The organism is Salinivibrio sp. ML323 (assembly GCF_001995745.1).
In the GTDB taxonomy this organism is placed as follows: domain Bacteria; phylum Pseudomonadota; class Gammaproteobacteria; order Enterobacterales; family Vibrionaceae; genus Salinivibrio; species Salinivibrio kushneri.
Genome location: NZ_MUES01000011.1, coordinates 1 through 57,281 on the forward strand (window position 1 = coordinate 1; position 57,281 = coordinate 57,281).

General features: G+C 50.2%; 55 protein-coding genes and 1 pseudogene (1 of these 56 running past the window's edge). 30 read left to right on the forward strand and 26 right to left on the reverse strand.

From position 1 onward, the window contains the following. Positions 1-109 precede the first annotated feature (109 nt). The 4 genes from BZG13_RS08710 (at position 110) to BZG13_RS08725 (ending at position 5,708) form a co-directional block, all read left to right on the forward strand. On the forward strand, positions 110-403 hold the full coding sequence (locus tag BZG13_RS08710) for an ArsR/SmtB family transcription factor (RefSeq protein WP_069363167.1): 294 nt from the start codon (positions 110-112) through the stop codon (positions 401-403). A gap of 112 nt (positions 404-515) precedes the next feature. Continuing rightward, on the forward strand, positions 516-3,824 hold the full coding sequence (locus tag BZG13_RS08715; RefSeq protein WP_077486346.1) for an efflux RND transporter permease subunit: 3,309 nt from the start codon (positions 516-518) through the stop codon (positions 3,822-3,824). Then, on the forward strand, positions 3,821-4,876 hold the full coding sequence (locus BZG13_RS08720) for an efflux RND transporter periplasmic adaptor subunit (protein ID WP_077486347.1): 1,056 nt from the start codon (positions 3,821-3,823) through the stop codon (positions 4,874-4,876). Before BZG13_RS08715 ends, BZG13_RS08720 begins: the two co-directional genes overlap by 4 nt. A 64-nt stretch (positions 4,877-4,940) precedes the next feature. Next, positions 4,941-5,708: a substrate-binding periplasmic protein gene (locus tag BZG13_RS08725; protein ID WP_077486348.1), complete on the forward strand. Its 768-nt coding sequence runs from the start codon at positions 4,941-4,943 to the stop codon at positions 5,706-5,708. 105 nt (positions 5,709-5,813) lie between these two features. On the opposite strand, the gene BZG13_RS08730 is transcribed toward BZG13_RS08725, so the two are convergent. From BZG13_RS08730 to BZG13_RS08755, 6 genes are all read right to left on the reverse strand, one after another. Next, entirely contained in the window at positions 5,814-7,364 is a 1,551-nt protein-coding gene (locus tag BZG13_RS08730; protein WP_077486349.1) for a methyl-accepting chemotaxis protein, read from the reverse strand. A gap of 66 nt (positions 7,365-7,430) precedes the next feature. Continuing rightward, positions 7,431-8,165, reverse strand: coding sequence for a substrate-binding periplasmic protein (locus BZG13_RS08735; RefSeq protein ID WP_077486350.1), 735 nt, complete (start codon positions 8,163-8,165; stop codon positions 7,431-7,433). A gap of 488 nt (positions 8,166-8,653) precedes the next feature. Further along, positions 8,654-10,657, reverse strand: a complete 2,004-nt coding sequence (locus tag BZG13_RS08740; protein WP_077486351.1) for a hypothetical protein — start codon at positions 10,655-10,657, stop codon at positions 8,654-8,656. Between the two features lie 531 nt (positions 10,658-11,188). Beyond that, positions 11,189-11,389 carry a hypothetical protein gene (locus tag BZG13_RS15465; protein ID WP_241824789.1) on the reverse strand — a complete coding sequence of 67 codons (201 nt, stop codon included), beginning with the start codon at positions 11,387-11,389 and terminating at the stop codon, positions 11,189-11,191. After that, positions 11,390-11,590, reverse strand: coding sequence for a hypothetical protein (locus tag BZG13_RS15470; protein ID WP_241824790.1), 201 nt, complete (start codon positions 11,588-11,590; stop codon positions 11,390-11,392). Then, positions 11,587-11,781: a type II toxin-antitoxin system VapB family antitoxin gene (locus BZG13_RS08755; RefSeq protein WP_077486352.1), complete on the reverse strand. Its 195-nt coding sequence runs from the start codon at positions 11,779-11,781 to the stop codon at positions 11,587-11,589. Before BZG13_RS08755 ends, BZG13_RS15470 begins: the two co-directional genes overlap by 4 nt. A gap of 164 nt (positions 11,782-11,945) precedes the next feature. On the opposite strand from BZG13_RS08755, the gene BZG13_RS08760 reads away from it, so the two are divergent. Then, positions 11,946-12,308: a hypothetical protein gene (locus BZG13_RS08760; protein WP_077486353.1), complete on the forward strand. Its 363-nt coding sequence runs from the start codon at positions 11,946-11,948 to the stop codon at positions 12,306-12,308. Between the two features lie 120 nt (positions 12,309-12,428). On the opposite strand, the gene BZG13_RS08765 is transcribed toward BZG13_RS08760, so the two are convergent. The 3 genes and pseudogenes from BZG13_RS08765 to BZG13_RS08775 form a co-directional block, all read right to left on the reverse strand. After that, complete coding sequence (locus tag BZG13_RS08765) at positions 12,429-12,707, reverse strand: type II toxin-antitoxin system RelE/ParE family toxin (protein WP_077486354.1); 279 nt, start codon at positions 12,705-12,707, stop codon at positions 12,429-12,431. After that, positions 12,704-12,988, reverse strand: a complete 285-nt coding sequence (locus BZG13_RS08770; protein ID WP_062907370.1) for a type II toxin-antitoxin system RelB/DinJ family antitoxin — start codon at positions 12,986-12,988, stop codon at positions 12,704-12,706. The genes BZG13_RS08765 and BZG13_RS08770 overlap by 4 nt, the downstream gene beginning before the upstream one ends. Positions 12,989-13,083: 95 nt before the next feature. Next, positions 13,084-13,819, reverse strand: a pseudogene (locus BZG13_RS08775) (ISAs1 family transposase); the annotation flags it as partial. Between the two features lie 392 nt (positions 13,820-14,211). Between BZG13_RS08775 and BZG13_RS08780 the strand changes: the two are divergent. Next, positions 14,212-14,733: a GNAT family N-acetyltransferase gene (locus BZG13_RS08780; RefSeq protein ID WP_077486356.1), complete on the forward strand. Its 522-nt coding sequence runs from the start codon at positions 14,212-14,214 to the stop codon at positions 14,731-14,733. A gap of 109 nt (positions 14,734-14,842) precedes the next feature. Here the strand turns inward: BZG13_RS08780 and BZG13_RS08785 are convergent, their stop codons facing one another. Then, positions 14,843-16,474 (reverse strand): glycoside hydrolase family 13 protein, encoded by a 1,632-nt coding sequence (locus BZG13_RS08785; RefSeq protein ID WP_077486357.1) that lies wholly within the window; start codon positions 16,472-16,474, stop codon positions 14,843-14,845. Positions 16,475-16,697: 223 nt separating this feature from the next. On the opposite strand from BZG13_RS08785, the gene BZG13_RS08790 reads away from it, so the two are divergent. The 5 genes from BZG13_RS08790 to BZG13_RS08810 all read left to right on the forward strand — a co-directional run bounded on the left by BZG13_RS08790 (position 16,698) and on the right by BZG13_RS08810 (position 21,935). Next, on the forward strand, positions 16,698-17,621 hold the full coding sequence (locus BZG13_RS08790) for a LysR family transcriptional regulator (protein WP_077486358.1): 924 nt from the start codon (positions 16,698-16,700) through the stop codon (positions 17,619-17,621). 220 nt (positions 17,622-17,841) lie between these two features. Then, positions 17,842-19,344, forward strand: coding sequence for a glucose-6-phosphate dehydrogenase (gene zwf, locus BZG13_RS08795; protein WP_077486359.1), 1,503 nt, complete (start codon positions 17,842-17,844; stop codon positions 19,342-19,344). Beyond that, positions 19,341-20,066, forward strand: a complete 726-nt coding sequence (pgl, locus tag BZG13_RS08800) for a 6-phosphogluconolactonase (protein WP_077486360.1) — start codon at positions 19,341-19,343, stop codon at positions 20,064-20,066. The genes zwf and pgl overlap by 4 nt, the downstream gene beginning before the upstream one ends. An 11-nt stretch (positions 20,067-20,077) precedes the next feature. Next, on the forward strand, positions 20,078-21,526 hold the full coding sequence (gnd, locus tag BZG13_RS08805; RefSeq protein WP_077486361.1) for a decarboxylating NADP(+)-dependent phosphogluconate dehydrogenase: 1,449 nt from the start codon (positions 20,078-20,080) through the stop codon (positions 21,524-21,526). 127 nt (positions 21,527-21,653) lie between these two features. Beyond that, a complete protein-coding gene (locus BZG13_RS08810; RefSeq protein ID WP_021023566.1) occupies positions 21,654-21,935 on the forward strand; it encodes a DUF134 domain-containing protein in 282 nt (93 codons plus the stop codon). A 28-nt stretch (positions 21,936-21,963) separates the two neighbouring features. On the opposite strand, the gene BZG13_RS08815 is transcribed toward BZG13_RS08810, so the two are convergent. Beyond that, positions 21,964-22,386, reverse strand: coding sequence for a type II toxin-antitoxin system VapC family toxin (locus tag BZG13_RS08815; RefSeq protein ID WP_241824660.1), 423 nt, complete (start codon positions 22,384-22,386; stop codon positions 21,964-21,966). Beyond that, positions 22,379-22,612: a type II toxin-antitoxin system VapB family antitoxin gene (gene vapB / locus BZG13_RS08820; RefSeq protein ID WP_069363032.1), complete on the reverse strand. Its 234-nt coding sequence runs from the start codon at positions 22,610-22,612 to the stop codon at positions 22,379-22,381. Before vapB ends, BZG13_RS08815 begins: the two co-directional genes overlap by 8 nt. A 255-nt stretch (positions 22,613-22,867) precedes the next feature. On the opposite strand from vapB, the gene BZG13_RS08825 reads away from it, so the two are divergent. Then, positions 22,868-23,380, forward strand: coding sequence for a NifB/NifX family molybdenum-iron cluster-binding protein (locus tag BZG13_RS08825; protein ID WP_077486362.1), 513 nt, complete (start codon positions 22,868-22,870; stop codon positions 23,378-23,380). Continuing rightward, positions 23,373-23,783: a PaaI family thioesterase gene (locus tag BZG13_RS08830; protein WP_077486363.1), complete on the forward strand. Its 411-nt coding sequence runs from the start codon at positions 23,373-23,375 to the stop codon at positions 23,781-23,783. The genes BZG13_RS08825 and BZG13_RS08830 overlap by 8 nt, the downstream gene beginning before the upstream one ends. Before the next feature lie 10 nt (positions 23,784-23,793). Here BZG13_RS08830 and BZG13_RS08835 read toward each other — a convergent pair whose 3' ends face one another. From BZG13_RS08835 to BZG13_RS08845, 3 genes are read right to left on the reverse strand one after another with little or no spacing between them, the layout of a single operon-like run. Continuing rightward, positions 23,794-24,765: an L-threonylcarbamoyladenylate synthase gene (locus BZG13_RS08835; RefSeq protein WP_108743876.1), complete on the reverse strand. Its 972-nt coding sequence runs from the start codon at positions 24,763-24,765 to the stop codon at positions 23,794-23,796. 8 nt (positions 24,766-24,773) lie between these two features. After that, positions 24,774-27,221: a DUF2309 domain-containing protein gene (locus BZG13_RS08840; RefSeq protein WP_077486364.1), complete on the reverse strand. Its 2,448-nt coding sequence runs from the start codon at positions 27,219-27,221 to the stop codon at positions 24,774-24,776. Then, a complete protein-coding gene (locus BZG13_RS08845) occupies positions 27,221-28,588 on the reverse strand; it encodes an NADH-quinone oxidoreductase subunit L (RefSeq protein ID WP_077486365.1) in 1,368 nt (455 codons plus the stop codon). Before BZG13_RS08845 ends, BZG13_RS08840 begins: the two co-directional genes overlap by 1 nt. A gap of 99 nt (positions 28,589-28,687) precedes the next feature. Between BZG13_RS08845 and BZG13_RS08850 the strand changes: the two genes are divergently transcribed. Further along, on the forward strand, positions 28,688-29,620 hold the full coding sequence (locus BZG13_RS08850) for a LysR family transcriptional regulator (protein WP_069589407.1): 933 nt from the start codon (positions 28,688-28,690) through the stop codon (positions 29,618-29,620). Here the strand turns inward: BZG13_RS08850 and BZG13_RS08855 are convergent. Beyond that, complete coding sequence (locus BZG13_RS08855) at positions 29,556-29,717, reverse strand: DUF2256 domain-containing protein (RefSeq protein ID WP_077458369.1); 162 nt, start codon at positions 29,715-29,717, stop codon at positions 29,556-29,558. The genes BZG13_RS08850 and BZG13_RS08855 overlap by 65 nt on opposite strands. Beyond that, positions 29,707-31,299 (reverse strand): FAD-binding domain-containing protein, encoded by a 1,593-nt coding sequence (locus BZG13_RS08860; protein WP_077486366.1) that lies wholly within the window; start codon positions 31,297-31,299, stop codon positions 29,707-29,709. Before BZG13_RS08860 ends, BZG13_RS08855 begins: the two co-directional genes overlap by 11 nt. A gap of 239 nt (positions 31,300-31,538) precedes the next feature. On the opposite strand from BZG13_RS08860, the gene BZG13_RS08865 reads away from it, so the two are divergent. The 4 genes from BZG13_RS08865 to BZG13_RS08880 all read left to right on the forward strand — a co-directional run bounded on the left by BZG13_RS08865 (position 31,539) and on the right by BZG13_RS08880 (position 35,963). After that, positions 31,539-32,318, forward strand: coding sequence for an ABC transporter ATP-binding protein (locus BZG13_RS08865; RefSeq protein ID WP_077486367.1), 780 nt, complete (start codon positions 31,539-31,541; stop codon positions 32,316-32,318). Then, complete coding sequence (locus BZG13_RS08870) at positions 32,315-33,178, forward strand: iron-siderophore ABC transporter substrate-binding protein (protein ID WP_077486368.1); 864 nt, start codon at positions 32,315-32,317, stop codon at positions 33,176-33,178. Before BZG13_RS08865 ends, BZG13_RS08870 begins: the two co-directional genes overlap by 4 nt. Continuing rightward, entirely contained in the window at positions 33,175-35,142 is a 1,968-nt protein-coding gene (gene fhuB / locus BZG13_RS08875) for a Fe(3+)-hydroxamate ABC transporter permease FhuB (protein WP_077486369.1), read from the forward strand. The genes BZG13_RS08870 and fhuB overlap by 4 nt, the downstream gene beginning before the upstream one ends. Positions 35,143-35,228: 86 nt before the next feature. Next, positions 35,229-35,963, forward strand: a complete 735-nt coding sequence (locus BZG13_RS08880; RefSeq protein ID WP_077486370.1) for an SDR family NAD(P)-dependent oxidoreductase — start codon at positions 35,229-35,231, stop codon at positions 35,961-35,963. Positions 35,964-35,980: 17 nt separating this feature from the next. On the opposite strand, the gene BZG13_RS08885 is transcribed toward BZG13_RS08880, so the two are convergent. Further along, positions 35,981-36,286 (reverse strand): DUF6482 family protein, encoded by a 306-nt coding sequence (locus BZG13_RS08885; RefSeq protein WP_069363022.1) that lies wholly within the window; start codon positions 36,284-36,286, stop codon positions 35,981-35,983. Positions 36,287-36,487: 201 nt separating this feature from the next. On the opposite strand from BZG13_RS08885, the gene phhA reads away from it, so the two are divergent. Continuing rightward, entirely contained in the window at positions 36,488-37,381 is an 894-nt protein-coding gene (gene phhA, locus BZG13_RS08890) for a phenylalanine 4-monooxygenase (RefSeq protein WP_077486371.1), read from the forward strand. Then, positions 37,374-37,715 (forward strand): 4a-hydroxytetrahydrobiopterin dehydratase, encoded by a 342-nt coding sequence (locus tag BZG13_RS08895; protein WP_077486372.1) that lies wholly within the window; start codon positions 37,374-37,376, stop codon positions 37,713-37,715. The genes phhA and BZG13_RS08895 overlap by 8 nt, the downstream gene beginning before the upstream one ends. A 190-nt stretch (positions 37,716-37,905) precedes the next feature. Here BZG13_RS08895 and BZG13_RS08900 read toward each other — a convergent pair whose 3' ends face one another. Then, positions 37,906-38,094: a hypothetical protein gene (locus BZG13_RS08900; protein WP_069363020.1), complete on the reverse strand. Its 189-nt coding sequence runs from the start codon at positions 38,092-38,094 to the stop codon at positions 37,906-37,908. Between the two features lie 181 nt (positions 38,095-38,275). Here BZG13_RS08900 and BZG13_RS08910 point away from each other — a divergent pair, with 181 nt between their 5' ends. From BZG13_RS08910 to BZG13_RS08930, 6 genes are all read left to right on the forward strand, one after another. After that, positions 38,276-39,484 (forward strand): EAL and HDOD domain-containing protein, encoded by a 1,209-nt coding sequence (locus tag BZG13_RS08910; RefSeq protein ID WP_077486374.1) that lies wholly within the window; start codon positions 38,276-38,278, stop codon positions 39,482-39,484. A 2-nt stretch (positions 39,485-39,486) separates the two neighbouring features. After that, positions 39,487-42,624: an ATP-binding protein gene (locus tag BZG13_RS08915; protein WP_241824791.1), complete on the forward strand. Its 3,138-nt coding sequence runs from the start codon at positions 39,487-39,489 to the stop codon at positions 42,622-42,624. 56 nt (positions 42,625-42,680) lie between these two features. Further along, entirely contained in the window at positions 42,681-42,971 is a 291-nt protein-coding gene (locus tag BZG13_RS15475; protein WP_241824792.1) for an Hpt domain-containing protein, read from the forward strand. 123 nt (positions 42,972-43,094) lie between these two features. Further along, on the forward strand, positions 43,095-44,132 hold the full coding sequence (locus tag BZG13_RS08920) for an efflux RND transporter periplasmic adaptor subunit (RefSeq protein ID WP_241824655.1): 1,038 nt from the start codon (positions 43,095-43,097) through the stop codon (positions 44,130-44,132). Further along, positions 44,129-45,223 carry an efflux RND transporter periplasmic adaptor subunit gene (locus BZG13_RS08925; protein WP_106407312.1) on the forward strand — a complete coding sequence of 365 codons (1,095 nt, stop codon included), beginning with the start codon at positions 44,129-44,131 and terminating at the stop codon, positions 45,221-45,223. Before BZG13_RS08920 ends, BZG13_RS08925 begins: the two co-directional genes overlap by 4 nt. Further along, positions 45,220-48,285, forward strand: coding sequence for an efflux RND transporter permease subunit (locus BZG13_RS08930; RefSeq protein ID WP_077486376.1), 3,066 nt, complete (start codon positions 45,220-45,222; stop codon positions 48,283-48,285). Before BZG13_RS08925 ends, BZG13_RS08930 begins: the two co-directional genes overlap by 4 nt. Before the next feature lie 311 nt (positions 48,286-48,596). On the opposite strand, the gene BZG13_RS08935 is transcribed toward BZG13_RS08930, so the two are convergent. Further along, the gene (locus BZG13_RS08935; protein ID WP_077458345.1) at positions 48,597-49,079 is read right to left on the reverse strand and encodes a PaaI family thioesterase; all 483 of its coding nucleotides are present in this window, start codon (positions 49,077-49,079) and stop codon (positions 48,597-48,599) included. A gap of 92 nt (positions 49,080-49,171) precedes the next feature. Next, entirely contained in the window at positions 49,172-49,717 is a 546-nt protein-coding gene (locus BZG13_RS08940) for an NUDIX hydrolase (RefSeq protein ID WP_158012878.1), read from the reverse strand. A gap of 133 nt (positions 49,718-49,850) precedes the next feature. On the opposite strand from BZG13_RS08940, the gene BZG13_RS08945 reads away from it, so the two are divergent. Next, positions 49,851-51,170, forward strand: a complete 1,320-nt coding sequence (locus tag BZG13_RS08945) for a DEAD/DEAH box helicase (protein WP_077486378.1) — start codon at positions 49,851-49,853, stop codon at positions 51,168-51,170. A gap of 554 nt (positions 51,171-51,724) precedes the next feature. Here the strand turns inward: BZG13_RS08945 and BZG13_RS08950 are convergent. Continuing rightward, on the reverse strand, positions 51,725-51,922 hold the full coding sequence (locus BZG13_RS08950; protein ID WP_131825180.1) for a hypothetical protein: 198 nt from the start codon (positions 51,920-51,922) through the stop codon (positions 51,725-51,727). Positions 51,923-52,121: 199 nt separating this feature from the next. Continuing rightward, a complete protein-coding gene (locus BZG13_RS08955; protein ID WP_235607568.1) occupies positions 52,122-52,661 on the reverse strand; it encodes a hypothetical protein in 540 nt (179 codons plus the stop codon). Positions 52,662-52,940: 279 nt separating this feature from the next. Between BZG13_RS08955 and aroG the strand changes: the two genes are divergently transcribed. After that, positions 52,941-54,023: a 3-deoxy-7-phosphoheptulonate synthase AroG gene (aroG, locus tag BZG13_RS08960; RefSeq protein ID WP_077486379.1), complete on the forward strand. Its 1,083-nt coding sequence runs from the start codon at positions 52,941-52,943 to the stop codon at positions 54,021-54,023. Between the two features lie 64 nt (positions 54,024-54,087). Here the strand turns inward: aroG and BZG13_RS08965 are convergent, their stop codons facing one another. Together BZG13_RS08965 and BZG13_RS08970 are read right to left on the reverse strand one after the other, a co-directional pair. Next, a complete protein-coding gene (locus BZG13_RS08965) occupies positions 54,088-54,513 on the reverse strand; it encodes a DUF3069 domain-containing protein (RefSeq protein WP_069363009.1) in 426 nt (141 codons plus the stop codon). A gap of 12 nt (positions 54,514-54,525) precedes the next feature. Further along, on the reverse strand, positions 54,526-54,966 hold the full coding sequence (locus BZG13_RS08970; protein ID WP_069363008.1) for a bactofilin family protein: 441 nt from the start codon (positions 54,964-54,966) through the stop codon (positions 54,526-54,528). 219 nt (positions 54,967-55,185) lie between these two features. Between BZG13_RS08970 and BZG13_RS08975 the strand changes: the two genes are divergently transcribed. Next, positions 55,186-55,824 carry a YceH family protein gene (locus BZG13_RS08975; protein ID WP_077486380.1) on the forward strand — a complete coding sequence of 213 codons (639 nt, stop codon included), beginning with the start codon at positions 55,186-55,188 and terminating at the stop codon, positions 55,822-55,824. Positions 55,825-55,829: 5 nt separating this feature from the next. Continuing rightward, positions 55,830-56,102, forward strand: a complete 273-nt coding sequence (locus tag BZG13_RS08980; RefSeq protein ID WP_077486381.1) for a GIY-YIG nuclease family protein — start codon at positions 55,830-55,832, stop codon at positions 56,100-56,102. Positions 56,103-56,107: 5 nt separating this feature from the next. On the opposite strand, the gene BZG13_RS08985 is transcribed toward BZG13_RS08980, so the two are convergent. Then, positions 56,108-57,281, reverse strand: partial view of a putative bifunctional diguanylate cyclase/phosphodiesterase gene (locus BZG13_RS08985; RefSeq protein WP_158074878.1) — the 3' portion only. The gene runs 989 nt beyond the window's last position; 1,174 of the gene's 2,163 nt are visible here — the last part of the coding sequence; the start codon falls outside the window, past its right edge — the gene reads right to left on this strand; it ends in the stop codon at positions 56,108-56,110.

Consider the following 57,281-nt stretch of genomic DNA (forward strand, 5'->3'; position numbering starts at 1 on the left):
AATTAGAATTGACTAAATAAAATGGCGCGCTAAGCTATGGGTATTGGCAAAAAAGGAGTGAGCGATGGCAGATTCAAGCGTGCCGATTGAGGCAGAAAGCGTACCGGATATGGACATCGTTGCCATGCGTGAGCAAGCATCTCTGGTGGCGACCATGTTGAAAGTAATGGCGCACCCTGAGCGATTAATTGTGCTGTGTCAGCTTTTGGCCGGAGAGCGCTCCGTAGGGCAATTGTTGCAAGGGTCGTGCTTGAGTCAATCGGCGTTTTCTCAGCACCTTAGCGTTCTTAAGCGGCATCAATTGGTCAAGGTACGTAAGTCATCGCAGCAGGTGTTTTATCAGCTCAATGACCCCCACGTCGCGGCGATTATCGCCACTTTACAGCGGCTCTATTGTGTCTGAATCTGAGAGGTCAGCACACATTCATTGCCAGTTGATGCGCTAAGGTAATTAACAGTCACCCTTTTTATCTGTCGTTCTCTTGTCGTTACTGTCATCAGCTAAAGGATCGAATATGCGAGATGCTCAGCCACAAGGTCAGCTGATCACCCGAGTGATGAACAGCTTCTTCCCGCCCATCCTCATTGTGCTCGCGCTGCTGGTGGGGGCGGCAGCACTGTGGCTCACTCCCAAAGAAGAAGATCCGCAAATTGTCGTACCCATGGCGGATATAGTGGTGCAAGCGCCCGGTTTGAGTGCCCCGCAAGTGGCGAAGCAGGTGACGCAGCCTCTGGAGAAAAAAGTCAGCCAAATTGATGGGGTGGAGTATGTGTATTCCACCACCCAAGCCGGTTCCGCGCTGGTCACGGTGCGCTTTTACGTTGGCGAAGATCGCGAGTCTGCCTTGGTGAAGCTGTATAACAAGCTCTATGCCAATCAAGACGCGATCCCAGCTGCCGTGAGCGAGTGGGCGATTAAGCCTGTGGAAATTGATGATGTGCCGATTGTGATTGCGGCGCTGCGTAGCGATAACCCTGATCAGCTCGACCATTATGCGCTTCGACGCATTGCCGAGCAGGCGACTTTGGATCTTAAAGCCCTTCCCGAAACCAATGCGGTGAAGGTAGTGGGTGGGGTGCCGCGTCAGGTGTTGGTCACGCTCGATCCTGCCGCCATGGCTAGCTATCAGATCAGTGTGTCTGATCTCACCAATGCCTTTTCGTTGAGCCATCAAAAGCGTGATATTGGCGATATTCAACATCAGGGTGAGCGCTATTTACTAAAAACCGGCCAGTGGTATCAAAGCCTGGAGGAGATACGCCATTTAGTGGTGGCGGTGGTGAATGGCAAACCTGTGTACCTGCAGGATGTGGCCAAGTTATCGGACGGCGCGCAAGAGCCCACCACAGATACGTGGATCCAATCGACCGATGATAGCCAGCCGCATCCAGCGGTGTTTCTCTCGGTGGCGAAGCAAAAAGGCGCCAACGCCGTCAGCGTGGCCGAGGATGTCACCGCCACGCTCAATCATTTGGTCGCCACGCAATTTCCCGAGGGCGTAAGCGTCGAGGTCATTCGCAATTACGGCCAAACCGCCGATGCCAAAGTGAAAAACTTGGTGTCCAGCCTCGGTATTGCGGTGCTCACCGTGGTGGTCTTTGTTGGTTTATTCTTAAACTGGCGCAGTGCCTTAGTGGTGGCGATTGCGATCCCAATCAGTTATGGCGCGGCATTAGGGCTGGATTTAGCCTTTGGCTACTCAATTAACCGCGTCACCTTGTTTGCGTTAATCTTGGCGCTAGGGCTGATTGTCGATGATCCGATTGCCAGTATCGACAACATTGAACGGCACCTGACCCATGATAACAAGCCGCGTGGCCGCACGATTGTGCTGGCGATGTTGGAAATCAAACGCGCATTGATCATGTCGACCGTGGCGATTGTGATTGTATTCACCCCGATGTTTTTTATCACCGGCATGATGGGGCCATATATGGCACCGCTGGCATTCAATGTGCCGGTCAGTGTGGTGATCAGTACCTTGGTGGCGTTTTTAGTCACCCCTTGGCTCGCCAAAAAAATTGTTCGCGCGTCCAATAAAGGCGATGACTATCGCCTTGAGACCACGCCGCTGTACCGTGGCTATCGGCGCTTGTTACTGCCATTGTTGGAAAACAATCGTCGCGCTAAAGCGTTTTTGTGGATAGTGGGCGTGTTGTTTGTCATTGCCGCCCTGTTGCCTGCGTTGCGCCTCGTGCCGCTTAAGCTGTTGCCGTACGACAATAAAAACGAGTTTCAGGTGGTACTGGATTTACCGGAAACTGCTAATCATGTCGATACCTCCAATGCGCTGCGAGAGATGAACGGTTACCTACAAACGCAGGCCGAAGTGGTATCGGTATCCGGCTTTGCCGGGCTCGCTTCACCGATGGATTTTAATGGCATGGTGCGCCATTACTTTACTCGTCATGCGCCTTACCAAGGTGAACTGCGGGTAGTGCTGGTGGATAAGCACCGGCGTACGTTGCAATCACATGGCTTGGTGACACGCATGCGTGATGAGTTAGAAGCCATCGCAGCAAAATATGATGCCGAGGTGCAATTAGTGGAAATGCCACCAGGGCCGCCTGTGCTGGCAACGATTGTCGCCGAAGTGTATGGCTCACCAAGCACGCCGTATTCAACCCTGCAAGCGCAAGCGACGCAGGTAGCCGAGCGATTAAAGCGTGAAGCCTTGGTGTCAGAAGTGAGCACCAGTGTTCAAGGGCCTCTATCGAGCTGGCAGTTTGTGGTGGACCAAGAAAAAGCCGCCTTGTCAGGTGTTGCGGTGGCCGATATTAACCAAGCGCTCAGGGCCGCAAACCAAGGGGTGACACTGGCCCATTTGGCCGACGCCGATGAAATGGATCCTTTGCCCGTCACATTGCAACTTGCAGCGGACGCCCGTGATCAGCTTGATGCGTTGCTCGCACTGCACGTACGTGGTCGGGCTGGAGTGGCTAAACAATCGGTTCAAGGTGCCTTGTTGGATGCGCCGCAGCCGCTGGTCGCGTTGAGTGAACTCGGCCATTTTGAACAGCAACCGGTTGATCAGCCTATCTATCATAAGAATTTACGCCCCGTGGTGTATGTGTATGCCGAACCCACTGGAAGGGTACCGGGCGAGGTAGTCGCCGATATGATGGCTGATTTTAATCAACCTGAGTCGGACAGTACTCGCCCGCTATCCGCGCGTAGTTATCTGGATAATGGCGCGGGGGATGGCTGGCAAGTTGATGAGGGTATCGAGGTGGTATGGAGTGGTGAAGGAGAGTGGAAGATCACCATTGATGTCTTCCGTGATCTGGGGATTGCGTATGGTGCGGCACTACTGGGCGTCTTTATAGTGATGCTGATACAAACCGGGCTACCGGCGGTGTCAGGCATTATTATGCTGGCAATTCCACTGACCGTGATTGGCATCATGCCAGGCTTTTGGTTGCTCAATGGTTTGAGCGGTCAGATCAGCGGCTATCCAAATCCGGCTCTGTTCACCGCCACCGCGATGATTGGCATGATTGCACTGGCGGGGATTGTGGTACGCAACTCACTGGTATTGATTGAGTTTATTCAACAGTCACTCGCTCAAGGTATGGCGCTGAGTGAAGCCTTAGTACAAGCGGGCGCAGTGCGAATGCGGCCCATTTTACTCACCGCCGGCACCACCTTATTGGGGAATGTGATTATCACCCTCGACCCGATTTTTAATGGGTTAGCCTGGGCGATTATTTTCGGTATTGCCGCGTCTACCGTATTTACCTTGCTGGTTGTGCCCGTGGTGTACAACCTTGCGTATCAAAATCATCCCACCCACGGCCTATCAGTAGAAGGAGAGCATGCATGAAGGCAAAAAAAGGCGTACTCGCACTGGCGCTAGGCACTGGGCTATTAACCCTGTTTTTGGTGATGGCTGGGGTGTTTACCTCGAATGTCGCGCCCGTCTCGACATTGAACGAGACACCGGACAACGTTGAGACGCTAACGCTTGAGGCGGTCGAACAGCCACAAACCCGCATTTTTTCCGGCCAGTTGGAGGCAAGACAGACGGCAACCTTAGCGGCGCGAATGACCGCAACCGTTGCGGAAGTGCTGGTTGATGTCGGCGACCGCGTTGAGCAAGGGGACGTGTTGCTGCGTTTGGATAATGCCGATCTCAGTGCCAAAGTTCGCCAAGTGCAACAAGCCTTGGCCTCGGCGCAATCGCAATTGAATACCGCGCGCAGTGACTACCGCCGCATGGAGACCTTGTTGGCGAAAAAGCTGGTGCCTCAATCTCAATTCGATGAGGCGGAGAATCGCTTAAAAACGGCGCAGTCTGAATACCGTCGTGCCCTTGCTGCGGTGGATGAGGCTGAAACCCAATTTGGCTTTAGCCTGGTACGTGCGCCGTTTTCAGGGTTGATCACCGATAAAATCATCAACCAAGGTGATACGGCGACACCGGGTGCGGCGCTGCTATCCCTGTACAACCCTGAAAGCATTGAAGCGACGGTCAATGTGGCGGAATCTGTGTTACCCTATGTCGACATCGGTCAATCGTTAACGGTTACGCTCCCGACCTATGATAAAACCCTTACGGGCTTGGTGCGCACTGTGACACCGGCTGCCGATGCCACGTCACGCAGTTATCGTGTTGCCGTGACACTGCCAAACACGGAGGCGGGTGATACTTTGCTACCAGGAATGTTTGCAAAAGTGACCGTGTCACAAAAAGCCGAGCCAGTGCTTTATCTACCGAGCAATGCGTATTATCAAATTGGACAACTTAACTATGTGAAGGTGCTTGACGCGGGTGAGGTGAGAACACGGCTGGTATCGCTTACACAGCAAGGGCGCGTGCGTAAGGGGCTAAAGCCTGGTGAAGTGGTAATCATAAATCCTCAAAAAACTCAGTGATTCAGGTCGCGTTATAGTGAATATCATCAATACTTAAGGTGAGTTTTCCTAAAAGGAGTTCACTATGAAAGTTGCTTTAATCTCTGCTACGGCCTTAGCCGGCAGCTTATTATCAGGACCAGCGATGGCACTCGATACCTCATCGCTTAAAGTGTGTGGTGATGGGGCGAATTGGCCACCTTTTCACTATAAAAAAGGCGAAACTATCGAGGGCTATGACATTGATGTCCTCAATGCCATCTTTCAAGACAGCGGTGTAGATGTATCGGTAGATTTACCGCCGTGGAAGCGGTGCGTTTTTGAGACAAAATCAGGTAATTACGATATTGCGCTCAGCGCATCTTACAACGAAGAACGCGATCGTGATTTTCTTTTAACTGACTATTATTACACACTGCAACCTAGCTATATTTACTCAACTCAACAACATCCGAATGGCCTGAACATAGAGACAGCGGATGATATTAACCAGCTGCGGATGTGTGGCCTATTGGGCTATAACTACATAGGATTCAGTGTCGATGATAGCCAGGTGAGGAAGTCAGCAAAAGACTTTAAGCAACTGGTAAAACAGACGCAAGCAGGGCGCTGTGATGTATTTTTAGCACGCTACGAGATACTCGCAGGGTTCAAAGCGGCACAAGGCATTGATTATCTCGCTGGCGGGATGCAAGTCGAGCCGATTCCCGGCAATATGGGTGATAAGTTCCATATGATGATTTCGCGTGAACACCCAGAGGCTAATGAGATAAAAGCATTGCTCGACCAAAACTTTGAATCCATGCGCCAGTCTGGCCAATTAAAATCAATACTTGATGGTTATTTAGACTAAATGGTTATTTAAATTAAACGTGCGAACTTAACGCACGTAAATCGTAATAAAAAAGGTGCAATCGCACCTTTTTCTTTTCTCTTTTTGCTACAGTTGATGAAATCGCTAGGTTTTAAACTTCTCCATTTGTACTTTGATGTCTTCACTCAGGGTAAGTACTTTGTCGGTGCGTGCGGCGTTTTCTTGCGCACCTTCAGTGACGTAATTGGTTGCCTCTGAGGCCTCATTGATTGCTTGACTGACTTCATCAATGGCTTGACGTTGCTCATCAGTGGCTTGTGAAATCTGACCACTGCGCTCGGAGATATCCGTGATGGTTTCGCGCACTTGACTGACTGATTCTTGTGATTCAGACACGCGTCCGGCGGTATTTTCTAAGATACTACCAATGCGTTTGATCTCTTTTTCTACCGATTCAGTGGCCTCACTCAAGGATTTGATGTTGGATTGAATTTGCTCGGTAGATTCACTGGTTTTGACTGAAAGACTACGCACTTCGTCAGCCACCACCGCAAAGCCTCGGCCTTGCTCGCCAGCGCGCGCCGCCTCAATCGCCGCATTCAGCGCCAAGAGGTTGGTTTGTTCAGAGATATCATTGATGACGTTCACGACATCTGAAATTTTCTCACCTTCCTCGAGCAGTTTATGCATTTCAGCATTCACATTCTCCATCTCTGAACGCATATTAATGATTTCAGAGGCTGAACTCTCAATCGTCCCATACACTTGGTTAACCAGATCCGTGGTACCTGCAGCACGAGTCGCCGCATCGTTTGCTGTATCAGCGACGGTGGCAATAGATTGATTCATCTGCGTAGCGGCGGCRGCAACCGTCGAGAGACTTTGTTTCTGCTGCTCTAACCGCTCCGCATTCGTCCGTGCCATTTGTCCACTCTCTGCCGAGACTTCAGCGAGGTTGATAGAAGCTTGGGTCACTTCATTGACGATTTCACGCAACGAAGCGGTAAAGTGGTTAATATGCTCAGTGATCTGGGCGAATTCTTTGTATTTCGGGGCTGGGATCACGGTGGAGAGATCGCCATCCCCACTGGCGAGTTCTCGCACGCGCAGCGTTAAATCATTGAGTGGTTTAACCACGGTGGCGGTCAATGCCAAAATCAGGAACACGATCATCACAAGATCGAGCACTAGCAGCTCAATCAGGCTTCGGGTGAGGGTATCGGATAACTCCGCCTCTAATCTGTCTGTGTTATAAAATACCTGCAGAGTCCCCACTTTGTTGGTTTCACCATACTCGGTAAATGAAAGCTCACTTTCTTCGTTGGGCATGGATTCGTACATCGACTTTTCGCCGTCGCCAATGTCTTTCGGCTGGCGTTGTCCCTCGTCATTGGGTGGCCCGAGGCGCAGAAAGACGATGGCAGACCCTTGATTATCCAGTATTCGCACCGCTTTAATATCGGGTGCTTTTAATTCGGCAGAGATCGAGAGTTTGGCCGCTTCCAGGTCGAAGTCCCAAATGGCTTTGGGCAAACTGAGATTCATACGATTGGTGGCATTTTCCACTGTGGTTTCAAGCGCGCTATTCAGTTCCTGTTTGGTATTTTGATAATCAATATAACTTGATATCCCTAATACCACAGAAACAGCAATAACCACTTGAGTGACAAATATTGCCTTTAGACTCTTAAACATAGCGCTACTCTTCCATTTACATTGTCATGCGACCCAACTGCGGCCACTTTTTCCCACGGTCAGTTTTTATTCACCGAGGTGTTCTTTCATTATCTGTTCAATGTCGATTTTCTTGAGCCCTTGATTGACGATCTCACGCCATTTTTGCCCTTCGGCATTGTCGGCAAACGCAATATAGAGTTTTTTATCAACCAAGAGCTTTTTGTTCATTTGTAGATTGGCTTTAACAGCACTAAGGGCAGGATCATTCTCTTTGAGATAGTCCAGTACATTAGCATCCACCACGGCTAGCGGGATCCGTGCTCGTCCCACCTTTTGCAAGTTTTGCGTATCACTGGTGACCGCAGACGATTTAAGTGTGCCGTTGGCAATACGCTCATCTAACTCTGGCGTGTTGACATACCCTCGAACCACGCCAATGGTATGCTGAGTCAGATCATCAAGGGTCGACCATTCGATCGGCTGATTGACGTTTTCAACGAACCCGAGCGGACCAGTGCCTATGGGGTCAGAGAAGATCAGTTCGTCGGTTTCGTAGTGATATTCTGGGAAATAGCCAGCGTACTGCGCATCATTCTTGACCAAATACACGGTGCGTGACCACGGGTAAAACTCGACGTTAAGCTCGTGCCCCATGGCTTGCACCGCCGCACGCACCACAGCAACCGATGCGCCCTGATCAGGCAAATTTTTGCCAGAATAAGGCGGCCATTCGAGAGATGGCATAGTGAGAACATCGGCTCGAGCTGGTGTTGCTAGAAGAAGGGCCGAGAAAACGATGGCGAACAGATGCTTGAGCATAGCGCCTCCAAATAAGTGCCAATTCTCTTAAGCGTAGACGAGATAAAAATAGATGGGTGTTGTGATCTAGATAACTTGAAGCATTTCTGAGGTTTTACCCTAATAATGTGATGAAAATTAAGGTTTTTCTGGTCTGTCCAGATTGTGTGTTAGCTATGGTAGGTGGCAAAAAATGTTAGAGGCTGACAAGGTGTCTGTATATCTGGTGAAAAGCGGTTCTTTTCCAGACAAAAAAGCCGCTGTTTGAAACAGCGGCTTGTTAGGAAGTGATTAATCACGCTCAAGGCTAACATTAGAGTAGCTGCGGTAACCGCGTACCATCACATGGTACTCGGTACCTTTTTGTGCGTTAATACGACAGGTCTCATCGTTGCCGTAGTGGGCGCGCATAGTGAGCTGGAAAGTAAGATATGCGGTGTTTATTCGGGAGACACAATGAAAAAGTATGACACCGGCCATCCGTTGGCCAGCGACAAACACGTTAGGTTTTATGGCGCGCGGCGTTGACCTGCACCTTGCGGTTTGGCCATAGGCGCTGGGTCTTTAGGCCAAAATAGGCTAGAAGGATGTTGTTTTATTTGTGTCAGTACCGCGGTTCTTACCGACTTCATATCCAACTCACAGTTACGCGAGCGCAGCGCAACGAATAATGCGAGACCAAAGCTGACCCACAGATTAATAAAGCCAATCATCAACACAAAAAACAGGCTGGATAAGACAGACAACCACGACGAGTAATCGCTCATATGCGCATAGGCAGCGTGGGCAGAAGAAARGGCCACGTGGCGAATATCAAGCGGAACATCAATAAGATAGCCGACGTAGCTTGTCATGCCTAAAAGCACACCAAAAATAAAGTTACCGCCTAATGCACCATAGTTTTGATGGATGTATAGTGCTATCCGCTCTCGTCGTTGAAGCGAGATCGCGCGGAATAATGGATGGCCGATTAAGCGATCTTTGAGCTCAATGTAGTCCGCCCGATTATCAAGAATGCCGGTAATAATACCCGACAAAAACAGCCAGACCCCGGCGATAGCAGCGTAAAGCCAGGCTAAACCATGGATCGGATGAATGGCTGAGGTTTGATAGGCCGCTTGCTCACTGCTGAGTAGCGGGCTGTGGTAAAAGTGGCTAAACACCAGGCTCACCAGCACACTCACGGTAATTGCGGCGGTAATATTTCCCCATACCGCAAACCATTGAGAGCGGTTTACATTAATTAGCAGGCGCGCGAGCTTTTTACTGCGTGTGCGCCCCTGCTTGTTTTTTTCCACATGTGCGGCAAAGTTTGCGGCTGTCATCGCTGGCTGTTTGGTGGCAATGGTAAAGTGTAAAATATGCACCAGCATAAAGCCGACACCGTAGTTTAAACTGACCAGCAATGCATTATTAAGTGGTGATAATTGCAGGGTCTCGATATACATTTTTACCCATGCTAACAGGGCAATAATCACTCCAGCCCCGCAAGCGCCGCGCAGGATCTTAAAGTAATCTTTTTTGGTTTTGGCGATATAGTGCTCGCCGTGATTGCTTTTGTTTTGTGTCACACTCTGAGCAAACGTGCGGGTACTTTTGCGATAAATCGCGCGCACACTGTTGCGTTCCGTCACCGAAATAAGCAATTGCCGCCAGAGGTTGAATACACAGCGCGCCTTCTGATGCGGGTGACGAAAATCAAGAATTTGGATCAACAGCACCATGCGGTTTAATGTTTGATCCAAGCGCTCAAGCATACGTGAAGCGTGCGCGGAGAAACCCATTTGGTTAATACCACGGGCTCGGATCCGCTTGACCTGCTGCTGGCATTGCTCAATCATCACCCAAAAATGTGCCCTGTCTTTGGGATCCAACGTATCGTTTTTAATCGCGTTCACAATTTGGTGGGTTTCACGCTGCAATGCAATGAACGGTGAATCGACCTCACTCAAACGGCGATCAATCCGAAGTAGCTCGGGATCAAGTTCCTCGGCGGCGATCCAGATAGACAGCATTTCTAACGAATAACACAACTCGCTTTTTATATAAGCTCCGGTTGAGCGGATGGCTTCCGGGGCGGCGTTTTTGACTAGTAGACGGTATAGCTTAAACCAGCACTTATGAGAGATGGCCTTTACCCACGCTTTATCTTCTCCACCGACAAAGTAACTGAGCAGATCATTGATGTCGTTACAGCGTTTAGGCGGCGGGTTCACTTTATTATAAAGCCGACGAAAAATGTCAGTCATAAGGCCGTTTTTAGAGAAAATCCCCAGCTGCACAAACGCCGGTGATAACTTTATTTTCTTGGCCTCATTGCACACGCTATTGGCAAAGAGCGCGGCTTGAGAGGGGGAGTTGGCTAACGCTAAGACAAGCTGCTCAAGACGCAACTCTGCTAACTCGGGCGCACCCTCACGCAGGTAGGTAAAGAATACATCAAGGCGCTCTGTGTCAGTGGCACAGAGGGAGAAACCGTCTATCACTTTAAAGGCCGGTGTAATCGCAGGCATAAATCAATTTTCTTATCAGTCGATAGTCAACGCGCGCGTAGTCTACAAGAGGGAATGTATAGGGGGAAGAAAAAGTGTGTTTAGATCACATCTGCAATGCGTTGACTTGGCGACGGCAAGCATGGATTTTATTGCTACATTGCCTGGCCCAGCTCGGTGAACAGCCAAAATAAGTTGCGGTCATACTCCACATAGACACTGTGTGATAAACCTCCCATCGCATAACTGGCGACCTTACCCTTCTAGAATGGGGGCACGTAGTGCGCGGCGATTACAGGTTGTTGTGGGTGACGGACTTGAATGCCTTCAGCGCTTTTTGCCGATCCAGCCATTGCCCCACAAAATCTGCCTTCGCTAACATTTTGGACAATTGAGCACGAAAAAATCAGCACGGCTTTGATAAGCTAGCCTGACAACGTTGACGAAAAGGTGTGTTAGGTACCGAGAACTGATCGTCGGTAGCGTGGAAAATACTAGCTGGATAACCAGCTTATCCGTGGAAGCACGCCATTTGAGTGCACGCTTTGTATGTTATGTTTCTCTGAGGGCAGGCTCAAGCCCAAGATGATCAACAAAGGGGATAAAGTCGCGATCCAAAAACAGCAAAGGTAGCTTTTTCTCTATGCAGAAAGTCGCGATGATCACGTCGGCAGTTTTTCGGATTGTGATGCCCTTTTTGCGAAGTGCCCTATAATTGTCAGCGCAAACAAGTGCCATGTCTTTGCCAAACATTTAATACTGCTCCAGCGAGAGCAGGCTCTGTTTGGTCTGACGATAGTGTTTGTCGTTGCGGATGCCTTGAAGGATTTCCAGAAATATGAGGTCGCCGATAGCGACGGATCCGTGGACTATTGAGGCATCCAGCAGGTCAGTATGCGGGTTTTTGACTCCGTTGAAATAGTCGATCCATACACTGGTATCCACCAATATCATCCGGCGCTCCGCATTTCATTCAGGTCGCCTTCCCACTTGATTTTGCCTCGCAGTTTTCGAATTTCCTGCTGCTTGCTAAGCTGAACTAGAAGTTTCAGACCTTGCTCAACAGCCTCTTTTTTGGTTTCGTAGCCGGAGGCTTTGAGAGCTTCTGCCATCAACTGGTCGTCTATGACGATGTTCGTTCTCATGTCGCACCTATGTGTATCGATTTCGGTTTCCATACACAATCTAGCACGTCAGGAAGAACATAACAATCGGCTGCACAGCGACCGATTTTCCGCCGCTTCGCGGCTCCAAACCGGCGCGTGAGCCGGGCGTTATGCCTACTGGATAATTCAATAAAAGGAAATATATGAAGTCTGTAACTGTTAGAGATAAAAAAGAGCTCAAGAAAGCATTAAAAAGTGATGTTGATGAAATTGTTATTGAAAATCACTCACTAGAGAAAAATTTAAAATCAGTTGCATTAATAAGGAAAGCAGGGCCATACGCAATTGCTGCGATTGTCGCAGCAATACCCTTCATTCCTTTTACAGGTGGGGCAAGTGTACCTGCAACAATGGTTAGTTTTATGGGGGCTTCTGGTGCGGCAGCTTCTACTGGAGTAATTAGTCTGGTGGCAGCAATTGGTGGGGTAGTTGTTATTGGAATTTTCACAGACTGGGAAGAAGTAGAAATTGCAGGCGTCTTCAAACTTAAGAGAAAGCGTAAGTAGGTATAACACATATGAGCCCTTCTCCGGTCAATAGGCAACAGCATTCTTTTGGCTGCGCCAGCAGCCAATGCTCGCGAACAATAAAGTCGTCTACTTCGTTCTGTTCCCCAGAGGAGGCAATCAATCCGTAGGGAATTTTTGTTTCTGGTGGAGTACACGCATAACTCGGATGATATCGCCCTCGACCCAGTAAGAGACAATCATCGAAATCTCAGGAATAATGAGTAATCGTCCGCGGATGCTATCTCGTTGTACGCCCATTAAAGGCTGTTCAAGCAAGTTGTCTACTTTTGCTTCAATGAGGCTGTCAGTTTTTTCTGCTACATCAGGGTTGAAGTCATAGAGAAATTCGAAGATCTTTTCACGATCATTAAGTGACTCTTCTTCCCATAAAATCATTGCTTGCCTCGATTACGGATTCTGGCTTTACGCTCTTCCATTCGAGATTTAGCAGCTTGGTGCTCAACGAAAACGGATTTTCCTGAGTCAAACTTCTCAAATGCTAGGTTTACTTGTTCAGTTAACCATGCATCGTGAGATAATGTTTTTCTTTGTTGTTCAGCGAGTTGCTCAGTAAGTTCACGGCAAGCATCACTCAGTGTGCGCCCTTGGCTCTCAGCCATTTGTTGTGCTAGGCGTTTTGTTTCTTCATCAACACGAAATTGAATTCTAGTGTCCATGATGTATTCCTCTGCTGTTGTGTGTACAGATGTTAGCACTAGACTTTGAGATGGGCAACTAACACATATAGAAGGCAGGGCGAGCGCATGAGTGTTCATTTTTCAACCATCGCCGGTATGCCTGCGGCTAAAACCTTTTTTAAGAAGCTGGGATTCATGAGACAGCGCTTCTGTTTGGCCACCAAGCTGATCTTGGTCGGCTCGCCCGCACCATGTTTGAGGCCATGTGTCGCAGACAGGCAAAGTTCGCGGCCCCATTGTCTTTATAAATTTGGCAGGCGTCTTCACCCATGTTGACATCTAACACCCAGTGCATGGATTCAATGCCCAATGCGAGCGGATGGCGCGGCCTGCCTCATCGGCAGTCAGTGATTTTGAGCTGATATAGTAGCGGTACTCCAGCGACATCGGGCGCCCTTTTTCAACACGCAAAGACTCAACCATGACAAGGCTTTGCAGTGATGGCCAACGGGTAAAGTCGCCTGATAAACACGCTTTATCAAGCACATAGCACTGACATGATTCAATACGACCGTGACCATATTCAAACTCGACATCGTCATTGAAGGTTCGACGTTGCTCACTGAATGCCGCGGTGATCGCGTTCGCTAGCTTGCCCTGGTTTTGTTTCATCGCTAATAAGTAATCACCACCTTGCTCAACAATAGCTTTGGCAACTTTCGTTTGACAGGCCATAGCATCGATAGTGACAAGCGTACCGCGTAAATCGAGTAGGCGAATTAACTCGGGAATCGCACTGATTTCATTGCTTTTTTCTTCAGTCTTGAACTGCCCAAGCACCAGGTGGTTTTCGCTGGCATACGCACTCATGCGCTCGCCCTGAGGCGCGAATTGGATTCAAGCATTCACGAATGCGGTCTTAAGTCATTCACTATTGATCACAGGAGAACGAACCCAAGCTATAGAGTTTTATGAAAAATCACTTAGTTATCAGTTAAACCTCTCTGAGGGTGACAACAAGGTTTTCGACGCTACCTTTAAAACCATCCCGGACCCAAGGGCGTAATCGATCTGGTTATCATCGAGCGCTAATCAAGGTTGTTAAGGAATGGCGGCTTTTACTTTACGTAGAAGCCGCCACTTTTTTTGTGTGAACTAAAGCACATTTGCCCGTCACCGATAAGACAAGATGATTGGAACCCTATTAGTATGGCGAACTGGTTAATAATTGAACAAATGGATTTATTATCAATAGCTTAAACATGGAAATTCTCCCAGAAATCGAAGTGTCGAACGCACAGCATGAGGCTATWCAAGCGCTTAGAAACAAGGCATTTCCTGACCATCAAGTTGCCCGTTCTTACTATAAGCAGCTTCTCCACATGCGGGCATTGCAGTATCAAGGTAATCAACTGATTGGTTATATGGGGTTGGATTATAGGGCAGTGAATGTCGGTGGCGACGTATACAAAGTATTAGGGGTGAGTGATTTTTGCATCGACAGCGCTTGGCAAAGAAAAGGGATTGGCTCGGGTATGCTGGCGCAACTGACTGACTATGCCAAAGACAAAGATGTTGATTTCATTGTTCTCATCTCTGAGCTGCACGATTTTTATGTGGCTAATGGCTTTCAGCTTGTCGAGTCACATGCCTCTTGGCTACGCATTCATGAACACACTAACTATGGTGTTGCGGTCGAGTATGTCGATGAATTATATATAAAACCGATGACAGACAAATCATGGCCAGAAGGGCATATGGATTGGCTTGGGTATATGTATTAATGCCTTCTGTAGACGTGGTTTATGGCGTGTAAGAGAGGTGAGTCGCCTTTGGCTGGGCGCCTGCAGCTATCTGCAGGCGCGTGATGATATCGGCGACTAAACGCCCTTGCTATTGCATCACTGCAAACGACTCGTAAGGGGCCAGTTTGTAGGTGGTGCTTAACTGTTTGACCGGATCCATATTGTAGCTAAGGCAAGTTAAGGCCTTATCGTGCCAGTGTTCGGGGAGGGTGATGGTTTGTTTTTGCTCGCTAAAGTTACTGACCACGAGAATACGGTGGGTATCGTCGAAGCGCTCGTAGGCGATCACGTTAGGGTGGGCTTCTTCTACAGGCGCAAACTGGCCATGTACGATCACTGGGTATTGCTTGCGGAGCTTGATCAGTTCGCGGTAGTGATAAAGTACAGAGCCGCTATTTTCAGTTGCCCGTGCCACATTGATGGTGGTGTAGTTAGGATTAACCGGTAACCATGGTGTTCCTTCGGTAAAGCCTGCCTGCTGTGCGTTCTCCCATTGCATCGGGGTACGGGCGTTATCGCGACTGTTTTGGTAGACCGCTTCCATCATAGTGTCGGGATCGACCCCTTCTGCCACACGCAAGTCGTAGAAATTGCGGGTTTCGATGTCTTGATAATCGTCGATAGACGGGAAGGCGACATTGGTCATCGCAATCTCTTCCCCTTGGTAGATATAGGGCGTGCCTTTCATTAAGTGCAAGGTTGTGGCGAGCATTTTTGCCGAGCGGGTTCGGTATTGGCCGTCGTGACCAAATTTGGATACGGCGCGCGGCAAATCGTGGTTGTTCCAAAACAGTGAGTTCCAACCGCTATCGGCCAGCTCTTGTTGCCATTTGAACAGTACCTGTTTAAGGGCGGCGACATCCAGCGGCACGGGCTGCCATTTATCGCCGTCTTTCCAGGTCGCGGTAATGTGTTCAAATTGGAACACCATGGAGAGTTCATTGCGTTCCGGTGCGCTATAAAGTTTGGCGATCTCCGGCGTTGCGCCCCATGTTTCGCCGACGGTGAGCAAGCCTTTGCCGCCAAATGTTGCTTGGTTCATCGCCTGCAGCAGAGGGTGAAGGCGCGGGCCGTTGCCGGTAATGCCTTTGTCGATTTCCTTACCAATTAAATCAATCACATCGAGGCGGAATCCGCCAATGCCTTTGTCGATCCACCAGTTCATCATTTTATGCACGGCGTCATGGACGGCGGGGTTTTCCCAGTTCAGGTCGGGCTGACGTTTGGAGAACAAGTGAAAGTAATACTGCTCGGTGTTTGGCTCCCATTGCCATGCACTGCCACCAAAAATTGAGCCTTGATCATCCGGCGCACTGCCATCGGGTTTGGCATCGCGCCAAATGTAAAAGTCGCGATAGGGACTGTTTTTGTCTTGAAGCGCAGCTTGGAACCAAGGGTGTTCGTCGGAGGTGTGATTGACGACCAAATCCATCACGATTTTGATGCCGAGCGAGCCGGCTTTATCAATCAAGCGCGTCATGTCTTCCATGGTGCCAAATTCAGGCGCGATCGCGCAGTAATCGGAAATGTCGTAGCCATTGTCATCCATCGGCGATTGGTACACCGGTGATAGCCATAACACATTGACGCCGAGCCAATGTAAGTAATCGAGTTTCTCGATAATCCCGTTCAGATCGCCAATGCCATCACCATTGGTGTCGTAAAAACTACGTGGGTAGATTTGATAAACAACGGCATCATGCCACCAAGCGTTTTGCATACCGATTACCTCTTATCGACAATAAAAATCCTCAAAGCCTTCGCTTGAGATGTGGCCAACAGCCTAGCGCGCGAGCGATGCCAAGAAAAATAGGCGTGGCGCTTATTGATATAACTGATTGACTATAGGTAAGGTGGTAATGGGTTAAAAATACGCGTTATCATTGAATCGTGTATCTCTGTTAGGCTATAAAGTAAGCCATTAAATTGTGAGTGAGGGCGGTATGGATGTAGAAAAAGTCGCCGGCTACTTTATTGCGGTGGTTGAGGCGGGTGGCATTAAAGCGGCCGCGTTGCAGTTAGGGATCAGCCAGCCCTCATTGACGGCACAGATCCAAAAGCTGGAGCAACGTTTCGCGTGTCCGCTGTTGGTTCGCCACCCTCGTGGCGTCAGTATGACTGCAGCAGGAGAGCTTTATTATCAGCATGCCACGGCACTGCACGCCGAGCGGCAACGGCTTTATGCCCAGATTCATGCTTTGCAAGCGCGTGAAGCGGGACAAATAAAGCTTGGCACCGGGGAAGCGTGGTGGCCCTTGTTTGTTAAACCGGCAGTGCTTGATTATCAAGCGGATCGCCAGTGTGCCGTCCATATTGAATTTGGTAATCGTTTGGCATTAATGGCGTCGCTGCTCAGTGGTGATGTGGATGTGTTTATCGGTCATGAAATTGACGATCTGGTCGCCAGCCAGCAAGTGCGTTTTATGCCGTTGTTTCAGGACGCAGAAAGTTATTATGTGGCTGACAACCATCCGCTACTCACAGACACGTCCGCCAGCATTGACCCTCAGCGCCTAAGTGATTGGCCTTTGATGCGTGTCACGCCTGATCATGCCCGGCATGCGCATTTGCTAGCGAACCCCATCAGCCCAACGACGCACGTCAACCAAGTGGTGTTTGATGTTGATGCTCTCAGTCCCGGTATCGACTTATTACACGACACTCAGGCGGTGATGCCCTATACCAGCCGAGCCCAGATGTATCTGGCCAGCCAGGGGGTAAAAGTGTTGGGTGCTCATCCGAGTAAGAGAGGTAACGTCGGCTTATATACCTTGCGCAATGAGCGGAATGAAAAAGTCGACGCGCTGATCCAACAGCTGTGTGAGGCTGCCCAGCAGGTGGGCATCTCGCCACGTCATACCAGTTAGGGTAAAGCTTATTGAGTAAGAAAGTGCTAGACTGTATCGCCTTTGTCTCACTCTGTCTGTGTCGTGCTGGCTGCGAATGTAGGGATTAGCTAGCCGATCAGCGTGTTCCAGTGGTGACATCGATGAAATCAATAGGTAGCGCCAATTACCAATTTGGCCATTGCGCTGCTAATTTGTGGCGCAAATCACATGCAGTACCTTTATTATCAAAGGAAAGATGATGGTAATTCCAGAAAACAGCAGTATTGTTATTTTTGGTGCATCTGGCGATCTGACCTTCCGTAAGCTGATCCCAGCCCTGTATCATTTGTATGCGAACAAACAGCTGCCTGCGTCTTTCGCGATTTTAGGCGCAAGCCGCACCTTCTACAGTGACGAGTCATTTCGCGATAAACTACGTCACTCAATGCAAGAGCTTGAAGAAACTGATCCTGCCACGCTCGACGCCTTTATGGCGCACGTGCACTATCAATCATTTAATATCTCTGATACCCACGAGTATGGCGCGCTAACAGGCCGTTTAGACGAGTTGTCCGAACAATATGGCTTCACCCAGCGTAATACCTTGTTTTATCTAGCTACGCCGCCGAAGCTGTACAACTTTATCCCTGCCTGCCTCTCCGCACATGGTTTGAATGATGAAAGTCACGGTTGGAAACGCTTGGTGGTCGAAAAACCGTTTGGTTACGATCTTGCCTCTGCGCGCCAGCTCGACAAAGACATTCACGCCCACTTTGCCGAACATCAGATTTACCGCATTGATCATTACCTAGGCAAAGAAACGGTACAAAATCTACTGGTTTTCCGTTTTTCTAATGCGATGTTTGAGCCGCTCTGGAACCGTAACTTCATCGATTATGTTGAGATCACCGGTGCTGAAAACCTTGGGGTGGAAGGCCGCGGTGGTTACTACGATCAATCGGGTGCGGTGCGCGATATGTTCCAAAACCACTTGTTGCAAGTGTTATCGCTCGTGGCGATGGAGCCGCCTGCACAAATCAATGCTGATGCGATGCGTGATGAGGTGTTTAAAGCACTGCAATCGCTCGAGCCGCTCTCTGAAGACGACTTGCACAATAACTTGGTGCTGGGTCAGTACACTGAATCGCAAGTTGGGGGCAAACCACTACCCAGTTACCGTGATGAGCCAGGTGTCGCCGAAGACTCGCGTACCGAGACTTATGTTGGCCTGAAGATGTTTATCAACAACTGGCGTTGGAATGGGGTGCCCTTTTATGTGCGCACCGGTAAACGCTTGCCAACACGCGTGACCGAAGTGGTGATCCACTTTAAACAGACTCCGCACCCTGTGTTCGGTAAAAACGCGCCCGAGAACCGTTTGGTGATCCGCATTCAGCCGGATGAAGGCATTCAAATGAGCTTTGGTCTTAAAGAGCCGGGTGCTGGCTTTAACGCCAAAGCGGTCAATATGGATTTTCATTATACGTCGCTGGAAGAAACCCAGATGCTGACGGCTTATGAACGTTTGTTGCTGGATGCGCTTAAAGGCGATGCCACCTTGTTTGCCCGCAGTGACGCGGTGGAAGCCTGCTGGCAGTTTGTTGAGCCGATTCTTCAATATAAGGATAATGGCAAAGCGCTATATGGTTATGCCTGTGGCACTTGGGGGCCGAAAGAAGCGGATCAATTGCTTGAGCGTGATGGTCATGCGTGGCGCTTCCCCTGCAAAAACCTGACTGACACGGAATACTGCGAATTATGATAAATGCCCGAATTTTTGATGATGCCGACGCGGTGGTCAATCACTTAGCCGACGCGATGCAAACGCTCAGTGAGCAAGATCGTGCCGTACACATTTCGCTTTCTGGCGGTAGCACGCCCAAAATGCTGTTTAAGCGTTTAGCCAGTGATGACTACGCCACGGCGATTCAATGGCAAAACCTGCATTTTTGGTGGGGCGATGAGCGCTGCGTGGCACCGGATGATGCCGAGAGCAACTTTGGCGAAGCCGACAAACTACTGTTTAGCCAGATTCGCATTCCAGAAGAGAACATTCATCGCATTCGTGGTGAAGACGATCCGGACGTGGAAGCCGCGCGCTTTAGTGCGGAAATGCAAGCACTGATCCCAAGCGAAAACGGCACGCCTGTGTTTGATTGGGTCTTGCTGGGTGTCGGTGGCGATGGCCATACCGCCTCGCTATTCCCGCACGATCCTCAGTATGACAATACCGCACTGGCGCTGGTGGCCTCGCATCCTGAATCGGGTCAAAAGCGTGTATCAAAAACCGCCCGTGTGCTGCGCGCGGCGAAGAAAATCAGTTATCTGGTGTTGGGTGAAGGCAAGCAAGCGATTGTGCATGAGATCGCCACACACGAGCCCACTCAACTGCCATATCCTGCCGCCAATATCCGCAGTGCTAAAGGCACCACGGAGTGGGTACTCGATGCCGCGGCAGCAAAAAAATTACCAGAACAGAATTAATGGAGAGCACGATGAAAGGTGATATCGGCGTAATTGGTTTGGCGGTCATGGGCCAAAACCTGATCCTCAACATGAACGACAACGGCTTTAAAGTCGTGGCGCATAACCGTACCGCGGCCAAAGTAGATGAGTTTCTTGAGGGCCCAGCCAAGGGCACTAACATCGTTGGCGCTTATTCACTGGAAGAGTTGGTTGAGAAGCTAGAAACGCCACGTAAAGTGATGCTGATGGTTCGCGCCGGTGATGTGGTCGATACCTTTATCGACAAACTCACCCCATTACTTGAGAAAGGCGACATCATCATTGATGGCGGTAATACCAACTACCCAGATACCAACCGTCGCGTGGCAGCACTGCGTGAAAAAGGCATTCACTTTATCGGTGCCGGTGTGTCTGGCGGTGAAGAAGGCGCCCGTTTTGGGCCGTCAATTATGCCGGGTGGCTCTGAAGAAGCGTGGCCAGCGGTGAAACCTATCTTCCAAGGTATCGCAGCAAAAACAGATAGCGGCGAGCCATGCTGTGATTGGGTTGGACGTGATGGCGCCGGTCACTTTGTGAAAATGGTGCATAACGGTATCGAATATGGCGACATGCAGCTGATCACCGAGGCGTACCAGTTCATGAAAGACGGCCTTGGTATGAGCCATGATGAGATGCAGCAAGTCTTTACCGACTGGAACAAAACCGAGTTGGATAGCTATCTGGTCGAGATCACCTCGGACATCTTGGGTTATAAAGACGAAGACGGTGAGCCTTTGGTTGAGAAAATCCTCGACACCGCGGGTCAAAAAGGCACCGGTAAATGGACTGGCATCAACGCGCTGGATCTTGGCATTCCGCTGACCCTGATCTCTGAATCGGTATTTTCGCGTTGCCTGTCAGCATTGAAAGATCAGCGTGTCGCGGCAGAGAAGCTATTTGAAAAACATATTCAACCGGTTGATGGCGATAAAGCCGAGTGGGTTGATGCGTTGCGTCAAGCACTGCTGGCGTCAAAAATTATCTCTTACGCGCAAGGCTTTATGCTGATGCGTGAAGCGTCAAACGAGAACGGCTGGGATCTCAACTACGGCAACGTCGCGCTGATGTGGCGTGGCGGCTGTATTATCCGTTCGGCCTTCTTGGGTAACATCCGTGATGCCTTTGCTAAGGATCCTGACTTGGCCTTCTTGGGCTCAGATGCGTACTTTAAAGGGATCTTGGATAACTGTTTAGCGGCATGGCGTAAAGTAGCGGCGAAATCGATGGAAACCGGTATCCCAATGCCGTGTACTACATCGGCGCTGACCTTCTTGGATGGTTACACCACAGCACGTTTGCCGGCGAACCTGCTGCAAGCCCAGCGTGACTACTTCGGCGCGCACACCTATGAGCGTCTTGACCAGCCACGTGGTGAGTTCTTCCACACCAACTGGACAGGCACCGGCGGTAATACCGCCTCGACGACGTACGACGTGTAACGTACGGCGTGTAACGTGGCAGACTAAGTCACTGCCAGTAGTAATAAATAGAAAAGGGATGCATTGGCATCCCTTTTTGTTGGCATAAGCAATAAACTCGCTTAGCATAGGCGAAAAAGGAGACCCTATGCCGCGTCCTAAAATGCCCCGCCGTATCTGCGGGAAACCGCATACCAACTGTTTTAAACCCAACGCCATTCCACTCAGTGAGCTAGAGACGGTGACCATAGGTTTGGATGAGTTCGAAGCCATGCGCCTTGTTGACCATCAAGGGATGCAGCAACTGCAAGCCGCGGAAGTCATGGGCGTATCCCGTCAAACGTTAGCCAACCTGGTAAAACGCGCCCGCGCCAAAACCACCGCCTGCCTCGTAGAAGGCAAAGCACTGGTGTTTGAGTCAGAAGAGTAGTTCGACATGAGCCGTCGTTACGTCGGCACTATTGAGCCCAATCTTCAAGTTTCAGTCCTTCAACACGCTGAAACTCCCTCGTATTGTTTGTGACTAGTACACAACCAGTCGCAATGGCGTGACCTGCAATTGCTGTGTCGTTTCCGCCAATAGGGGTGCCTTTATTCATTAGATTGCGCTTAACTGCAGTTGTCGCGTCAACAGCGGCTTTATCCCAAGGTAAAATCTCATCGATTCGCTGAAGAAAAGCATCAACAAGCACCGCATGTTTTGGTGATGCCTTTTTTCCTAACAACCCATATTGCATCTCTTGATAGGTAATGGCTGAGATAACAATGCGATGTTGATTGCCGACAACAGTGTGAAGCTTTTTCAACACCGCTCTGGGTTGCTCTCTCATAATGAATGAACAAATACATGTATCAAGCATATAGTTGATTTTATTAGTCAAAGTTGAACCGTCCCTCGTCTTTTATCAGCTCCTCGCGATGGGTCATGAAATCACTATCAGCCTTTTCGAGCTCGCCAAATGAGAGCCAACTTGGTCGAGCTGGGCGTAAGGTGATGACATCCCCCTCTTTATGAATTTCAAGCTCATTAACGCCGTCAAACTCAAAATCCTTTGGCAAGCGTACCGCTTGATTCTTGCCATTTTTGAAAATGGATATTGTTCTCATAAGGTCCTCGCCATGTATCTGTTCAATCTTTATTCAGTATAATTTCAGTGTGGCATATGTCAAGCATATGCATGACTGTAATGAAAGTCGAACTGAAAGGGCCAGACCTTACACCTCTCACAAGTCGTGCATTTGTAATGGCAAACTTGATGCTTCAACACATTATTTTTGACCTCTTCTAACTTTGTTTATTGCATATGCCACAAATGAGGCGTATTTTTAGCATATGCCATTTATGTAAAGAGAGAACGGAAGATGACAATTGCTATTGCGATGAACCAAGACCGTCCTGCGGGACATTTTATGAAAGCAGAACATTTCGCGCTGTTTGACGACGATGGCCAAGCGATAGCCTGCTTTGCTAATCCGCGCGCTGCCGAAGGTTGTGGTGCCAAAAACGCCTTGATAGCGATGCTGAAAGCTAACCAAGTAACACGTGTGGTGACCCGTCATATTGGCGAGCATGCGTTAGCGGGATTACTTGATGCTGGCTTACATGTTTATCAGCTCACCAATGGTCGCCTAAACAACACCCAGTGGTTGTCGCCTGCGTACTGGCAACCGCTTACGGATGTCAGTCAAGGACGACCGGCGTTGCAGCGAATGAAGCAGCAAAAACCACAACAACAGACCGCCACTTGTCACTCAGAGCGTGGGAAAGGTTGTGGCGCGCAAGGCCGCCGTTTAGGTTATCAACATCGAGGGTGTGGTAAGCGGCAAGGTAAAGGCGGTCGCGCGAGTGGAAAGGGTTGTGGTTGCCATGACTGAATTACGCGTGATGCCGCCACGTTCGCATCATCAGTGTGTGGCTTGCAGTGACAATGGGCTGTTTAATCTTAAATTTTATCAGAACGATGAAACTGCAGTGAGCGCAAAAGTCTGGTTAGAAAGCACTTGGCAGGGGTATCAAGATCAGCTGCACGGTGGGGTGATTGCCACGCTTTTAGATGCGGCGTTGACCCATTGTACCTTCTTGTTTGCCCCGCAAAGTGTGACAGCGTCACTTAATATTCGCTATCACCATCCAGTGCCCGTTGCCGTTGAGGCTGAGGTACGTGCTTGGTGTGTCAAAGCCAAACACGGAATGAGTCAGTTGGAGGCAACGCTTACCGTTGCAGACACTGTGTGTGCCACTGCAACGGCAAGCTTTATGCAAACACGCGCGTTGTGAGCGTCAAAAACTAGCTGACGGCGCGGCGCAGGCGATCATGGACCGCAAGCCACGCTTCGCCATGAGGGGGCTGGGCGAGCCAGATTTCATCGACGCCCAGTTGGTCGGCTTGGGCGAGTTGGTGATATAACGCTTGCCCGTAGCGCGCGGCGTCATCCGGCATGGCAATGCAGACCAGATCATCCCGTGTCGGGGCTTCGCCAAAGTGAAGCAAGGCCGCGCGTTTTTCCGGATGGGGCGCAGGGAGATCAGACAAGTCTGCCGCCACCATCTGCAACCGGGTGTTGGGTTGGTAATGGCTTCCCACATTGCCGGGTACTACGGTGTCGTGCTGCTCGGGGGCGTCGACTGTTTCACCCAGCACGGCGCTCAACTCGCTGGCGGTGATGGGACCGGCGCGAAGTACGCGGAATGGACGCTTGGTAAGATCGACAATGGTCGACTCCAGCCCATGTTGGCAAGGGCCGCCATCAATGACTGCGGCAATTTTTCCGCCTAAACCATGCACCACTTGCTCTGCCGTGGTGGGGCTGAGCTTTTTATACGGGTTCGCTGACGGGGCGGCAACGGCAAGCTGATGGGTGGCGAGCAGGTCCAATAACACAGGTTGCGCAGGCACGCGAAGCCCAATGGTATCCAATCCACCCGTAACCACCGGTGATATATGTTCAGCACGTGGCAACAGCAGTGTCATCGGCCCAGGCCAGAAGGCATTCGCCAGCTTATATGCTTCATCCGGGATCGGCGTTGCCCRCTCGGTGATCGATGCGACGTCACCGAGATGAACAATCAAAGGATGATTGGCGGGTCGCCCTTTGGCGGTAAAAATACCCGCGACGGCGTCAGGATTGCTGGCATCCGCTGCCAAGCCGTACACGGTTTCTGTAGGCACCGCGACTTGTTCGCCGGCTTTCAGCAGCTCGGCGGCTTGTGTTAGATCCGTTGAACACTGCGCTGAGAGAAGTTGCGTTTTCAACGACATGCTCCGTTTTATTTTGCTACGTTCAGGTGATACCACTGACCCGAGCGATCGCGTTGCCAAACTGCACCCTGCGCATCAATTTGCATCAAGTACAGCCAGCCGTGATTCGCCAGCGCGGCTATATCGTCATGGCGTGCAAGTATACTATCAATTGCCTCCCGAGGGGCAGCGATAAATACGCTTAATCGCACTGGCTGGTGGCGATATCGACGGCCATCGTGCACGGATTGATGCGATAAGCCAATTCGTAAGTCGCCACCATTCCCTTCAAACACCCCAATGTGGCCACCCACGATATTGTGTAGCAGTTTGTTTCCGCTGCCGAATTTTTCCGGTGCGGTGACGGAAGCAAAGTACTGCAGATTGATCCAATTGGTCACCACCATGGGCGCGGTGAGGATGGTTTCAAGCTGACTAAAGTCACGGTCTTTATGCATGTCGTAGTCGTGTAAAAAGCTGCGACCTTGCAAATTAATCTGTCGAGACAGGGTGCGCGGGCCCACGATTAACGCGGCGTTGTCACACAGTCCCCACTCAGGACGCATTTGTGCCCAGTCTTTGGCCCGTGTAGCAAAGAATCGTTTGAGTTTAGATGGCTGGGTTGGTGTTTGATCAAACTGGTTGGCGCGGGTTGCACGTGCTTGTTCGCTCGCAGCGGCCAGCCAAGTTTGCCACTCGGCATGCTCGGGGGCGTGAAAGACATCCAGTGCGTCGGTGGTGGTGTTGTGCATGGCGGCATAAAAACGGGTACTGGCGGGAATCGTCACGCCTTGCTTTGCCATGGCATCACGTACGTCGGCATCGTTAAGAAGCTGTGCAAGTACGCGGACATTTACCTCGCCGGTTTGTCCACCGCAAGCACCACAGTCAAGCCCTGCTGCATGAGGGTTGTTACAGGTTTCACTGCCGTGACCCACCAACAAGACGGCATCGGCCAGTTGGTCAGCAATGCCCATTGCCCGCAAGATACCAGCGCCTAGCTCTGCCTTTTCTGCTGCGCTTAACGGCGTATTGTCACGGGTGAGCGCCCAATCACTGTCAGTATGGCTGAGTCGATTTAGCGGGTTTTCTGTGCCAGAAATGCGTAACGCGCGTTTTAATAGGCTCACCAGCTTCAGCATGCCACCGGCTTCGACCATCCCTAAATTGGCGGCAGGTGCGTCGAGACTGCGCTGCCAGCCGAGCTTGGTCATTCGTAACCAGCGTTCGGGGGTAGCATGGGTTTGTGAGACGGTGACCGCCGGTGCCAATAAGCCGGGCAGTTGCGGGCGGTGAATATGGCTATCGGTGGGCTGATAGGCGATCGGCAAGCCAAAAAAGCCAGCAAAGCCAAGAGTTTGAATCCGATCGGATTGCGCTTCTAATGCGCGGCGCATCGGTTCAGAGCGCACATCGATACAAAACACAGCTTGCAACGTGGGTGAGGTGGCGAGGGTGTCGACACTGGCCTGCGCGGACAAGGCGTGTGCCCAAGGGCGCTGCTGACTAATTTCTAGCGCTTGTTGCCAAATCCACAGTGGCGCGAGCTGTTGTTGTGCTTGGTGATACCAATGGCGCACATTCACCGCTTGATGGTGCATGGACTGACGAATGCTTGCCCACGCTGTTTCACGGTGTTTGGCAAGCCAACGTGCCAGCACTGTATCCCAAGCAAGTAAAATCACGAATAGGCCCATGCCATGTTCTTGCTGTTCACTGTCACTGAGCTGTTGCTGCCAATCTAACCAAGCCTGCCAGCTTGCCCAACCTGATAAACCATGCATCAGCGCGTGGCAATAGGCCAAGTTACCGTCTTGGTCGTGAAGGATCGGTTGCCAAAAGGTGGCCGCTTCAGCGATAAGTGCATCCATTTGAGTGGGCAGTGCGGCGAAATCGGCAAGCAAATCCACGCCAGTGAGGGTTTTAATGCCTTTATCTTGGCTCACCACATCCAACCAGCATTGATAAAGGTGCTCACCGCCTTGGCCTTGGGCATCAAAGCGTTGTGGGTATTGGTGATAAAGCGCGAGAAACTGGCTCACTTGCTGCTGGATTTCTTGCTGCCACGATAAGCCTTCTTGTGTTTCCCGAGTGCGGTCACACAACTCAGCCAATGGCTTCCAACGCGGGAGGTTACTGCTATGAATGCGCAGTGCACGCAGACAATCACTCACTGTTAATGCGCTGCCAGAGGTTGAAATGGCCTCGGCAAGGTGTGCCTCACTAATGGGCGATTGCCAATGCGACAGATAGTACGCCGACGGCATTAGCGGACAGTGGCCACTTAACACCGCTTGCTCAGCAAAGACTTGCTCAATGGGGGTAAAGCGTTGCGGCCACCATGGGTTCACTGCAATCATTTGATCCAACGGCCAGCTTGGCGCAATCGCTGCGACCGCTTGCTGGGTGGCATCGCGAAAATCACTCACACCGAGGGACTCAGGGTGTGCAGATACGTTGGGCGTTTTCGCAATCATTAGCGCGTCTCCTTATGCGGTTGCCATTGGGTCGTTTGTAGTTGGATTAAAGAAGCACTTGGCCACCATTTGAGTGTTAGGCGCGTCGCCCATTCATCAAGGTAAGCGCCGGCGTTCAGCCAAATAAATAGGCGATTCACCCACGCTTTGTGAGGCCAGTACTGGACCGCCAGTGACAGAGCAAACAGCGCGATAAACAGCACCAGCGCAAAGGCATCGGCAAATAAGTAGGTGGCATTACCGCCCGCGACAAACACAATCAAGCTATGTTTAATGGCGGCGTAGAGTCCGAGCAGGCCAAGTGCAAACACGCTACTGAGCAGCACGCGTGTCGGGCGGGCAGCGCCTGGGCGCGTAAAGGCTGGTAATAGCAGCATGGTCATCGCCATCCACAACAACCAGCCGGCGGCCAAGCTATTTAAAATACCGACAATTAGATGTACGGCGACAATCAAACCGCCTGCGGTGGCCATCGCGGCAAGCCAATGGCTACGACGCGGGACTGAGGCATCAGCCAGTTGGGTTGCGAGCCAATGATTCACGCCATTGCCGCTGTTGAGGAAAGAGAACGCCTTGTAGAAAGAGTGCGCCAGTAGGTGCAGCAGTGCCAACTCGTAAAGACCTAGGGCGATTTCGACTAACATCAGCCCCATTTGGGCGACGGTCGACCACGCCAGTTTTACCTTGATGCTCACGCGTGTCAGGCTCACCAGCCCAGCTACCAGCGTACTGACGCCCGCGATAACCAGCAGTGCTAGGCTGGCACTGGGGCTCGCCGCGAGCACTGGCGCGAACAGCATCAATAAGATCCCGCCAAGGTTCACAATGCCAGCATGCAACAAGGCAGAGACAGGTGTTGGCGCTTCCACCACTTGAATCAACCAGCCGTGCAAGGGCAGTTGCGCGCACTTAATGATCGCCACACCCACCAGCATAAAGGCGGCGATGCTTACAGTCAGCGTGTGAGGCTGCTGGCTGACTTGAAACATCAATTGGTCAATCTGCGCGGTTTGGTAGTGGAAAAACAACAGTAAAAATGCGCCACCGAGTAGCAATTCGCTAAAGCGGGCGAGCAGCATCTTTTTGTGTGCCGCGAGTTGGGCGCGAGGCCGATGCGGATAGAAAAGAATTAACCGGCCCAATGAGAGGCTAACCGCCACCCAAGCAAGCCAAAACAGCAACAGGTGATTGCTAACTAAAACCAACAAGACTGCCGACAAAGTGAGCAGCAAGGATGAAAGAAAACGGTGTTTGTCGGCTTCGCCCGCAAACGCAGTGGCACTGTATCGCCAGATAACACCGCCAAGAAGCGCAACCAGTGCGAGCAGCACCAGTTTGAGCGGGGTGACGAGAAATAGGGATAACATGACTTACCTCACAGCAATAGTTATGAGATACATTGTGAAAACTTACTACAGTTAAGTAAAATACATAATAAATCACTTTTCATTCTGTTTTAGAGAACGATGAGCCGACTGAACTACCATCATTTGTATTATTTCTGGCAGGTGGCGCGCCACGGCAACCTGACCCAGACCGCTCGCCAGCTGCATATTTCGCAGTCGGCGCTGTCGTCACAAATCAAGCAGCTTGAGCAGGCGATGCAGGTGCAATTGTTTGAGCGGCAAGGTCGTACATTGACGTTGACCGAAAGTGGCTATCAAGCGATGAACTATGCCGAAGAGATTTTTCGCCAAGGGGAAGAGTTAGAGCAGTTGCTATCCAGCGGCGGGGCGTTGTCTAGTGCCACGATTCGCATTGGTACCTTATCGACCATGTCGCGGAACTTTATCGAGCAGTTTATTCAGCCTTTGGTCAATCAACGAGAGTGCCGCTATGTGTTGCAGTCGATGGATCAAACTGGCTTGCTTCATGCGCTTTCTGATCACCAGTTGGATTTGGCGCTAACCAATATCGCGGTGCGGGGGACCAATAAACAAATTTGGCAGTATCAGCAACTGGCACGCCAGCCGGTAGCCGTGATTGGTTGGCCGGGTAAAGCCTTATCGCCCACCTTAGACGCCAGCTACCAGCACCAAGCGTGGGTGTTGCCTTATGGCGATAACCCCATTCGCTCGGGGTTTGACGCCATCTCAGCGCAGTATCAACTCAAGCCTTACATCATGGCAGAAGCCAATGATATGGCGATGCTGCGCCTGTTAACCCGCGACAATGATGCGTTAGCGGTAATGCCCGAAGTGGTGGTTCGCGATGAGCTAGATAGTGGCATGCTCACCCGCTATGCCTTATTGCCGAGTGTGTATGAGCCGTTCTATGCGGTATCGATTAAACGTCAGTGGGTACATCCAAAATTGAATTCGCTTTTAGATGCGTTCAGTGCGTCGCCGCTCGCGCATGGCGACGACCTTCGCGACGGCAACGGTCAGAGCAATACCTAACTTCGTCCCAACAGCGCGCCCACTTTTTACGCCACGTAAAGGGGCGTTCGCACGTCAAACATACCTTGCTGGGAAGATGTGGTTTTTTATGCGCCATCTGGGTTGCCTCCAGTAGACTGAGTGGCAGGTGAACGTGATTGTTGAGTGCGCTTGTCCGCGTTCTCAGGGCTATTTGTTCGCTCAGGGCTGCTTGTTCGCTCAGGGCTGCTTGTTTGCTCAGGGCTGCTTGGACGTACATGGGTGGCGAGGATCCGTGCTTTCTCGATGCGAACAGCGTCCTGTTTACGAAACGACCACAGAATGTCACGCGCACGTTTGCCGGTTTGTTCGATATCGACAATGGGTCTCGGGTAGTCTTCACCAAGCACCACCCCGTACATCATCGCTTCCATATCGGTCATTTGCCACGGGGTATGGATCAAGCTGTCGGGCAAGGGAGAAAGCTCGGGTAACCATTCACGAATAAATGCCCCTTCTGGATCTTGCTCTTGCGATTGTTTCACTGGGTTATAAATGCGCAAGGTATTGGCGCCCGTCACGCCAGCCTGCATTTGAAACTGGGGGTAGTGAATGCCGGGCTCAAAATCGAGAAATAGCTGCGCCAAATGATGCACACCGCGCCGCCAGTCAATCAGTAGATGGTGGGTTAAAAAACTGACCAGCATCGCTCGCATACGAAAGTTGATATAGCCGGTGGCGTGCAGGCAGCGCATACAGGCATCGACGAGCGGATAACCGGTATGACCTTGTTGCCATGCGAGCAGGTGCGCATCGCTCTGCGGACCGTTCGCGTACTCAAAATGTAAGTAGCCGCGATTGACGGGCCGATGCTCCATGTGGTGCTCGCTTTCAAATTTCTGCATAAAATGACAGTGCCAATGCAAACGCGACACCATAGCGACCAGCGCACGCCGCCAACCCTTTTTTTGCCAATGGAGGAGGGTGATTTGATACATCTCGCGCACGCTGATGTTACCCCATGCAAGATAGGGTGATAGCCGCGTACAGCTTTTGCGGCTGGCGAGCGGTTTAGAGATGTGACGTTGATAGCGTTGCCCGCGCTCGCGGAAAAAAGACTGCAAGGTTTTGTACGCCCAACTCGGGCCGCCGGGCTGAAAGCGTGGCGCAGGCGAATCCCAGTTATGGTGACCGAGTGAAGGTAGCGTGAGTGATGTGTCTAGCCAGCGCGTTTGTTGCCAATCCGGATCGGCAAGAGGGGCACGCATCACTTTTTGCCATTCTGCGTCCCAATCAACCCGATTTTTCGCGCCGCGGATCACCGCCCCGGTAGGATATTCATGCCATGGGATCTGATGGCTTGCTAGCCATTTGGCCACCGCTTTATCTCGCGAAAATGTCGCGTCGACGCCAATTTCTTGATGGCTGTACACCGCGCCAATCGCGTGTTGCTGGTGGATGGCCTGAAGCACCGACACCGCGTCGCCTTGGCTTATGGTGACATGACCGCCAAGCGGTGCCAGCTGTTGATTAAGATCGCACAGGGATTGCCAGACAAATCGCCAATGGCGCTCGCTATGGTGCGGATCGTTAAGCAGCAGTGGCTCAAACAGGTACAAAATCACCAAGGGACGCCCAGCGGCAATGGCAGCTTGTAAAGGGGCATGATCCCGCAGGCGTAAATCGCGTTTTAGCCACACAAGGCTGATGGGCGCGGACATAGGGCTCTCGACAGTCGTAACAACAATCTTCTATTCACCCTTGGCGATACGAGGCTGAATGACGCTTGGATCCCTGATGGTGACTTGGTTGAGGTCTAATTTCTTTCATTAACAAGCGCTAAGCGCACAAAGCGAAATAAAAATGGTTTGCATTTGCCTTTTAAGCATCGGAAAATTACCGCTCTCAGAGATAACTGGCAAGTGCCACGCGCTTGTGTTTGCAGAAGTAGGATCGGGATATGTTAGAGGCAAAGGACGTTGCGTTTGCCGTCAACGGAAAAGTGTTACTCGATAAGGTGAGCTTGTCGTTTACGCCGGGAAAAATCTGTGCGTTAGTCGGACACAATGGGTCGGGCAAGTCGACGTTGATAAAGCTGTTAGCGCAGCAACAGGCAACCAGCAGCGGGCAGATCGCATTAGACCAAAAGCCCTTATCAAAATGGTCGGAAAAAGCGTTTGCGCGCGAGGTGGCCTATTTGCCACAGCATTTACCGGCAACCGATAACTTAACTGGGTATGAGTTGGTCAGTTTTGGTCGCTATCCTTGGCATGGTTTGCTGGGGCGGTTGACCAAAGCCGATCATCAAGCGATCAACGAGGCAATGACACTGACTGGCACCCAAGATTATGCCGAGCGCTTGGTCGATACCTTATCGGGCGGCGAGCGCCAACGGCTGTGGATTGCAATGCTGCTGGCACAGCAAACGCGTTACTTACTGCTCGATGAGCCGCTATCTGCACTGGATGTGGCCCACCAAGTTGAAGTGATGACCTTGGTTCGCAAACTCAGCCGAGAGCTGGATAAGTCCATCATTATCGTGGTGCACGATATTAATATGGCAGCGCGTTTTTGTGATGAGATTGTCGCGCTGCACAGCGGGCAAATCCTGACTCAAGGCGCGGTTAGCGATGTGTTTCAAGAGTCGGCGCTCAAATCGATTTATGGCATTGAGATGCCGATTGCCGATCATGCTGCCGGCTATGCGGTTGCGATGCCGGGGGAGTTATCACCGGTATGATCAAGTCTTCGTTCTTGACGCTTATGGTCTGGCTGACCGCGGCCATGATGTCGGCTAGCGCCAGCGCGTCGCCTCGTATTCTCTCGCTGGATTGGACCCAAACTGAAACCTTGTTGGCCTTAGGGGTGACGCCCGTCGCGGTCGCGCAAAAGGCAGATTACAATTCGTGGGTGAAAGCCCCGCCCATTCCAGAAAAAACCGTCGATATTGGGCTTCGCACCCAGCCGAATATGGAGCGTTTGGCTGAGCTTCACCCCGATAAAATTCTAATTTCACCCATTTTTAAGGCGATGAAGCCCAAGCTAAGCACCATTGCGCCGGTCAGTTCAATTCCTCTCTATGAAAGTGGCCTAAGCTGGACGTCGTTAAAAACCGTGACGCGGCAGATTGCACGTGAGGCCAACCGTCCGGAGGCCGGTGAAACCCTGATTGCTAATGCGAAGCGGCAATTAGCGAGCCTGCGCGATACTATTCCCGGTGAACAGCCTCCGCTGCTGATGATCCAGTTTCTTGACGCCAACCATGTGCGGGTGTTTGGGACCAACAGCCTGTATCACGCCGCTATCAGTGAATTGGGGCTCAGCAACGCGTGGCAAAATACCACCAACAGTTGGGGGTTTAGCATGGTCTCCATCCGCGAGCTGCTAGACCTTGATGCGCAACTAGTGATTGTGCGCCCACTCCCCGCGGGCGTCGAGCAAACCCTTAAGACCAATATGTTTTGGCAATATTTGGTTAAACGTACGGGACGTACGCCATTGATGATTGATCCGGTATGGAGCTTTGGGGCGATTCCATCGGCGTTACGCTTTGCCCGCCTTGTGACCGCGGCATTGACCGACCAAGGAGGGCAGGCATGAAACTGAACCTGTTATGGGTGCCCTTGGCGTTACTGGCGGCACTGTTAAGCCTCGCAACCACTCAGTTGGGGCAGTGGAATGTAAACGCGTTCATGCTCTGGGATTCTCTATGGTCGCTGGATGACAGTGCGTCGATTGGCGTTGTGATGCATTTAACCTGGTGGCCGCGCTTGGTCACCGCATTGCTGGCGGGGGCGTGTTTGGGGCTGGCCGGTACCTTGATGCAACAAGTGTTGCGCAACCCCTTGGCCTCGCCCTCGACGCTGGGGGTGGCGAATGGCGCTAGCTTGGCGCTGATGCTTGCGACGCTTTATGCCCCTTGGCTATTGACTTGGTCGAGCGCAATGGTGGCGATGTCTGGCGGAGTGCTGACCATGCTGGTGGTCTTTGCGCTAGCATGGCGACGCGGCCTATCGCCCACCGTAGTGGTGATCGCGGGGTTGATTTTAAACCTTTACTGCGGCGCGCTCAGCACCGTGCTGCTGTTGATGAATCAAGAAGCGCTACACGGCATGATGGTGTGGGGCGCGGGCTCGATGGTGCAAACCGACTGGCACAGTGTGCAAGCCCTACTGCCACGCATTGGATTGGCGGTCGTGTTGATCCTTGCCTTGTTAAAGCCGCTCAACGTCCTAAGCCTTTCAGATGAAGGAGCAAAAAGCTTAGGCGTATCACTGGCGAAAATCCGTGTGATTGCACTGGGGCTATCGGTACTTCTGACCGCGTGGGTAGTTAGCTTGATTGGCGTGATTGGCTTCGTCGGTCTTGCCGCGCCCGCGATTGCACGCTTATGTGGCGCTCGCAAGCTCATCACCCGATTGAGCCTGGCGATGATTTTAGGCGCTTTGATGTTGGCAGCCACTGATTTGGCTGTCCAGCTATTACCCGGCCGCCGGGCAATGATGGTGCCTACGGGCGCCGCCACGGCAGCGTTAGGTGCGCCGCTATTATTGTGGCTGTTGCCACGGGTATCGCTGGGCAACCGTCAACGCCAACAAATGCATGCCGGGACGCCTGCACCACGTCAGGATTGGCCACTAGGCCGAACGCTGATGTTACTGGTGTTGGGTGTGGTGATTTTTGCTACCGTATCGCGTCAAAGTGAGGGCTGGCAGTGGCTGGCGCTCAGCGGCGATTGGTCCTTGTTGGAGTGGCGCTTGCCACGCTTGCTGGCCGCGGCATTGGCGGGTGGTGTGCTTGCTGTTGCCGGTGCCGTGCTTCAGCGTTTAAGTGCTAACCCGATGGCGAGCCCTGAAGTGATGGGGATCAGTGCCGGCACGGCGCTGGGACTGATTGTCACTATTTTTGCTGGCATGGGCGCGTCTATGCTGAGCTTGTATGTCGGCGGCTTAATCGGTGCCGGCGCGACCTTGGCGTTGATTGTGCTGCTTAATCGCAAAACTGGCTTTCAGCCAGAAAAAGTATTGCTCACTGGCGTCGCCATCGCAGCACTGATGCAAGCGGTGCAAAGCTTCTTGATGGCGGGGGGCGATCCTCGCGCGTATCAAGTGCTCGCGTGGATTTCAGGCTCAACCTACTATGTGACTGACAGTACGGTGACCACACTGGCCTTGGTTACCGCCGTGCTGGTGGCGCTAGGATTAATGTGCCAGCGTTGGCTCGATATTTTGCCACTCGGTGGCGAAACCGCTCAATCACTGGGGGTTAAGGTAGGGCGTGCCCGCATGGTCTTGCTGGCCCTCGTCGCGGTGATGACCGTCAGTGCCACCTTGGTGGTGGGGCCGCTCAGTTTTGTCGGCTTGATGGCCCCGCACATTGCGCGTAGCTGGGGGGCGAAAAATGCTCGGGCGCATATGGTCACCGCCGGGTTGATTGGCATGGGATTGATGCTGTTTGCCGATTGGCTCGGACGACAATGGTTGTATCCGCAAGAAATGCCGGCTGGGATCATTGCTTCCTTGATAGGTGGGCTCTACCTAATGATTGTGTTACGTAAGCTATAGTTTTAACGTGCGGTGATCGACAGGATCGCCTCATCCCTAACTAAAGAGATGCAGTTTGCATCTCTTTTTGTTTGAGGAGCCAGAGAATGAACAGTGATTCCATGCAGCGTGTGGCGGTTGTCGGCGTAGGCGGCGCGATTGGTGAAGCTTTTTGTCGCGCATTGCTCGACAAGCCATCCATCCAGCAAGTCTTTGCGCTGGGGCGCCACCCCGCGCCACTTGCTGAGATAAGTGAAAAGGTGGTGCCTGTGGCGGTGAACATTCGCGATGAAGCATCAATACAAGCGTCGGCCGAGCACATCGACGACAATAGTGTAGATGCGGTGATCATTGCCTCGGGGATGCTTCATGATGATGCGGTCAGTCCAGAAAAGCGACTCGCAGCTTGCAGCAGTGAGGCGATGCACCAGCTTTTTGATGTAAATGCGGTGGCGCCGCTGCTGTTGAGCAAACATCTTGCGGGCAAATTGAAACGCAACGCTGAGGCGAAGCTCGCTATCTTGTCGGCGCGCGTAGGCAGTATCAGTGACAACCGTGCGGGCGGTTGGTATGCCTATCGTGCAAGCAAAGCGGCGGTGAACATGTTGATCAAAGGCATGAGCATCGAACTTGGCCGCCAAGATAAATCATTAACTGTGGTTGGCCTGCATCCGGGGACCGTCGACAGTCGTCTATCCGCGCCCTTTCAAGCCAATGTTAAGCCCGGCAAGCTATTCAGCCCGGCTCAATCGGCTGGCTACTTATTGTCGGTATTGGATGTCCTCGATAGTCGCCACACCGGGCGTCTGTTTGCATGGGATGGAGAAGAAATAGCCCCGTAGACTGGGGCATTATCGAGTCACTTCCAATGCAATGGCTGCTCTAGGGTCGACAAAGGCTTTTCGCTTCCTAGTCCTATCATTTCATCGTATGCCGTGTCGGTCACTAACACGTACTGCGCGGCGTTAACCCATTCAAAATCCTCTTTCACCGCCAGCAAGCTGCGAGATAAGTAGGGCTTATCGCCGTGATAAATCAGCTTCTGCTCCACCGTATCGCCGTGACGCAAAAAGGCGATGGCTTGATACAACATGCCATCAATGCCACGGATCTGAATCTTGTCAATGTTGTCGCAATTTATCAGTTCGCTCAGTTGTAAATTCATCACTCGTCCTTGCGGTTAGGCCTTCCCCAGCCACTACGAGCCATGCAAGCACGCGGATCCCTCGAGGGTAAAGCATTATCAGTCGCAGCCCCCTTTTCAGTCTGTAATGTAAAATAAATGTTACGCAAAGGTAAAATTAAAACCGTGGCAATAAGATGATTTTCTCTGCAAAGTCGACGTAACCTGTGGGTAACGGAGACAATGCGTAAGGCTGACTGCCGCTGTTTACGCGCGATTTTTTACGCCAGACAACGACACAAGGCGGTGAACGTGAAACAGAGTAAATACCAATCCAAACCCGTTGATGAGCTGGGCCGAGTAGCCTGGTCGGCACAAGAAAACGATGTATGGCGCCAGTTAGTCACACGGCAACTTGCGTGTATCAAAGACAAAGCGTGTCAGGAATATTTAGACGGGCTACGCATGCTCGACTTGCCGCATGATACGGTGCCACAGATCCCAGATGTGAATGCAGTGTTAATGCGAGAGACGGGCTGGCAAGTGGCTCCTGTGCCTGCGTTGATTGATTTCGACCATTTCTTTGCCTTATTGGCGGACAAGAAATTCCCTGCGGCGACCTTTTTGCGCACCAAAGAAGACTTTGATTACTTGCAAGAGCCGGATTACTTCCATGAGATTTTCGGTCACTGTGCGATGCTGACTCACCCAGCGTTCGCTGAGTTTACCCATATGTACGGCCAACTGGGTAAGAAAGCCACGCCCAAAGAGCGCGTCTATCTTGCACGCTTGTATTGGTTTACGGTCGAGTTTGGTTTACTCAGTGACACGCAAGGCAATCGCAGTATTTATGGCGGCGGGATCTTGTCGTCGCCGGCGGAGACCGAGTACGCCTTTAATAGCGACAAAGCGGTGCGTAAGCCTTTAGAAGTGATAGATGTCATGCGCACGCCTTACCGGATTGACATCATGCAACCCATTTACTTTACCATTGAGTCGATTGACGACTTATTTGCCATCAGTCAACGTGACTTGATTGCTGATGTGCATCAAGCCATGGAACTGGGCCTTCATGCGCCTTTGTTCCCGCCCAAACCGAAAAAGACAGAACAGCAAAAGGAAACGCAACATGTCTGAACTAACTGAGTTGAAATGTGAAGCCTGTAATATTGATGCCCCTTTGGTCAGTGCTGAGGAAATGCCAGCGCTGCTTAAAGACATTCCGCAGTGGCGTAAAGTAACACGAGATGGGATTGATCAGCTCGAACGTGAGTTCACCTTCCGCAACTTTAAGTTGGCGTGGGCGTTTGCCAACCAAGTGGCTGAGCTGGCTGAGCAAGAAGGACACCATCCCGCTATCTTGCTGGAGTGGGGTAAGGTGACCGTGACTTGGTGGTCGCATAAGATCAAAGGCCTGCACAAAAATGATTTTATTTGTGCGGCGAAAACCGACGACATTGTCCCTGAGTAAACCAAAAACGCCCCGAGTGTGATCTCGGGGCGTTTCTTTTTCGCTCACTTGCTATCTATCCCAGTCACGCAAGTATCCATCCTGCGATCTCATCACCATTTCTCGGCAATCTTTTACTCTTCTTACGACTCTTGGGCCGTAGAGTAAGATAGATTGAAAAAAGTGACACGGTCACTTTATCGTGTTGAGCTTACTCTTCTTCGTCGCTTGTGTCTTTTTGCTTAACGGCAAAATACTGCGCTAGGATTTCGTCAGTGAGCTCACCTTTTTCCTCAAGGGCTTTGAGCTTTGCCACAATCGCTTTTTGTTCGTCGAGTGAGGGCAAAGTCTCTGGCTCATGCTCGGGGGCGTCATCGGCCAGTTGATTCAAAATATCCATAAATGTACCTCGTAATATGCTTAACGCAGAGCCTAGCAAAAATCGTGATTTTGCCCAAGCAAAAGACGAACGTGAGCCAAGTAGTTGGACTTAACACACTCAGTTACATCAAAAAAAAGGCTCAGACCCCGCGCCATTGGTCTACGTTTGTAGTAAAGGTTTGTTTTAGGGAGAGTGAGCTGTGAGTGAAATCTTTTTTTCATGCCAACCCATCTTTGATGAAGCGCAAAACCAGTGGGGCAATGAGCTGCTGTTTAGGGACGGCCAAGAAAATAAGTTTCCTTCAATCGATGAAGATACGGCGACATCGCGTATTCTCAGTGCTAATTTTTTATCAGGGAAAGAGCTCGATGATAGCTTACGGTACGTGGTGAGTTTTTCGGAGGCTGCACTGCTTGATGAGATCCCCTTTTCGATTCCGGTTAAATCTCTAGTGATTTGTGTCACCGCAAAGTGTAACGCGACGCCGATGCTGGTGAAGCAACTGGAGTCTTACCAGAAAGCTGGCTTTACCATTTTAGGAGAGAGTGATGTCTTCACGAGTCGCTGGCAAAGGCACTTACAGCTTTTCGATGTTGTTCGTGTGAGTATGGCTTCAGAGAACTTGTCCGATTGGACGGGGTCGATCTCCAGTAATCCGGGTATGCGCTTTTTAGCCACGAAAGTGGAGAGTAATGAGGAATTTTTGTTGGCCAAGCATCTCGGGTTCAGCCTATTCCAAGGATATTTTTTTGAACAGCCTTTGATTAAAAGCTATAGTGATGTAGCTCCCTCAGTCATTAGCCTACTTGATGCCTGTATTGTGGTTAACCGCAGCCCCCATGACATCGACGAAATCACAGACGTGATCTCTCGAGATGTGTCCTTGTTATATAAAGTGGTAACCAGCGCTAATATTCTCGCTAAATCAAAGAAGAAAACGATAACAAACCCCAAACAAGCAGTAGTATATCTAGGACTGGAATCACTGCGGCGGCTAATTTCTTTGCTGATCATGTCTAACATGAATCACCAAGAGTGTTCTCATCTACAAAATGCGGCCATTCTGCGCGCTATTTTTATGCAGCAAGCTAGCCCATTATTGAAAAGCATTGATCCTGACGAAGCCTTTTTAGTGGGGGCATTTTCACTCCTTGATGCGATGCTTGGTATCCCCATGGAGGATGTTGTGAAGCAGCTTTCACTCGACCAAGAGGCCAAAAACGCATTGATGTCTCAGTCAGGACCTTATGGTGAGCTTTTGGAGTTATGTAAGAACATTGAACACGCCAATTGGGACTGGGTCGGCTCGCTGTGTGAAAGGATGACGTTAAAGGAGCGCGCTGTCTTGAGGGCGTTTGATAAAGCCCGTTATCAAACCCAAACCTTGGCGGCGACAATGCAGGTGTGAACATGATGAATAAAGTAGGTATGCGGCTAGCTGTTATTTTGATTGTACTAGCGACCTTACTATTGGGGGTGTTTGGTTACTACAATTACCATGTTGCCAAAGAGCGGCTTGAGTCCGATATGAATCAGGACATTAACTCGATCACTCAGCGTCTCAAGCAGCGTCTCCCTACTCTGATGTGGAATTATGACTTTAATAATGTTCAAAATGATTTAGACAGTGAAATGGGCTCTCGTTATGTCCATCGCCTTGAGCTGACGGATAGCAATGAAGAATTTCGTTATGTGACTGACTCTAAAGGCATGCGGTCAAACGATGAGTTAAAAGAAATCAACGTTTCCTTGGTCTATGATCAGGAAGGCCAATCTGTCGATGTGGGTAGGTTGATTATCTACCAAGATAGTCGATACATTGATAAAGAGCTCAACACAGAAATTCTCCGTACTGCCACGCAAATCATTCTGTTGAACTTGTTGGTTGGTTTTTTTATTTGGAAATACGCTAAGCAGATCAATCGAGCGGAACAAAGTCGTGCGTATTTAAATACAGTGATTCATAGTTACACTGATGCGCTATTAGTGCTCGGCGATAAGCACAGTATTATTACTATTAATGACTCGGCTAAGAAGTTATTCGAATTAGAATCTGTGCCCGACGAAGCGATCAGCTTATCGACGATTATTTCTCGCGTCAGCCCTAATTCACGCGGCTATTTTTCACAAGCGCTTTATGGTCTCGGAGGGCAGTTACAGCGGTCATACGAGATAGATACGGATCAAGGTGTCCGTATTGTGCAGGTCAAATCAACGCCCATCAAAGATGAAGACCCGAGAGCACTGAACGTGGCGATTATTCGCGATATCACGGAACAGCACCTCGATAAACAAAAAGTATCTAAAGGGGCTGAGCTTTTCTCTGCGATGAAAAGCTTACAAGATAAGTTTCTGATCAGGGAAGATTTCGGTAAGAGTTTCCAAGATGTTTTGCAGATCCTATTACGAATAGGGGAAAGTAATCATGGCATTATTGTCGAGGTGGGTCACAGCGATGATGATCCGATCAAAACCAATCTGCCTTATAAAGTGCTCGCACAAACTCGATTGGTGAAGAATGAGTTTATTGGTGAAGAGTTTGTGCGAGGACTGATTGAGGAAATCATTGAGACCAAACAAAGCAAACGTAGTCTGCAAATGGCGAGTGTGGCAGGAAATAATCAGAAAATGATTATCAATGTCTACGGTACGCCTCTTTATATGTCGAGCCAAATGGTAGGGGTGGTCTGCTTGTTTGATGAATCGACCACCTACAATGAAGATCTTCAAGGCTGGATTGAGCCGATACTATCAAGCTTAAGCTCAATGGTGCACTTTGTGCAGCAGAAGTCGTTGAATGACATGATCTCAAAAGAAATGGCACGAGCCAAGGAGCAAGCAGAGCGGGCGAACGAATCAAAGACCAACTTCTTGGCGATGATGAGTCACGAGATTCGCACACCCATGAACGGCATTGTTGGCATGTCTAACCTTTTGATGGAGACCTCGCTCAATCAGCAGCAACGCTATTTTGTTGATACGTTGCAACACTCGTCTACGGCACTGCTGAATATCATTAATGATGTGCTCGATTTAACTAAGATTGAAGCTGGAAAGATGACGCTCACCAAACAGTCATTAGATTTGGCGGAGCTTGTTCACGAATCCTTAAGTATTTTTACCGCAAAAGCAGCGGAAAAGCAGTTGCGCTTACATTGCTATATCGATCCAGACATGCCTTGTGATATTGAAATTGATGCCACGCGTTATAAGCAGGTGATCATAAACTTGGTTGGCAACGCCGTTAAGTTTACCAAGCAGGGACATATTGCTGTGCGGTTATTCCAACGGCAAACGGGTGATGGCTCAGTAACATTGGTCATGGAAGTAGAAGATACAGGGATCGGGATCCCGGAAGACCGCCACGAAGCCATTTTTGAGAACTTTACCCAAGTCGACAACTCCTATTCGCGTTCTTATCAAGGCACGGGACTGGGCTTACCAGTCTGTCGTAAATTATTGCGGCTTATGGATGGTGACATTTACATCCGCAGCCAAGAGAATCAGGGGACCACCTTTATCGCCGAAGTGCCCGTCACGATCAGCGATCCTGACTCTCAGTTATTAGCCCACTCCAAGCTAGAAGCGGGGATAGAGGGTGATTCCATCTACTTGGTATCGGAAGACGCGATTTTGATCGATACGCTATCCGCCTACTTAGACCGACTCGGTTTGCGTTTAGTGGCTAAAAGCGATGGAAACGAATTAATCGTTGACGATCTCAGCGACGCTGTGTTGATGATCGACCAAGATAAAATGCAAAGTTGTCAGGCGTTAGTGGGCAAAGCGCAAAAATCAGTCGCAATTAGCCATGATGGTCATCATGACACTGGCATGGCGACGCTGACTTGTCCGATTTATCACGTTGAACTGTATCGCGTATTAAACGAGGATGAGAATGCATTGACAGAGCCTGAGCCTGTGGCTGGGGAGTATGATGACATCCAATTCAATCTTAACGTTCTCGTGGCTGAAGATCACTTGGTGAACCAAGAATTGATTGACATTATTTTATCTAAACTAGGCTGTCAGCGTGCGCTGGCCGTCAATGGTAAAGAAGCGTTAGAACTTCATAAGTCTTCACCGTTCGATATCATCTTGATGGATTGTCAAATGCCGGAAATGGATGGCTTTGAAGCCACGCGTGAGATCCGAAAATTCGACAAAAACACGCCCATTTTGGCAGTGACGGCTAACGCGCTCTCTGGTGATGCAGAGCGTTGTGTGGAAGCAGGGATGAACGGACATCTCGCTAAGCCCTTCAGTAAAGATCAACTCATTGAATTGTTACTCCTGTATGCTCATCCAGATGCGGTCAGTTATGGCGATAAAACCACTGACGAAGAGGAAACAACCTTGGATGACTTAGCCAGCGAGCACTTTACAGATGCGTCCACAGAGACAAACTCCTTACCAGAACCAGAACCAGAACCAGAACCAGAACCAGAACCAGAACCAGAACCAGAACCAGAACCAGAACCAGAACCAGAACCAGAACCAGAACCAGAACCAGAACCAGAACCAGAACCAGAACCAGAGCAACAATGAGCGACACCTCACCCCCCATTGACATCCAGCATGTCAAAGACCAAATCGGTGATAGCATGGACTTGGTAAAAATGCTGCTTGATAAGTACGTAAAAAACCAAACCAATGATTTAGAGGCTTTGAAGGCCGCATTTGCAGAACAAGATATCGAAAAAATTAAAAAACTTGGCCACAAAATGAAAGGAGCGGCCGCCATGATCGGCGCCAAAGCACTATCACAAACATGTCTTGAGTTAGAAAAGTCACCGCATGATGAGTTGGAGGCGCTACATCCCTACCTTCAGCGGATAGAGGAGCAGACAACACGGGTGATTCAACAGGCAGAGCACCTCTGTGAAACATCTTGATACATTATCCGGCACTGGTTAGCATAGCCGTTAGCGCGGGATAAGATAAAAACAATGACCCATCAAAGACCTAGGGCCCGACAAACGCTGTCGGATCCTGGGTTTTATTGTAAGGAAAAACTGATGATAATGCGTTTTGTATTGAGCGGTTGCCTCGCTCTCTCCCTAGCTGGCTGTGGTGAGCCGAAGGTGTCAGCACCGTCTGAAACACCGCCTCGGCCAGCAAAATTACTGGCGGTAGTGACGAATGAAGATGGACTCACCCGCCAATTTCCTGCCCAAGTTGAAGCGGATGATAAAGCCTTGCTCTCATTTCGTGTATCAGGCGTGATTGAGTCAATGCCGATCAAAGCAGGTATGGATGTTGCGAAAGGGCAAGTCCTGGCGGCGTTAGACAGTCAGCAATATCAGCTGCAATTGGATAAGGCGCGTGCGCAATATCAGCTTGCTCAGGTACAGTTTAACCGTGCCGAACGCCTGCACAATAATAAAGTGCTCGCCGAACAAAGGTTCGATGAAGCCCGCTCGGCACTCAGTGAAGCGGCGGCTGGTCTAGAGCAAGCGCAGACAAATCTGAATTATACGCAACTAAAAGCGCCGTATGCGGGGACTGTCTCACTTCGAATGAAAGAGGAGAATGAATTCGCACAAGCACAAGCGCCAGTGCTACACATTCAATCCAAAGACATCATTAATGTCAGCTTTCAATTGCCAGAACGCTATTTCCATTACTTTGCACAGCATGCGGATAATTTGGTCCCAAGCGTATCATTTGATACCCACCCATCACGCCAGTTTCCCGCGCAGTTTAAGGAAATCGATACAGAGGCGGATCCTAAAACGGCGTCTTACCATGTCACTGTGAGTTTAAATCGACCTGACGCCATCAATGTTTTGCCGGGAATGGCAGCAAAAGTGCATGCCACCATTCCTACTAAGTCGCAAACGCAAGTGCCCCAGTCTGCCGTGCTCGAGACGAATGAGGGAACGGCCGTATGGCGCGTTGGTGATAACGGTGAAGTTAAGCTAACCCCAGTCACCTTGCGTGAAGGAAAAGTCGTTTCGGGCCTAGAAAATGGCGAGGTGATTGTGGCAACTGGCGTCAGTGCGCTGAAAGAGGGTGACCGTGTGAAAGCATGGGTGAAGGAGAGAGGATTATGAGAGCAATACATGGACTGATTGGTGTCCTTGCGGTGGGGGCACTGTTTGGGTGCCAACCGGAGACCGAGTCTCAACCTGCTCCTTTGCCGGTAGTGTCTACGTTTACCGTGAGCCAACAACCATTAAATGAACGCATCTCTTTCCCCGCGGTGGCGGCAGCAGCTGATAAAGCCACGCTCGCGTTTCGCGTACCGGGGGAAATTCAAGCGATCAATGTCAAAGCGGGTGATCGCGTGACGCAGGGACAGGTATTGGCACGTTTGGAGCCGACCGATTACCGCTTAGCGGTAGAGAATGCCAGTGCACGTTTTGACGTGGCCGATGCGCAGTATCGCCGCTCAGCCCCCCTGGTAGAGAAAGGTATGCTTGCCCAATCACAATTTGATGAATTAAAAGCGCAGCGTGAAATTGCGCAAGCGGAGCTGGCACTGGCCAATCTTCGTTTGTCTTATGTTGCGCTCAGAGCGCCAGCTGACGGGGTGATATCTAAGCTGAATGTTGAGCCATTTGAAACCATCGCGCCAGGACAAGGGATCATGAACATTCATGATGCTTCGCGTGCTGATATTCGTGTACAAGTGCCGGATGTGTTATTCACCCAAAACACGGGCGCGAGCGCAGAAGAAGTGCAAGCGCGACTCAAACCGAAAGTCTTAACTCAGCAAGGGCAGTCTTACCCCGCCACTATCGATGAATACACGGCAGAGCCGGATCCTAGCAGTGGTGCTTTTGTGGTGACGCTCACCATGCCAATGCCGCAGCAGCAGTTTATTTTAGATGGTATGCCCGTACAGGTCAGTATCGCTCGGGAAGGACTACAACTGACACGCACCGGGCTCTCTGTGCCAATCGAAGCGGTGTTTAATCAAGACGGCGATCCACTGGATAGAGCCCATAGCTATGTATGGATTTATGACAGTCGCACGCAAACCGTGGCGAAGCGGCGGGTAACGATGGGGCGTATTCATGGCCAGCGGCTAGAAATTACCCATGGTGTGTCTAAAGGGGATCGTATCGTGGTGGGAGGAACCAATCACCTATCTGAGGGGCAAAAAGTGACGCTGGCATCGAAAGAGGAAAACGCATCATGAAGCAGGGTGTAGCCGGATATTTTATTCAAAATAAAGTGATTAGCTGGATGATCACGCTGATTTTCCTGATTGGCGGCACCCTTGCATTTTTGGGCTTAGGGCGGTTGGAAGACCCGGCTTTCACGATCAAAGATGCGATGGTGGTGACCAGTTATCCAGGTGCCACTCCCCAGCAAGTGGAGGAAGAAGTCACTTATCCGCTGGAGAAAGCGGTTCAGCAGCTGACCTATGTGGATGAAGTACGTTCGATCTCCAGTCGCGGCCTGTCCCAGATCACGGTCAAAATGAAACCCAAATACCGCTCTGATGATTTGCCTCAGATTTGGGATGAGTTGCGACGAAAAGTCCATGATGCACGTGGCGCGCTTCCTCCTGGTGTCAATCCGCCACAGGTGAAAGATGATTTTGGCGATGTGTTTGGGATCATGTTAGCCGTCACTGGCGAAGGGTACGGCTACAGCGAACTGAAAGACTACGTCGACTTTTTACGCCGCGAGCTTGAGCTTGTTGATGGCGTAGGCAAGGTGCAAGTCAGCGGTACGCAGCAAGAGCAAGTCTTCATTGAGGTCTCGATTCAGCGGTTAAGTAGCCTAGGGATCGCACCGGATACCTTGTTTAATTTGTTGGCGACACAAAACCTCGTGAGCAACGCCGGGGCCTTGCGTGTGGGTGATGAATATATTCGCATTCACCCAACTGGCGAGTTTTCCTCCGTGGATGAGCTGGGTAACTTAATTCTGACTGAAGCAGGGTCACAAGGGTTAATTTATTTGCGCGACGTTGCCGAGGTAAAGCGTGGATATCAAGAAGTACCGCGGCAAATTATTTCGTATAACGGTAAACAAGCGCTCCAAGTAGGGATATCGTTCGCTGATGGCGTGAACGTGGTAGAAGTCGGCGACAAGGTGGATAAGCGTCTCGCGGCGTTAAACAGTGATCAGCCTGTGGGCATCAATGTCCATCATGTCTACAACCAGCCCAAWGAGGTCGATACCTCCGTCAGCGGATTTGTCTCCAGTTTAGGCCAAGCGGTAGCGATTGTGATTATCGTACTGCTCTTTTTTATGGGCCTGCGCTCTGGGCTATTAATTGGTTTGGTGTTATTGCTGACGGTACTGGGTACGTTTGTATTCATGTACTACTTTGAGATTAACCTGCAACGTGTGTCTCTCGGGGCGTTAGTCATTGCCCTAGGGATGTTGGTGGATAATGCCATCGTGGTGGTCGAAGGGATACTCGTGGGCTTAAAGCGAGGGCGAACCCGTCTACAGGCGGCTCACGATATTGTGACGCAAACCAAGTGGCCTTTGCTGGGGGCGACGGTGATCGCGGTAACGGCGTTTGCCCCGATTGGCTTGTCCGAAGACGCAACGGGCGAATACTGTGGCACTTTATTTACGGTGTTATTAATCTCCTTACTGTTAAGTTGGTTTACCGCCATCACGTTAACGCCTTTCTTTGCCAGCGTGTTTTTCAAAGAAACACCGCTCGACGAAGGGGATGAGGGCAGTGATCCCTACAACGGGATTCTGTTTGTGGTGTATAAACGTTTTCTTACCGCCTGCATGCATCACGCCTATATCACCTTGTTGGTAATGGTAGTGGCATTGGGGGCTAGTATTTATGGCTTTGGCCATCTCAAGCAGTCGTTTTTCCCAGACTCTACCACGCCCATGTTTATGGTCGACATTTGGCTGCCAGAGGGCACTGATATTCGTGCAACACAAGGTACCTTGGATGAGGTGTCGAGCTGGCTGAGTAAACAACAAGGCGTCAACTATGTTTCTACCAGTGCCGGACAAGGCTCGCAACGTTTTATGTTGACCTATTCACCGGAGAAAACATATGCCGCCTATGGCGAGCTGATCGTCCGTGTTGACCAATACGAACATGTTAAACCCACTATGGGCATGGTGCGTGAGCATATTCGTAGCCAGTATCCAGATGCGCAGCTTAAACTGAAGCCTATTTCCTTAGGGCCTGCGACTGGCTCGAAAATTGAAGCGCGTATTTTTGGTTCAGATCCCACTAAGCTACGCGCAATTGCTAAACAAGTAGAAGCACGATTGCATCAGGATCCTGATGCGGTGAATATCCGCCATGATTGGCGTAATCGCACCAAAGTTCTTGAGCCTGCGTTTAATGAAAGTCAGGCGCGACGCTATGGTATCACCAAAAAAGATGTCGACGAGTTACTGACTATGACATTCAGTGGCAAACGGATTGGTGTATACCGGGATGGGACCAACCTTATGCCGATCGTTGCGCGATTGCCCGATGAGGAGCGTGTGAATATCAATACCTTAGAAGGCATGAAAATATGGAGCCCGGTATTGAAAGACTACATTCCTTTACAGCAAGTTATTCTCGATTACGACATGCGCTGGGAAGATCCGATTATCATGCGCAAAAACCGCAAAAGAATGCTCACCGTGTTGGCTGATCCCGATCCCTTGCGGGAAACCACCGCGGCGACCTTGCTAAGCCGCGTGCGTGCGGATATTGAGTCGATTCCTCTGCCTGAAGGTTACAGCATTGAATGGGGCGGGGAGCATGAATCTTCCCAAGAGGCCAAAGAAGGCTTATTTAGCATTATGCCGCTTGGTTATTTGTTTATGTTCCTGGTCACCATATTGTTGTTTAACTCGGTGAAAGAGTCATTGATCATTTGGCTCACGGTTCCCTTAGCGGTGGTTGGGGTCACCACAGGGCTGCTGTTGTTAGATACGCCGTTTGGTTTTATGGCGCTTTTGGGCTTTTTAAGTTTGAGTGGAATGCTGCTTAAAAACGGCATTGTGTTGATCGATCAGATCAACATCGAAGTGGCCAGTGGTAAGCAACGCTATCAAGCGGTCGTCGATGCGGCGGTAAGCCGGGTACGCCCGGTGTGCATGACAGCCATTACCACTATTTTAGGGATGCTCCCTTTGTTGCCGGATGTTTTCTTCCGGCCGATGGCGGTGACGATCATGTTTGGGCTCGGATTTGCCACCGTGCTGACATTGATAGTAGTGCCCGTGCTATATCGGATCTTCTATCAAATTCGCTATCACCCTGAATAACCCCACCTTAAGCACCGTGTTGACGGTGCTTTTTTGTGTTTCAATCTTAAGATAAAAGCGCCTGTGTATAACTTGAATTTCATCCACAAAAACAGTTGATAACTCGGTGAATTTCATCGCAACCTCGCGATTTTATCGGCGTTGCGTAAAGTCAATAATGTAATGGTGAATTCAGAACCAAAATCACAATGGTATTGGGGGTTATGTAACTGATTGATTATACTTTATGGGTAAGTAGGGCCAGTCTATTGTGGAGATAGACTGGCTGAAGACGTGGCAAACAATGAACTGATAAGCGCGTTGATGGTGGATTAGTCGTCGATTTTTTTGACCGATAGCGTCAATTCAAAGGTCGCCATAGGCTCATCCCCGTGTAGGCTCGGGCAAGTGGCGACAATGGTGACAGGCTGATTAACACGATGACCTGTTTCGATTGATTCACTGATCATCTGGTTAATCTTGTTGCCATCGAAACAAGTAAACACCACATCATCCTCGGGTCGTTTATGAAAATCAGCGTTGACGGATTTAAACGCTAAGCTAATTTTAACCCCGCGTTGCTCAGCCATCGCCATGGCAAGAAAGCCACCTGCGACATCAGCGCCAACCGCCAGCGCGCCGAAATACATGCTGTTGAGGTGGTTTTTGGTACGTCGCCCCAGTGGGATTCGCATTGTGACATGCTTATCGTCGATGGAGAGGATCTTAGGACGACACCAGCCAATCATCGGCACTTTTAAGAAGCCGAATAACGACAAATGTTGATTAGCGCGTGCTAACGGAGACGAGAACATAGACACTCCTTGTTATCTGGTCATACCTGTTACGCTACATCCATGCTCAATTTGTCGTCAACATCTTGTTAACAAAGTTGTGGCCTAGTGCTTTATTTTTTCAGGCATTCGACATCCATTGTTGGGATTAATCCATTGCATAAGGCACGAAGAATAATGGCGCAGGTTTTGGTGTCTGTGATTTGTCCATTGGCAACGAGTGCCTGTAACTGGGAAGGGCTTACCCAATAAGGCTCGATAAACTCATCGTCATCGAGTTGCGTCTCGGTGGATGTGAGCGCTTGGGCAATGTAAAAATACTGCACTTCATCGCAAAACCCGGGCACAGGGTGCGCGATGCCGAGTGGATGCCAGCGAGTTGCCACATAACCGGTCTCTTCTTCTAACTCTCTTTTGGCGGCGTCTCGTGGTGGCTCCTTCGCTTCCAGTGTCCCTGCTGGCGCTTCGATAATCCATTGATTGATAGCCGGACGAAATTGTTTGAGCAGTAGTATATTGCCAGCATCTGACAGGGGTAATACCACGACGGCCCCGGGGTGGCGCACAACGTGATGTGCGTGGTACTGGCCATCAGGTGTGTATGTATGCGCCTCCACCAAGCTGAGCTTTTGCCACTGGTAGCGTATCGTGTCATTCATGTTCGTATGATCCTTTGTTCGTGGTGCCATCAGTATTTTTGGTGCAGTGTTTTTTGCTAAAGTATGATAGCATTCGCCGCCTTAATTGGCGTGTGTACGCCTTTTGCTTTTGATTTACCTTTGGAGTGATACCTTGCAATTTGASGATCTGGGACTCGATAGACGCTTACTGTCGCTTATTGCCCACCGTGGATTTGAACAGCCAACAGACATTCAACGTCAAGCTATTCCCGTTGTAATGGCAGGCAAAGACCTATTGGCCTCTTCAAAAACAGGGTCGGGGAAAACTCTGGCGTTTTTGTTGCCAGCTATGCAGCGTGTGTTGCGTTCTAAACCCCTCAGTCGTCGCGATCCGCGTGTTTTGATCTTGGCGCCGACCCGTGAGCTAGCAAAACAAGTGTATGGTCAGCTGCGTATGCTGACTAGCGGCACTAACCACAAACCGGCTTTGGTGCTCGGTGGCGAGAATTTTAACGAGCAAGCGAAAGTGTTTCGTCAATCGCCAACCTTTGTGGTCGCGACACCGGGTCGATTAGCTGATCATCTTGAACAACGCCACCTGYCTTTGTCGGGGCTGGAAATGCTGATTTTGGATGAAGCGGATCGCATGCTTGACCTAGGCTTTAAAGCACAGCTCGACACGGTTAACCAACATGCTGATCACCGTTTAAGACAGACATTGATGTTTTCTGCCACCTTGGATCATCAGCAAGTGACTGATATCGCAGCCGGGATGCTCAAGTCGCCTAAACGTGTAGCCGTAGGAGAAATTGAAGCGTTACATAGCGATATCGAACAGCACTTTGTGCTGAGTGATCACCTCGACCATAAACACGCGCTGCTTGAGCAACTGGTCAAAGCCAATGCGCATAAGCAAGTCATGATTTTTACTGCGACACGCGCTGATACTGAGCGTTTGGCGGAGCGTTTTTCTCAGGCAGGCTACCAAGCGATTGCACTCAGTGGCGAATTGAATCAGGCCACACGCAGCCGAATCATGAACGAGTTTGAGCGCGGATTTCATGAGGTATTGGTGACCACGGACGTGGCATCGCGTGGTCTGGATTTAATGAATGTGTCTTTGGTGATTAATTTTGACATGCCAAAGCATGCGGAAGAATACATCCATCGAGTAGGGCGTACCGGTCGTGCTGGACAGCAAGGGTTGGCCTACTCATTGGTTGGACCTAAAGATTGGCGTAGTTTTAAAAATATCGAAGGCTTTTTGCAGCAAAAACTCGATTTCACCAAGATTGAAGGCTTTGAAGGGAAGTTCAAAGGCTTTAAAGAGCAAAAAGCGAAAAAATCAAAGCCGTCGGATTCAGTTAAACATAAAAAAAAGCCGGCCAAAGCGCAGAAAAAAGCGCCTAAAAAACGTGATAGAAGCTTTTACACCAATGTACCCGCTGGTGATGCGCCTTTAGTCAAAAAGAAACCTAAGCCAGAATCCTAACCTCGCAGTGATGACAACGCGTTTGTCACTTAGTGTTAATCGTTAACCTGCTCGCTGCGCCATATGCGCAGCGGTATCTGTTCCCTCGCTATCCGGCGATTATTTTCTCTTTAATTGTTAGTCGCAATCGTCAGCGGTAGTGAAAGCTGCGCATTGTCGCACCGCAAAATGTTTAGTGATGAAATTTTATGCGTTCAACTGTCGAGTTGAGCAAAAAACTCACTTTTCTTTGCGTGAGATCGATTCTATGGCTGATTTTACAGTGAGTTATCCGTAGACTACGCCTATCTGTTGGAAAGCGCCTATCCTTTGAACAGTTTGAGTCGCTGAAAACACGTATCGTTTTGTCTATCATTTTTAAACTGGGAAAATTGCTGTGGAAACTGCACTGGTCGTTGCTTTTATCACTGCTGCGGCGTGGATTGTTCGCCGTGAACGTGCTGCACAATAATCTGCTGATTGAGCCCTTTTATACACTCGTTTTAGTCAGCAAAAACGAAAAGCCTTCTCTGTGGAGAAGGCTTTTTTATGTTTATGTGTTCTAATGCCAGGGGTCAGCTGTCGTAATAGTCACCATCTGACACTTCATGAAAATCTTCTACTTGGCTGGCGGCTTGGAAATCAGCAGCAGGCTTGAGTTGACGTCGCCGTAACATCGTTACTTGCTCTTCCAAGCGATGAGCAGTCTCAATGTTGCCTTCTTGATAGGCCTCTTGGATCTTTCTTTCAAATTCATCAATACGTTGAGTCATCACCATCGTTATACCCTCCGACAGTTCCCACGCACAATCACAACAAGCATCGCTGTGGGAGTTGCACCACGCACTAGACGCCCGCCTTTTGATAGCGGTTACGTCCATACCTTAAACTTAGTTTAGTTTGACAATATAACCAGTGAGAGAGGTCACACTGGACGGCAACACAAGGGAGTGAGATAGTTACCGTTTGCTATTAATACAGGTATCTGACAGAAAAAATCAAGCGATTTTGTTCCAAGCCATTGGCACGCCACGTTGCGCCGAGCGACAAGGTTTCAGTGGAGTGAAAGCGCCCGCCAATTTCCACCAAGCTGGTGGTGTCGTCCTGATCAAAGATGATAGAACCGACATAGAGATTGGCTTCAATCGGTGGGGCTACCCAGCCACGTAATCCGGCACCAATCACAGTAGCAAAATCACCGGTATCATGCTTGTCGTCGTCTGGTCGCCGAAACCAAGCGCCTTCCAACTCGCCATAAACATCGACAAACTGGTTAATCGGGGCATGAAACCCCACACCGCCTGAGGTGTACCAGTCTCCTTCAAACTGCGTATCCCCTTTGGCGACAAAGTGTGCGCCTTCCGTAAATGCAAAGCGTCCTAGCCCGCCAATCCCACTCGGGTTTGCAAGGACGTTGACCTGAATATGGTTGTAATCAAAATTGGTCGCATGGACAGCGGGTACGGTCAGGGTTATGGCCAATAGTGCCGCTTGACTGAGGCGTGTGATCACAGCATTTACTCCATTTGCATTTAACATCAGTGTAATAGCTTCAACGCAACCAGTGCAATCACTTCGCCGATCTTGCACCCATATTTAAGTTACGGCGCACATTGTTGTTCGCTTAATCCACGGGTCTGATTGTGTCAACATTTTTGTTGATTTGATGTTTGTGTTTTGCGTAAAAAAATATTTGCACAAAAGAATATGGCAGGTTAGCGTAAGAGTTCAACAAAGAAAACGTGGTAATCAGCTACGTGAACCCGCGACATGCAAACACAGGATTAGCCCATGAGTGTACACACAACGGATGACGTAAGAATTGAGCAAATAAAAGAACTTCTTCCGCCTATTGCTGTATTGGAAAAGTTTCCCGCAACTGACGCGGCGGAAAAGACTGTCTTTGCGGCGCGTCAGGCGATCCATCAGATCCTAAACGACCAAGACGATCGTTTGGTTGTCGTTGTGGGGCCTTGTTCTATTCACGATCCTAATGCGGCACGTGATTATGCCAAAAAACTTAAGCAGCTGCGTGAGACATTGAGTGCCGACCTGGAAGTGGTGATGCGGGTTTATTTTGAAAAGCCGCGCACAACAGTGGGTTGGAAAGGCCTGATTAATGACCCGTATTTAGATAACAGTTTTAAAATCAATGATGGCCTGCGATTAGGACGCCACTTACTGTTAGACATCGCAGATTCTGGTTTGCCAGCAGCGGGTGAATTTCTCGACATGATCACGCCACAGTATATGGCAGATTTAATTAGTTGGGGCGCGATTGGGGCGCGCACGACAGAGTCTCAGGTGCATCGCGAACTCGCTTCTGGGCTATCTTGTCCTGTTGGGTTTAAAAATGGCACAGATGGGAATATCAAGATTGCTACGGATGCGATTCGCTCAGCGAGTTCACCGCACCAGTTTTTATCGGTGACCAAGTATGGGCACTCTGCGATCGTCGCGACTGGAGGTAATGAGGATTGTCATCTGATCTTACGTGGGGGCAAAACACCTAATTATTACGCGGGTGATGTCGATCAGATCTGTGGCGCGTTGGCCGATGCTGGATTACGACAAAAATTGATGATTGATTTGAGCCATGCCAATAGCAGCAAACAATATCAAAAGCAGAAAGAAGTCAGCGAAGATGTGGCGGGGCAAATTGCAGCCGGTAACAAAGCGATCTTTGGGGTGATGATTGAGAGTCATCTCGTCGAAGGTCGCCAAGATTTAACCGACGGTCAGTCACTAACCTATGGCCAAAGCATTACGGACGGGTGTATTGGTTGGGAAGATACCGAGCGCGTCCTCCATCAGTTGGCCGCCTCTGTGCGAGCACGCCGCGAAAAGGCCACGCCACTCAGTGAATCCGCTTAATCTACAAAAAGCCCCCAACGCTTGGGGGCGAATCATAGCGGTCAGTGCGTGTCACTGGCCCTATTTATTTTTGGAAAATGGCTTGAAACTCGCGTTTTAATCCTGGCTTTAAGCGTGCTTGTTTCAGTTGCTTCGATAAATCTTTAACACAAGAGCTGAGCACATCATCAAGAATTTGCGCTTTGTAGTTATCACGCTCTTCGTCAGACATATCACTTAAATCCACTTTTTCCAGCTCGCTTAGTGCATCGATACCGGCATAGCTTTGGCTTATGGCGACGAGTGCATGAAACTGATCATAGTTGTCGAGAATGTTTTGCGCACTGGCAGGCAGTTTTTCCCACGCCTCTTTGACACTGGCACTGGACGCGTCATGGACAGAAGCGATCATCGCGTACATGGCTTCAGGGGCTTGCTCGTATCGGATCACGCATTGTAGCTCAGGAGAAAAGCTATCAAAGCTGACCGTTGGTTGGTTAGCGTCGGGCATTCACAGGCTTCCTTACGACTGTTTTGAGGAGGATGGATGTGTTTTTTTGTCGTTGCTTGTTTTATCGTGTGATCTTGCTTGCTCCGCCAATGGCACCACGGTGTCTGTTGAGAGGGTGGCACGGTTCTCACCAGCAAGCAGTCCCCCTTTTTCAATGGTCAATTGCTCGGTGTTCAGGACGCCTTTCATCTTGCCTTGAGAGAGAATATCGATAGCGTCTGCATCGCACTGTCCCTCGACCAAGCCGTTGATGGTGATATGCTTCGCGTTGATGGTACCGCGAAAGTGGCCAGACGCTGAGATAACAACGGCGTTAGCCTGGGTGATATTCCCTTCCCCAAACCCATCAATTTGAATATCCCCTTCAAGATCAATATCACCGACCACTTTACAGTTTCTGGCGACGATCGATAAGCCATGACTCGGGGTAGACTTTGAACTAAACAGACCCATGTCGTGCACTCCACATACATCATTTTGGTCAAGTATATCATTAGCTGTGCGCCGATGGTGGCGCTCTGGTGCACAACCCGATGACTAAGGTGTGATCCCGCTACCAGTATTGGTGATCGTCGCCTTGGATGGATTATTGCGCGGTTATCGGCGCAGTGATTGCTTGCGTGACATTCAGTTGATATAACTCGATGAAACCGACTATATGGGACCATCGTTATGTCAACGACACTCTCACCGTATCAGCAACGTGTCATTGGTTGTTTGCTTGAAAAAGAAGTGACCACTCCAGAACAGTATCCGCTCACACTCAATGCGCTGACCACTGCCGTGAATCAAAAAAGCAATCGTGAGCCTGTCTATGAGATGGCCGATTCAGAGGTATTAGACATCGTGGAGAGCTTGATTGAGAGGCGTCTGGTGAGTCTGCAAGAGGGCAGTGGTGGTCGTGTCTCCAAGTATCAACATCGTTTCTGTAATACACAATTTGGCGATCTCACTCTCAGCGAGCCACAAAAAGCGATCCTGTGTGTCATGTTATTGCGAGGCGCTCAGACGCCCGGGGAGTTGAGAACCCGTACACAGCGCCTCTATGCTTTTAATCGTGTCGAAGATGTTGAGCGCACACTGGCTGACATGATTGCGTCAAACTGGATAAAAAAATTGCCGCGTGAGGCTGGGAAGCGCGAGTCGCGTTATCAACATTTATTTACTGACGGTGTGGATACGCCGAGTCACTCAGTACCGCAGGAGGAGTCAGAACCGACCACTGATGCATCTTTGGTGACGCGAGTGAGTGCGTTAGAGCAAGAAGTGGCGGAGCTACGTCAGATGTTAGAGGCTGTTTTGGAGCGATAACACCAATGAATACGCCTTGGTTTGTGTATTTGATTCGAACTCGGCATGGGCATCTATATTGTGGTGTAACCACCGATGTGTCTCGGCGTTTAATCCAGCATAGTCACGGCAAAGGGGCTCGCTCGCTCAGAGGAAAGGGCCCGCTGACATTGGCATGGCGCTCCCCACCAATGGAAAAACAGGCCGCCATGCGCCAAGAATGGCAAATAAAGCAATGGCCTAAACAGCGTAAAGAAGCACTTTGCGTAACCTATCTATCTGTTAGTCATGAGTCGTGATCACATCAGTTGAATAATCGAGTGACTGAGTGCGACTGAGTGAGTAAAGCCGTCAGTTGATTGATATTCATTGAGGGGTAATAGAGGTGTCCTTGCGCGTAGCGACAGCCCAGATCAAGCAAAAAGTCACGCTGATCTTCGCGTTCCACTCCTTCCGCAACCACTTTTAATTTCAGCAATTGCGCCATCTTAATGACGGCTTGGCAAATCACGATATCGTCTTTGCAATGAGGCAGATCGGTGACAAAACTGCGATCGATTTTGACGGTGTCCACCGGGAAATGCTTAAGGTAGGCGAGGGAGGAGTACCCCGTGCCAAAATCGTCAATTGCTAAGGAAACGCCTGCTGCCGCGAGCGTGTGTAAGGTATGTTGGTTTTGGCTGAGGTTTTCAATGAAAACTTGTTCTGTCAGCTCAATTTGCACTCGCTCGGGTGGGACTTGATGGCGTTCGATGGCATGGAGAATAGTATCGGCGAGGAAGCTGTCTTGGAATTCATGCCCAGAGATATTTATCGCGATAAATGGAGGGGCGCAGTGCTGCGCCAGCAAGGTTGCATAGGTTTCTAGCGCCTCATTAACCACCCAAGTGCCTAACTGCCGCATAAGCCCGGTGTCTTCTGCGGTACGAACGATGGTATCAGGAGAAATTACCGCGCCCTCTGTATCTTGCCAACGTACCAAGGCTTCAATGCCGGCAATACTGTGATCGTTTAAATCGATTTGCGGCTGAAAATGTAAGCTCAACTCGTTACCTTGAATCGCTTTGCGGATGGCGTACTCGGTATCTTTTTTCTGATGCAGATGGTCTCGCATGGCCATTTGGAACACCACGACTCTGTGATGAGAGAGTTGACGAGCGCGATGGGCTGCGGTGTCTGCGTGACGTAACAGTTCTTGAGCCGGCATGGACGCATCGTAACGGTAACTAATGCCGACGGCACAGGTGACAATAATCTCCTCTGCGTGATGGAAGAAAGGTTGCTCAATGGTTTTGCGGATCTGTTTCGCGTAGATCTCCGCTTTCAGCGGTGAAAGCTCGTTGCCGGCAATCGCGAATTGGTCATCGCTGATTTTGGCAATGTAGTCATCGGTTTGCCTGACGCGCTTTAGACGCTGTGCTAATTCAATTAAAAGCTGATCATGCACCGCTTGTCCATATAAATCATTGATCTCTTTT

Excerpts from the sequence above, each read along its gene's own strand:
- BZG13_RS08710 (WP_069363167.1), top strand. The coding sequence starts at position 110 with ATGGACATCGTTGCCATGCGTGAGCAAGCATCTCTGGTGGCGACCATG.
- BZG13_RS08715 (WP_077486346.1), top strand. The coding sequence starts at position 516 with ATGCGAGATGCTCAGCCACAAGGTCAGCTGATCACCCGAGTGATGAAC.
- BZG13_RS08720 (WP_077486347.1), top strand. The coding sequence starts at position 3,821 with ATGAAGGCAAAAAAAGGCGTACTCGCACTGGCGCTAGGCACTGGGCTA.
- BZG13_RS08725 (WP_077486348.1), top strand. The coding sequence starts at position 4,941 with ATGAAAGTTGCTTTAATCTCTGCTACGGCCTTAGCCGGCAGCTTATTA.
- BZG13_RS08735 (WP_077486350.1), bottom strand. The coding sequence starts at position 8,165 with ATGCTCAAGCATCTGTTCGCCATCGTTTTCTCGGCCCTTCTTCTAGCA.
- BZG13_RS15465 (WP_241824789.1), bottom strand. The coding sequence starts at position 11,389 with ATGTTTGGCAAAGACATGGCACTTGTTTGCGCTGACAATTATAGGGCA.
- BZG13_RS15470 (WP_241824790.1), bottom strand. The coding sequence starts at position 11,590 with ATGATATTGGTGGATACCAGTGTATGGATCGACTATTTCAACGGAGTC.
- BZG13_RS08755 (WP_077486352.1), bottom strand. The coding sequence starts at position 11,781 with ATGAGAACGAACATCGTCATAGACGACCAGTTGATGGCAGAAGCTCTC.
- BZG13_RS08760 (WP_077486353.1), top strand. The coding sequence starts at position 11,946 with ATGAAGTCTGTAACTGTTAGAGATAAAAAAGAGCTCAAGAAAGCATTA.
- BZG13_RS08765 (WP_077486354.1), bottom strand. The coding sequence starts at position 12,707 with ATGATTTTATGGGAAGAAGAGTCACTTAATGATCGTGAAAAGATCTTC.
- BZG13_RS08770 (WP_062907370.1), bottom strand. The coding sequence starts at position 12,988 with ATGGACACTAGAATTCAATTTCGTGTTGATGAAGAAACAAAACGCCTA.
- BZG13_RS08785 (WP_077486357.1), bottom strand. The coding sequence starts at position 16,474 with ATGCAAAACGCTTGGTGGCATGATGCCGTTGTTTATCAAATCTACCCA.
- BZG13_RS08790 (WP_077486358.1), top strand. The coding sequence starts at position 16,698 with ATGGATGTAGAAAAAGTCGCCGGCTACTTTATTGCGGTGGTTGAGGCG.
- zwf (WP_077486359.1), top strand. The coding sequence starts at position 17,842 with ATGGTAATTCCAGAAAACAGCAGTATTGTTATTTTTGGTGCATCTGGC.
- pgl (WP_077486360.1), top strand. The coding sequence starts at position 19,341 with ATGATAAATGCCCGAATTTTTGATGATGCCGACGCGGTGGTCAATCAC.
- gnd (WP_077486361.1), top strand. The coding sequence starts at position 20,078 with ATGAAAGGTGATATCGGCGTAATTGGTTTGGCGGTCATGGGCCAAAAC.
- BZG13_RS08810 (WP_021023566.1), top strand. The coding sequence starts at position 21,654 with ATGCCGCGTCCTAAAATGCCCCGCCGTATCTGCGGGAAACCGCATACC.
- vapB (WP_069363032.1), bottom strand. The coding sequence starts at position 22,612 with ATGAGAACAATATCCATTTTCAAAAATGGCAAGAATCAAGCGGTACGC.
- BZG13_RS08825 (WP_077486362.1), top strand. The coding sequence starts at position 22,868 with ATGACAATTGCTATTGCGATGAACCAAGACCGTCCTGCGGGACATTTT.
- BZG13_RS08830 (WP_077486363.1), top strand. The coding sequence starts at position 23,373 with ATGACTGAATTACGCGTGATGCCGCCACGTTCGCATCATCAGTGTGTG.
- BZG13_RS08840 (WP_077486364.1), bottom strand. The coding sequence starts at position 27,221 with ATGATTGCGAAAACGCCCAACGTATCTGCACACCCTGAGTCCCTCGGT.
- BZG13_RS08845 (WP_077486365.1), bottom strand. The coding sequence starts at position 28,588 with ATGTTATCCCTATTTCTCGTCACCCCGCTCAAACTGGTGCTGCTCGCA.
- BZG13_RS08850 (WP_069589407.1), top strand. The coding sequence starts at position 28,688 with ATGAGCCGACTGAACTACCATCATTTGTATTATTTCTGGCAGGTGGCG.
- BZG13_RS08855 (WP_077458369.1), bottom strand. The coding sequence starts at position 29,717 with ATGGCGCATAAAAAACCACATCTTCCCAGCAAGGTATGTTTGACGTGC.
- BZG13_RS08860 (WP_077486366.1), bottom strand. The coding sequence starts at position 31,299 with ATGTCCGCGCCCATCAGCCTTGTGTGGCTAAAACGCGATTTACGCCTG.
- BZG13_RS08865 (WP_077486367.1), top strand. The coding sequence starts at position 31,539 with ATGTTAGAGGCAAAGGACGTTGCGTTTGCCGTCAACGGAAAAGTGTTA.
- BZG13_RS08870 (WP_077486368.1), top strand. The coding sequence starts at position 32,315 with ATGATCAAGTCTTCGTTCTTGACGCTTATGGTCTGGCTGACCGCGGCC.
- fhuB (WP_077486369.1), top strand. The coding sequence starts at position 33,175 with ATGAAACTGAACCTGTTATGGGTGCCCTTGGCGTTACTGGCGGCACTG.
- BZG13_RS08880 (WP_077486370.1), top strand. The coding sequence starts at position 35,229 with ATGAACAGTGATTCCATGCAGCGTGTGGCGGTTGTCGGCGTAGGCGGC.
- BZG13_RS08885 (WP_069363022.1), bottom strand. The coding sequence starts at position 36,286 with ATGAATTTACAACTGAGCGAACTGATAAATTGCGACAACATTGACAAG.
- phhA (WP_077486371.1), top strand. The coding sequence starts at position 36,488 with ATGCGTAAGGCTGACTGCCGCTGTTTACGCGCGATTTTTTACGCCAGA.
- BZG13_RS08895 (WP_077486372.1), top strand. The coding sequence starts at position 37,374 with ATGTCTGAACTAACTGAGTTGAAATGTGAAGCCTGTAATATTGATGCC.
- BZG13_RS08900 (WP_069363020.1), bottom strand. The coding sequence starts at position 38,094 with ATGGATATTTTGAATCAACTGGCCGATGACGCCCCCGAGCATGAGCCA.
- BZG13_RS08915 (WP_241824791.1), top strand. The coding sequence starts at position 39,487 with ATGATGAATAAAGTAGGTATGCGGCTAGCTGTTATTTTGATTGTACTA.
- BZG13_RS15475 (WP_241824792.1), top strand. The coding sequence starts at position 42,681 with ATGGACTTGGTAAAAATGCTGCTTGATAAGTACGTAAAAAACCAAACC.
- BZG13_RS08920 (WP_241824655.1), top strand. The coding sequence starts at position 43,095 with ATGATAATGCGTTTTGTATTGAGCGGTTGCCTCGCTCTCTCCCTAGCT.
- BZG13_RS08925 (WP_106407312.1), top strand. The coding sequence starts at position 44,129 with ATGAGAGCAATACATGGACTGATTGGTGTCCTTGCGGTGGGGGCACTG.
- BZG13_RS08935 (WP_077458345.1), bottom strand. The coding sequence starts at position 49,079 with ATGTTCTCGTCTCCGTTAGCACGCGCTAATCAACATTTGTCGTTATTC.
- BZG13_RS08940 (WP_158012878.1), bottom strand. The coding sequence starts at position 49,717 with ATGAATGACACGATACGCTACCAGTGGCAAAAGCTCAGCTTGGTGGAG.
- BZG13_RS08950 (WP_131825180.1), bottom strand. The coding sequence starts at position 51,922 with ATGACTCAACGTATTGATGAATTTGAAAGAAAGATCCAAGAGGCCTAT.
- aroG (WP_077486379.1), top strand. The coding sequence starts at position 52,941 with ATGAGTGTACACACAACGGATGACGTAAGAATTGAGCAAATAAAAGAA.
- BZG13_RS08965 (WP_069363009.1), bottom strand. The coding sequence starts at position 54,513 with ATGCCCGACGCTAACCAACCAACGGTCAGCTTTGATAGCTTTTCTCCT.
- BZG13_RS08970 (WP_069363008.1), bottom strand. The coding sequence starts at position 54,966 with ATGGGTCTGTTTAGTTCAAAGTCTACCCCGAGTCATGGCTTATCGATC.
- BZG13_RS08975 (WP_077486380.1), top strand. The coding sequence starts at position 55,186 with ATGTCAACGACACTCTCACCGTATCAGCAACGTGTCATTGGTTGTTTG.
- BZG13_RS08980 (WP_077486381.1), top strand. The coding sequence starts at position 55,830 with ATGAATACGCCTTGGTTTGTGTATTTGATTCGAACTCGGCATGGGCAT.